Raw genomic sequence first — 56,878 nt, forward strand, 5'->3', positions numbered from 1 at the left:
CCGTGGCATCACGGTGAGCTATTTTGCTGTCTGGAACATCGTTGACCGCGCTGGTCTCAGCTTTAAAAAAAGCCTGCACGCCAGCGAGCAGGATCGTCCCAATGTTGCCCGTCGGCGCCTGCAATGGCAAAAGCGGCAGGATAAAGTTGATCCCAGACGGCTTGTTTTTGTAGACGAAACCTGGACGAAGACGAACATGACCCCGATCCGGGGGCGGTGCCCGGTCGGCCAGCGTCTGCTCGCCAAGGTGCCGCATGGTCATCGCCAGACGCAAACCTTCGTTGCCGCCCTGCGATGCGACGGCATTCATGCGCCATGCCTGCTCGATCAGCCGATGAACGCGATCAGTTTTCGCGCCTATGTCGAGCAGTTCCTGGTGCCGACGTTACGACCGGGCGACGTTGTGATCATGGATAATCTGAGCAGTCACAAGGGCCCTGTCATCCGCAAGGCAATCCGGACAGCGGGTGCAAAGCTGATTTTCCTGCCACCCTATAGTCCCGACCTCAACCCGATCGAGCAGGTGTTCGCCAAACTCAAAACCCTGCTGCGCAAGGCCAACGCCCGCACCATCGACGCAGTGATCGAAGCGATCGCCAAGCTCCTCGACGAGTATACCGTCGAAGAATGCGCCAATTACCTCGTCAACTCCGGCTACGGGTCAACCTAAAACGATCATGCTCTAAAGGGGGCGGCGGGACAAGGGCCGGAAGGTGGAAACCCAGGGGAATCGCTTGAGTGTCTCATGCGATGCGCCGGATGACGTTTTCCAGATAATCCTGATTCCAGCCGGCCTTTTTACGGCGGTTCTTAAAGCTGGTGACGGGTTTCGCCTGGCTCAGTAAATTCATGGCAGTATGTTTCACGACCGCCATGTTGGCAGGGCCATGAGCGGTGCGCAGGCGCGCCAAATCGTCGTGGAATACCACATCCAGCACCCAGTGCAGCCGGTTCTCAATGCCCCAGTGGCTCCGCACGACCCTGGCGAGGGTCTCGGCACTGAGTTTGGTTGAGCACAGGTAGTATCGGGTTTCTGTCTGGATAACGCCGCCCCGCTCGGTTTCGCTTTCGATCATGCCGATGGCGGTCAGGCCAGGGAATGCAAATTCGCCCGGATGACGCCGCTCGGCGAACAGCCAGTCGATGTCGTGGCAGATCGTATGGCGGCGGGTTTCGATCCGGCCATGGTCGCCATCGACGGTCTCGAAGCTTTGCAGCGTCAGCGTTGGTGGTGGATCGGCAAAGACGGTTTCCACTTCGGCATAGGTCGCTGGCCAGTTCTCCTTCAAGGCCAGCACGTAATCGCCACCACCCTCGATGATCGTCTGGGCAATCTCCTTCTGCGTGCCCATGGCATCGATGGTCACCAACGCGCCGGCCAGTTCCAGACGACGCAGCAGCACAGGAATGGCGGTGATCTCATTGGATTTCGCCGACACCGCCTCTTGTCCAAGGACCAATCGCTGACGCGTCGCCCAGGCGGACACCGTATGCAGCGGCAGACGCCCTTTGCCGCGGGCATGGCTGCGACGCGAGGTCTTGCCATCGATCGCGATAATCTCGGGCGTGTCAGTCCGCAACCCGTCTACCCAGGTCAGGAAACATGTCTTGAACAGCTCAGGATCAATCGCCGCGATCACGTCGCACAATGTGTCGTGGCTCGGGATGCCGTGCTTGAACGGCAGAAAACGGCGGAGGAAGCCCTGGCGTTCGCTGCCCCACAGGCTGATTTCGACAAAGTCGTCCGCACCGGCGATGGTCCCGCAGAGCATCAGCAACAGGATTTCCGGTAGAGGATATAGCACCTTCGTCGCTTGGCGCGGGTCCCGGAGGGCCGCGAAGTGGGACAAGAAGCAGGGCTGGCTTGGCATGGACATAGAGACCTCCTGATGAGAGGCTTCCTATGAATCCGATTCTAGCCCGCACGGGAATCCCTCAACCACTCAAGCGATCGCCCTGGGTGGAAACCTTGCTGGATGGCATTCGCCGTAATGTGCAAGCCGAACCGGATACCGGCCGATGGTTTGCGGTGCGGCTGAGCCTGCGGGTGTTCGGAGCCTTATCGGTTGCCCGATGAGACCGGACGAAAACCGCACTTGACCGGCCACGGCGCAGCCGTCTGATGGCGCAGTCCAAAGCGGTGCTGGCAAAACCGGCAGTGAGCAGTAAGCTCGACGTCGCTGGCATGAAGGGCGGCTAGCCGATATGGACGGCAAAGCTTGAGACAGCACCGTCGCCGGTCTGCCAACCAAGATCATTTCTCTTCCGGGTCAGCGCCCAGAGGCATGGATTGTTCTTCATCCATACTGGTATATACCGACAGCGCCGGCGCGACATCTTCTACTTTGCGGCGATGCCAAACCTCCTATGCTGCTCTGATAATATGACTTTTTATAGGTTCAGTGCTTGATGTCCGGACTGATGCCGACATGCCAATCCGCGAGTTATTCGCCACGGGTGGTTGTCTTTTCCGCCGCCACCACAAGGTGTGTGCGCATCGGTGGGCGACGTGTGTCGCGATCGCCAACGCCGCATTGAACCTACTGGCATCAGCCGAGGTAACTGCCATGGAGCAACTGCCTGGACTGCCGGCGGCGGCCTTCGACAAGGCGGACTCGTCGCCGGATGCAGCCTTCTACGAGCAGCCGCGCTTCGTCACACATATCGACGATGGTGCGATCGCGGCGGTAACCGAGACCTATCGTGCGCTGCTGCCGCCAAATGGTGTCCTGCTGGACCTGATGAGCAGTTGGGTCAGCCACCTGCCGCCGGAGGTGGCTTATGCCTCGGTCATCGGCCACGGCATGAACGCCGAAGAACTGGCGGCCAACCCAAGATTTTCTCGTTGGTTCGTGCAGGATCTGAATGCCGACCCGACGCTTTCACTGGATGATGCCGCATTTGATGGCGCATGCCTGTGCGTATCGGTGCAATACCTCCAGCGGCCGGTTGAGGTGTTCCAGCAGGTCGCGCGCGTGCTGAAACGAGGCGCGCCGTTCATCGTGTCGTTCTCCAACCGCTGTTTCCCCAGCAAGGCGGTGGCGATCTGGCAGGCACTGTCCGGCCCCGATCAGCAGCGTTTGGTCAGCGCCTACATGCAAGCGGCCGGCTTTGGCGATATCGGCAGCCGGACCTCGACACCGCCAGGTAGCGATCCATTGTGGATGGTGTCAGGCAGGGCGGCCGCGTCGTAGCGATATCGCACCGGTCAGCCTGCATGTGCCGGTCCGCATGGCCGGTCACTCGAGTTATGCCGCCCGGATGCGCTTCATGAACTGCTCGACCTGTTCGCGCAGCCGCAGCGCCTCGGACCCAAGGGATGTCGCGGCGGCCTTCACGGCTTCGGCAGTACCGGTGGTGGCATGGGTTTCAGCGGTGACGGCCGTGACGCTGGCGGATGCATCACGTGTCCGCTCCGAGGCGAGCTGCGTGTTGCGGGCGATCTCGCGCATTGCCGATCCCTGCTCCTCCACGCTGCTAGTGATGCTGATGGCCACCGTGTTGACCTCATCGATCGTGCCGCGGATCTGCTTGATTGCCTTGACCGCATCCTGCGTCACGCTACGCACCGCGGCGATCTGGCCACTAATCTCCTCGGTGGCCTTCGCGGTCTGGTTGGCCAGCGACTTCACCTCCGACGCTACGACAGCAAATCCCTTTCCGGCTTCACCCGCCCGCGCCGCCTCGATCGTCGCGTTCAGCGCCAGAAGATTGGTCTGCGCCGCGATATCGCTGATCAGGCTGACAACCTCGCCGATCCGTGCGGCACTTTCGACCAGCCCGCGCACCGTCTCGTCGGTCTTCTGCGTCTCCTCCACCGCCCGCAGACTGACCCGGGCGGCCTGCGCCACCTGACGGCTGACCTCGCTGATCGACACGCTGAGTTCCTCGGTCGCCGCAGCAATGCTGGAGACATTATTCGACGCCTCACCAGACGCCTGTTCCGCATCCCGCACACCGCTGGCGCCGCGTTGGGCGATCTGGATCATGTCGGCGGCGGCGTGATCCATCTGGGCCGAGGCCTGGTCCAGCGCGGCCAGTGCGGAACCTACCTCGGTCTCGAAGCCGCTGATGGAAGCCTCAACCGTGACGCGGCGGGCTTCGGCACGCGCCCGCAGCGTGCTTTGCTCGTCCTCGATGCCGGCCTTTTCAATCGCCTGCTGGCGGAAGGTGCCCAGAGCGGCGGCCATGGCACCGATCTCGTCCTGGCGGCCACCGAAATCCGGCACGATAGACAGGTCACCGCGGGCCAGGCGCTGGGTCATGTCACGCAATGTCAGTAACGGCCCGGTGATGCGGTGGGTCACGACCAGGAAGCCACCAGCCGATGCCACCAGGGCCAGCAGCAACAGCATTGCCTGGCCAACCAGGTCACGCATCGCTGCGCTGCTGTCCTGTCCGGCACGCTCCGCGGCTTGCGCCAGCGCCGCGTCGGCGACGTCCAGCATCACGCCGAGCTTCGGGACGGTATATGGCGACCATTGGTCAGCGGTCATCTCCGGAGTTTGTTGGGTAAGCAGCGCCGCAAGAAGCCGCTGCTGGCGAGCCATATAATCTGGGGCAAACAGGGTCGCCTTGGCCTGGGTAAGCGTTGCGAAGAAGGCCGAAGGCAGGGGCATGCCGATGATGGCGTCGTCAATTGCCGCCCAAAGAGTACGGGCGCCGCCGATAAGGCCGGCGAAGCGGATAGTCGCATCGGGCGCGACGCTTCCCTTGGCCAGCCCAACGGACAGCATCAGTGATGACTCGCCAACAGTCTGCCGGGTCAGCCACGCGAGCTGCTTCACCTCCATCATCTGATTGATAAACGGACTATTGGCCTTGATGCTGGCGAACAGGTTCGCGGAAATGTGGTCCAGCGTGTCCTGCATCGCTAAGCCTGTGGCCGTGTACTCCGAACCCAGTGCGGCGCGGCGGCTGGATTTCGGACCAGCGACATCACGCCAGAACTCGGTCTGCAAGGCCGTCAGCTTGTCGACGGACTGCCGAAGGTCCGGCAACAGCGTTTCCTTGTCATCAAACGGAATGTTTCGCAGTAGGTCCAGGCTGGCCGCCAGGGCTGGCATTTCAGCGTCGCGCAGCGGCGTCAGATAAGCACGGTTGGCGGCGGACAAAGGTTCGTTCGCATTCCAGGTTCGCTGTGTGGTGCTGCGATCCGTGCGCTGGTTGATCATGGCGGTGAAAATCTGGCGGGAGGCGGCGACGACCTGCTGCGCCCGGTTGTTCTCGGCCAGCACATGCCAGGAGGCATTGACGTTCAGCCCCAGCAGGATGATCGCCGCCCCCGCGAAGGCGGCAAGGATCGATTTTAGCAGCCGGTCTAAAGAGAGCGTTTTGAACATATGCGCGTTGCCCTGGACATGATGTCAGGGACACAGGAGCACAGCAAAAGGTTAACGAAACGTACACGTCCAAGGAAAAATGGCGAATCGACTGGCCTGGTGGATCTGACTTCTTTCTAGCTCTTTGCTTCAGTGGCCGGCTAATTCCCTATGTCGGCCGCATAATGTAATGAATTTCGGGGGCAGGCCCCTAGACTGCCTCATGCGTCCGCAAATTGTTGTTGGTCCGGTGATCCCCCACCATCCACCGGGCGAGTTCCGCGTGAGCATCGGCTTTGCGCAACGCGGCGATCCGGTCGGCGTCGGGTGGATCGGCGGTAAACTCGATGATCAGCCCGTCCGGGGACGTGCAATAGATCGACTTGCAATAGCCATGGTCGGTCTCCCGCACCGGCTCATCAGCGGCCTTCAATCGGGCGACAAGTTCATGATAGGTCACATTGTCCACCTTGAACGCGATGTGGTCGAAATTGCGGATTTCCGGCGGCGGCGCCTGACACTTCCGATAGACTTCGTCATCAGCGAACGCGAAGAACGCCAGGGCGCTGCCGTCACCCAGGGTATAAAATGTGTGGCAGAACGCCACCTCGCGGTTGACCCAGGGACTGAAGTGCCGCTCACACCACGTAGCGGTCAGCGGAATGCCGAGCAGGTCTTCAAAGAAGTGGCGGTTCTTTTCCTGGTCCTTCACGACATAGGCATGGTGGTGCAGACGTTCCGGCGGGCGGGACAACAGCTCGGCCATCACGGTTCCTCCTTGGTGCGTCCTGCAGCCAGTCTGCCCGGTAGCTCGGCACCTCGCAAGCTTGCCAAGCAGCCGGATGCGCGGCGGCTCGGATGCGAACGACCAGACACAGGGCGGGGAGTCATGCCATCGATGACATAATCGGCATGCGGTCAGGTGGACGCTCGCTCGATGATGCGGAACGGGACCTGCATCTGGTCAGTATCCCGGCGCTCCTCGCCCGCAAGCCGACGCAGCAGGGCGGAAGCGGCCGACCGGCCGGTCTGCACGCCCTCGACATTCACCGTGGTAATCGACGGCTCGTTCAGCGCGCTCAGTTCAAAATTGCCGAAGCCGCAGACCGCGAGCCGGTCCGGCACACCGATGCCCTGCACCCGCGCTTCCGTCAGCGCGCCAAACGCCATCAGGTCGGAGCTGCAAAACAGCGCGCAACGCTGGTCGAGCAGCGGCAGCAGGGCGCGCAGACCGCTGCGGCCAGCGGCGATCGTTCCGGGGGCGGAAGCGACCTGCTCCGATACAACGGCACCGCCGGCTTTCGCCGCCGCCCTGGTGAAGCCACGGCCACGCGCCAGCGCGCGGGAGTCGCTAGCAGTCAAGGTGGCGAACCGGTCATGCCCTCTGGCACGAAAAAAGTCGGCCACCTCGGCGCCAACCTGCATATGGTCGAAGCCAATTACCATGTCGATCGGCCGGGTGGACACGTCCCAGATCTCCACCACCGGGATGCGCGCCTCGATCAGCATCTGCAAGGCGCCGGGGCTATAAGCTGAACCGGTTAGCAGCAGCGCGTCCGGGCGACGGCCGAGCAAGGCGCGGAACAGTACCTCGTCGTCAGTGTCTTCATAGCCACTGATCGACAGCATCACCTGATAACCTGCCCGGCGCATCGATTCGGTAAAGGCCTGCACGACGCCGGCAAACATCGGATGCGCGATGGTGGGCACGATGGCGGCAACCATGCGGGACTTGCGGGACGACAGGCCGCCGGCGATCAGGTTGGGCACATAGCCAAGCCGATCGATCGCCTCCTGCACCCGCGCCGTGGTTTCCGGCGAGACCCGGTCGGGTGTGTTGATAACCCGCGAGACGGTCATTGGTGCGACCCCGGCGGCGGCGGCGACATCAGTGATCTTGATCGGCGCCGGATGATTGGCAGCGGCGTGCGGCGGTTCGGACAGGGTTGGCTCCTTAGGTTGTCGTAGGATAATGCAAAGCCTAGCGCGCCGCGATATGTCCGGCCAGGGCGCATGACGAAACGTTTGGCCATGAACGCCAGGAGCGGCATGATAGGTGATATCGCTGCCCAGAAGGTTCAAAAAAGCACCGTTGGCGTTTGTAACGAAAGCTGCCTTCGACAATGCTCCGCGTGAGGGCGGCACTGGAAATGCATATTCCAGCGGAGGACATGGTCGCGATCCGGCTTCTCGCTGGATATCTACCACACTTCCGGTTTATAGCTCCGTTGTCCGTGCATGTTACTGAGGTGCGTTGAGCATGGAAAGGGTTGAGCGGAAAACATGCTGATCCAAAGACGGCTTATCGCAACAGCCCGTTCTGGGCGGCGATCGGATCGGAGACGCAATATACAAGATGTTCCATGCATGCGTGGGTACATCGGCGTGACCGCAACTGGATGTGAAGGGCAGCACGTCCGAGCGAGTGCCACGTCCCGCATATGCCGGAAGTGCGTGGACACGGCTGCCGGCTGTTAATCAAGGAGATTACCATGGCAAAATTACGCTTGCTCCAGGCCGCCTGCACGGCTGCAATGCTCGCCGCCGTCCCTGCCTATGCGCAGTCGACCAAACCAACGGGGGATGCCGGCGGCGCCAACGCGCCAGCCGCGCAACAGTCGATGCCGGACACCACGACACCAAATACAACAACGCCGAACAGCACGATGGGCCAGACGGGGTCGCAGACGCCAACGCCCGGCCATCGGATGCACAAGTCGGCGATGGAATCGCACCGTTCCATGCGGTCGGCGCGGACTGACACCTCGCAGGATTCCGCGGTTGATCGCTTGAACGAACGGAGCTATCAGGCGGCTCAGCAGGGTCAGCCGTTTGATGCGTCCAGCACCAGCGGCGGTACGTCGGGCAGCACCATGCCGCACGGCACGATGCCGAGTGGCGGGACATCGGGCGGTAGCTCGACTGGAAGCGGCAAGCTGTAAGTCACCGGGCATAAATGCGGCGTCGCTTCATGCGGCGTCGCATAGGTCGTTTCCTACCACCCGACAAACCAAGGAACACTCAATGTAGTGAAGCCCGAAGGGTCATCGCCATCGGCCTCCGTGCACTAGAATGGTTCCATCGGTTAATACGATTCGGTATCATTAATGAATTCGTAACGGATAGGTGCTGCGGAGGATAAGGTTCAACCGGTAAGCAATATGCGATCGACCACGGCAGCAACTCTCGCCGCGAAGTCATGAAGACTTAGTTGTTCAGCTTAGACTTGCGGGAAAAGATCGTTACCATGTGGGCCACCAGTCCCCTAGGGACCGGTGGAGAGGCCCTATTCCCCCTGGCGCGTCGCATTACCGGCTTGAATGGTACGTCAACGGCGGTACCCGAAATGACTAAACCTGGCGAAACGTGCCGCCGTGGATTGGGCAAGATGGTCAACAACAACGTCCTGGTGCCCATCCTGATCCTGCACGACGTCGATAAGCCGCTGATTTACGTGCAGGAGAGCTCGGATGAAGTCACTTAAGCGAAGCTGGCGCATGAACTGCGGCATGGGGTAGCGGGCGCGATGCTGCTGAAGGAACTCGACTTTGACCACGACATCGTCAGCACGGTCGCGCTGCATACCGGCAATGCACCGTTCCATGGTCGCACGCATAAAGCTTCCTGCATTATGCTGATTATTTTGCAACCAATCCATCATGCTGCAAGGTGACGACAAGGAACCCTATTACCAGAAGCACTGGCGCTAAGCACGCGGCCCCTCCTCGCGGATTGATGAGACGCGATTACATTAATCATAAAAGCCAGCCACGGCCAAACGCGCAGACGATCAGGCCCACGACCGCAACAGGCAGAATTCATCCGGGCGCGCGCCTTTTCATGCCGCAAGGATTGGCGTCGGCGCGCGACGTGTTAGGCTTCCAAAAGGCTCACAACCGGAGGGAAACTAACCATGAAAGCCGCAGTCTTGCACGCCCCCCATCAGCCCCTGACCATCGAGGATGTGGAGATCCATCAACCCAAGCGCCGGGAGGTGCTGCTGCGCACCGCCTTCGCCGGCCTGTGCCACTCCGACCTGCATTTCATGGAGGGCCTTTATCCGATTCCCACACCCATCGTCCTGGGTCATGAAGGCGCGGCGGTGGTCGAAGCGGTGGGGGAGGACGTGACCTACGTGAAGCCCGGCGACCACGTCATCACCTGCCTGTCGGTATTCTGCGGGGAGTGCGCGCAATGCACCACTGGCCACACCAACCTGTGCGAGAACACCGAGGTCAAGCTGCTACCGGGCGCCGCCCGCCGCATGACCTGGAAAGGCGCTGTGCTGAACCAGGCCTTCAACCTGTCGGTGTTCGCCGAACAGATGCTGGTGCATGAGCATGCCATCGTGAAGATCGCCAAGGACATCCCGCTTGATCGCGCCGCATTGGTCGGCTGCGGCGTGATGACCGGGGTTGGCGCCGTGTTCAACGCGGCGAAAGTGGAACCCGGCAGCACAGTCGCGGTGATCGGCTGCGGCGGCATCGGTCTGTCCGCCGTCAATGGCGCGGCGCTGGCGGGCGCGGCCCAGATCATTGCAATCGATACTAACCCGTCGAAGCTGGAGAAGGCGCGGGAGATGGGGGCAACCGATACCATCAACGCCTCTAACGTCGATCCGGTGGCGGCGGTGAAGGACCTGACCGACGGCCAGGGCGTGCCATACTCCTTCGAGGCGATCGGGCTGAAGATCGCCGCTGAACAATCCTTCGCCATGCTGCGTCCGGGTGGCGTGGCAACCATCATCGGCATGATCCCGCTCGGCACCAAGATCGAGTTGCACGGCGCCGATTTCCTGCGCGACCGCAAGATTCAAGGCACCAGTATGGGTGGCAACCGCTTCCGTGTGGACATGCCGCGGCTGTTGGAGCTGTGGCGGCAGGGCAGACTGAAGCTCGATCACCTGATTTCCGGCCATATCAAGTTGCAGGAGATTAACGAGGGTTTCGCAATGCTGAAGTCGGGTACACCAGTGCGCAACCTAATCGATTTCGGCGTCGTCTAAGGCAAGATCGCGGCGTGTCCTGCTGGATGCGCCGTGGTATCCTCCACCGGCTCACGAGGCGGACCGGCGGGATTGTCGAATCGTGGCAAGATCAAACTTGGGCGCTCGTCCGGGACCTGCGGTGGATGGTAGGGCGAAGTCGTGGATGGCGGCGCCCGGCCCACTGACGGCCTCGCCGGCGGTACAACTGGTTTGGCACGAAATTGCTGATAACACCCTTATGTATCTGACGCCGTGCCGCAACGCCCCTACCTGTGGCGGAGATTTCAAAGGTGCTGTCTTATGCAAACCATTACCGCGGTTGTTCTGCTGGTCATGCTCTACGGTTCCGCGCACGCTGGCTTCGATCAATCTGCCTCCGGTCGGATCGTCCTGGCGCAGGCGACCTCCACCGATAACGCGCATACGCCGGTCACGCCGAATGCGCCAAGCCCCAGCCGGCCAGGGCAGCTACAGCAGCTTTCGCAAGGTGGATATGGCGTGACCACGGGTGGCACCTCGCATTACCAGACGCTGCAAACGCCGGGCGGCGGTGGCGCGCTCGCGGTCCCCAATGGGGCCGGTTCGTCCAACGTGATCGGGTCGCAGGGCCGCGCCGGAACCGTGACCTCGCCGCGTTAGCGCCGCTGCCGCCGAGCCGGTCAGAAATTGGCTGGCGTCCGGTTTTTCTCCAGCGGGAATTTTCCTCCTGATCAGTCGGCGCAGGTCGCTCGGGAGGCATAATAATCGCGCTTTCACAGCGCCCCTGCCGGCCAAGACATATCTCCGACGCAGGGCTGGCTTCCGCCATTGACGGGCGCGTGCGGCTGTTTCAGCCTGCCCGCGATCAGGAGGGAGTTGCAGTCATGGCCAACGATTACACTGTCGGTGATCTCGTCGCCGAGTTCCTGTCGGCCTGCGGTGTCACCACCGTGTTCGGTATCGCCTCGGTGCACAACATTCCAATGCTGGACGCGATCGGCCGGCGCAACAGTATTCGCTTCATGATGGCCCGTGGCGAGTTGGGCGGCGCCCACATGGCGGACGGCTATGCACGGGTGTCAGAAGGACTCGGCGTGATCTTTTCCTCCACCGGCCCGGGGGCGGCCAATGCGGTCGGCGGCCTGATCGAGGCTCGGTTCGCGGGTTCCCCGGTGCTGCACATCACCGGCCAGACATCGACGAAATACCTCGATCGCCGCGTTGGTACCGTGCATGATCCCTACGATCAGCTCGGCATGATGGGATCGGTCTGCAAGGCCGCCTATCGCGTCCGGTCGGCACAGAACGCGCTGGGCGTGCTGACCCAGGCGGCGGCCGAGGCGCTCAGCGCGCCGATGGGGCCGGTCAGCGTCGAGGTGCCGATCGACCTGCAACGCGTGAAGATCGAGCGGCCCTCGGGACTGGATCGTTTCGTCCTGCCGCTGCAGACCCCGCGGACGCCGACGGAGGCGGAGCTGGATGAGCTGGCCGAAAGGGTGTTGGCGGCGAAACGGCCGTTGCTGTGGCTAGGGAATGGCGCGAAGCAGGCCGGCGGCGCGGCGGCGAAGCTGCTGGACATGGGCTTTGGCATGGTGACCAGCTTCAATGGACGGGCGACGGTGGCGGAAGACCATCCACGAAATCTCGGCGCGCTGACCGGCAGCGGGATGCCCTTGATCACGGACTTCTACAAGACCTTGGACCTGTGCCTGGTGGTCGGCTGCCGCCTGCGCGGGCAGGAAACCAACGAGTTCAACGTCAAGCTGCCGGACAACCTGATCCAGATCGACGCCGATCCGCTCGCCAATGGCCGAACCTATGCCAGCCGGTATTTCGTCTGTGGCGATGCCAAGGCGACGCTGGAAGGGCTGGTTAGCCAGATCGAGCGCCGACTGCAGGTCATGCCTGGCTACCCCGAGGAATTCGCCGAACTGAAACGCACCGCGCAGCGCGCATTTATTGATACCCTCGGCGTCTATGGCACGTTCAGCGCGCAACTGCGGCAGGTAATGCCGAGGGATGCGATCTGGGCCCGCGACGTGACGCAGAACAACACCACCTGGGGCAATCGGCTCTTTCCGCTGAGCACGCCGAAGCAGAATGTCTACCCGGTCGGTGCGGGCATCGGCCAGGGACTGTGTCTTGGCATCGGCGCCGCCGCGGCGGCGGGCGATTGCAAGACAGTCGTCATGACCGGCGATGGCGGCTTCTTCCTGAATGTCGGCGAACTCTGGACAGCCGTGCAGGAGAAGCTGGACATGGTCGTGATCGTGATGAACGACCGCGGCTATGGCGTGATCAAACGCATCCAGGATGCCACCGCGCAGGGTCGTCGTTTCTATGCCGACCTGCAAGGCCCGGATCTCGAGAAGCTGGCGGCGCTGTCGGACATTCAGTATTTTCGCTGCTCGCGTGCCGATACGTTTGGCGATACAGTCGCCAGCGCGCTGGCGATCAAGGGGCTGACGATGGTGGAAGTGGACATGACCGCGGTGGGCGAGTTCCCGGCGTATTTCCCGTTCAACCAGAAGCCCGCCGCCTGAGCGGCATGCCGCACGCCGGACCCGTCTTCCACACGGCATTGGGGCTGGTGTCGCTGCTGTTGCTGGCGTTCCTGTTCAGCGAGGACTGGCGCCATGTCCCGTGGCGCACGGTCTTCTGTGGTGTTGCCTTGCAGATCGGCTTCGCCCTGCTGCTGATCGACGTTCCCGGTGCCGACCGCCCGATGGTGTGGCTGAACGATGCCGCCAACGCGCTGCACGCGGCCACGCTGGCTGGCACGCAGTTCGTCTTCGGGTACTTGGCCGGCGGCGTCCTGCCGTTCGCGGAGACGCATCCCGGCGCGAGCTTCATCCTGGCATTCCAGGCGCTGCCGCTGGTGCTGACGATCAGCGCGCTGGCCTCCCTGCTGTTTCACTGGGGCGTATTGCAGCGGATCACCGGCGCGTTCGCCTGGCTGCTGCGCGGCGCGATGGGGATCAGCGGGCCGCTGGCGCTGGGCGCGGCGGTACATGTCTTCGTCGGCATGATCGAGGCGCCGCTGCTGGTGCGTCCCTATCTGCAGCGCATGCAGCGCGGCGAGCTGTTCGCCCTGATGACCTGCGGCATGGCCGGCGTCGCCGGGACGGTGATGATCATCTATGCCTCGTTCCTGGCGCCTGTCGTGCCGAACGCGTTGGGCAACATCCTGATTGCTTCGATCATCAGCACGCCGGCCGGACTTGCCGTCGCCGCGCTGATGGTGCCGTTCGATCCGGCCAATCGCGGCGAGGGCCGGCTGGTGATCGACGATCCACCGGTCAGTGCGATTGATGCCTTGGTGAAAGGCACGATGGACGGGATACCCATTCTGGCCGCGATCATCGCGACGCTGATCGTGACCATCGCCTTCGTCACGTTGGTGAACATGGTTCTCGGACTGTTTCCGGCGGTGGCGGGCGGACCAGCAACGTTGCAACGCATCCTTGCGTTGCCATTTCGTCCGGTGATGTGGCTGATCGGCGTGCCGTGGGCGGAAACCGGTCTGGCGGCTGGCTTGATGGCGACCAAGACGGTGCTGAACGAGTTCGTCGCATACCTGAACTTCTCATCGATGTCGGCGGACGCGTTTTCGCCGCGCACCCGGATGATCCTGACCTATGCTCTGTGCGGCTTCGCCAATTTTGGCAGCCTGGGGATCACGATCGGCGGGCTGGGCGCGATGGTGCCGTCCAGGCGCGCCGAGATCGTCGAGCTGGGCTTGCGCACGATCCTGTCCGGGACGATCGCCACGTGCATGAGCGGTGCGGTGGCCGGCGCGCTGGTCTGATCAGGCCGCCGGCCGGCGGAACACCAGCAGGCAATAGCGCATCGAGCGGGTTCGGTATGCGATCAGGATCCGCAACAACGTTATCGCGAACATACGGTTGATCGCGGTCCGATCCAGCAGGAAACGCAGATAGCCTGGTCTGGTGACTAAGCCGACCAGCATGCGTTGGGTGCAGATCGACCAAGTGCGGCGGACGCGGTCGCTGAGCTCCTCGACTTCGACAAGCTGGAAGCCAGCCTGTTCGCCCATTCGGCGATAGTCGGCTTCGTTGCCCATGCTGGGCAAACGCCCTTCGCGGCAGATCGGCTCCAGCAGATGGCGGACCTCCCAGGCGCGGGGGTTGTCGGCGGCGAGCCAGGCGCAGACCGTGAACAATCCGCCTGGCTTCAGTGTGCGGAACGCCTGATCGAAGAAACGCTGCTTGTCCGGCATGTGCTCGCTGCTTTCGATCGCCAAGGCGTGGTCGAAGGATGCGGCGGCGAAGCCGTTAACGAGCCAGTCCTGCCGCAGGAACTGGATGGTTCCGCGGGCGGCGACACGGCCGCGGGCACAGTCCGCCTGCGTCGCCGAGACGGTGACGCCAATGACATCCGCGCCGTGGCGTTCAGCCAGATATTGCCCGCTGGCGCCGTAGCCGCAGCCGATGTCGCAGACACGATTGCCTGGCATGACGTGCAGCTTCGCGGCCAGCAGCGCGACCAGCGCCTCGGCGGCTTCGGTCGGGGTTTCACGCCCGGTCGTCCAGTAGCCGTGATGCACGTGCTCGCCCCAAATTTCGCGATAGAAGCGGTCGAGTTCATCGTAATGCGCCGCGACGGCAGCGGTGGTTTGCGGTTGTTTTGGAAAGATCACGGTCAGGCCTTCTGGCGATGCCGACAGACGATCGGGTGTCCAGCAACAACGATCAAGTGCGTCCCGCGCGACCCATTATAATGCGGCCGAGGCAGAGCGCGGACGCGCCGTCCTTCCAGCGTTTTGATGAACGGTTGGATCAGCCAAACGATATTAGTGTGGTTGAAGTTCGTGGATCGGTCAGGACGTGACGATCAATGGCACGCCGACCGCCGAGGCGGCCTGACATAGACGCTGGTCAAGAGAGGCCAGAGGTAAGCCGAGACGCAACGCCAACTCCAGGTAACACGCATCGTAAACGGTCAGGTCGCTTGCCGCCGCCAGAGCCGACGTGGCGCCGTAAGCCAGCGCGGATGTTCTGTTATCGATCCGGATTGGCAGTTCCGCCAAGATCGCCAGCCCCTGTGTCTGCTCCGCCAACGTGATACGGCCGCGCCGTTCAGCCAGTAAAAGGACGTTTGCGGTTTCCAGCAGCCATAGTTCGGGCGCGACCGCCCCAAGATCCCCGACCGCGGTGAGCAACGCTTCGGTCGATGGGTTTGCCTCACCCGGAAGTAGCCAGGCGAGCGCGGCCGAGCTATCCAGCACGCAGTGCATCATCGCCGGCCTTCATCCCGGTATGCCTTGAGCTGATCCCAGGTGAAAATCTCCCCGCGCCTGGCAATGCCTTGCCGCAAGGCACGGAGTTTCTCGACAGCGTTTCGCCCCTGGCTGCCTTGTGCGGGGATCGGCACCAGACGAGCAACGGGTTTGCCACGGCGTGTGATCGTCACTTCCTGCCCCTCCTCGACCTGATCAACGAGGGCGCTCAGCCGATTCTTCGCATCGAACAATGTAATCGCATCCATATCGTGCTCCAGCTAGATTGGATAGCTAGCTAAGACGGATCAGCGTGATGTTCAAGAGCAAATGTGCTTTCTCGCTCCATGGGCGATTGACAACTGTCTGTAGCGGTGCCGTTTCGTTACGGGTCGCCCGGTAACGCAAGGAGCAGGCATTCGACAGCGTCCTCAGGGGTCCGTGATGCCGTATCCAGGACGATGCGCGACCTGTTCCAGGGTTCGTAGTCGCGCCACTGGACCGCGTCCCACGTTGGCAGCACCAGACCGGGAACATCGCTTGTTCGGGTTTCGAGGCGGCGCCGGTGCGCGTTGGCGTCGGAGCAAACCACCTCGACCTCCACCGAAGGCACCTCGGCCCGGCTTGCCACCGCAAGCCACGCATCGCGGGTCACCGCCAGGGGATTGACCGAATCGGCGATCACGGTATTGCCGGCGCGCAGGTTATCCTCCGCCACGCGATAGGCGACGGCATAGCCTTCCGTCACCACGCTGTTCGGCAATGTGCCGCAGGCGCGCAACGCCTGCTCGATCGTATCGACGCGGACATAGCTCGCCTTCAACCGGCCGGCGAGCAAGCGGGCGATCGTTGATTTCCCGGTGCCTGGCAAGCCGCCGAACACGATCAACATGCTGTCGATCCTTCATCCAAGGAATGCCTCCCTCCCCCGCGATCACGTAGTGCAGCCGTATATCGCCCAGATCGGCGTGATGATGTTCCATCCCACGGCTCCCTTCCCCATCGCCCTTATCGTCCCTAGACGGTTTCAGGCAGACCGAGCAGCCTGAACCGTCCAGCTGTCTGTCCGCCCCCATGATTCACGCGCTGTTGGCGTTCCGCCCAGCGCGATCATGCTCTATCATGACGCGACATCGGAATGGGGGAAACCATGCACTGGACGGACCGCCGCGAGCGCTACCATGAGACCATCGGCGGCAGCGCCTGCATTCATCCTGGCTCGGTCTACGACGCCATCTCCGCCCGCATCGCCGAGGAACTCGGCTTCGAGGTCGGCATGTTCGCCGGCTCCATCGCGTCGTTCACCGTCCTGGGCGCGCCCGACCTGATCGTGCTGACGCTGACGGAGTTCGCCGAGCAGGCGTATCGCATCAACCGTGCCGGTAAGCTGCCGCTGATGGTGGATGCCGACCACGGCTACGGCAACGCGCTGAACGTGATGCGCACGGTGCAGGAACTGGAAACCGCCGGCGTTGCCGGCCTGATGATCGAGGACACACTGCTGCCCCGCGGCTTTGGCGAGAAGAAGCCGGCGGTGATCTCGATCGAGGAAGGCATCGGCAAGATGCGCGCTGCCCTGGCGGCGCGGGAGGACAAGTCCCTGGTTATCATCGGCCGCACCAGTTCACCCTCGATCAGCGGGCTGGCCGACGGCATCAAGCGGCTGAAGGCCTACGAGGCAACCGGCGTGGACGCGCTGTTCATCGCCGGCGGCCTGACTCGCTCGGACCTCGACGCCATCGCCGCCGAGGTCAAGGTGCCGCTGATGCTCGGCGGCGTCTCCGGCGACATGCAGGACACGGATTACCTGGCTAGCCGCGGCGTGCGCATTGCGTTGCAAGGGCACCAGCCCTTCTCGGCCGCCGTCAAGGCCACCTACGACACGCTGAAGGCGCTGCGGGACGGCACCAAGCCGACAGCCCTGCAAGGCGTCGCCTCGGCCGACCTGATGGCGAAGGTCACGCGCGCGGGCGACTACAAAAGCTGGACGGAAAAATTCCTCGATTGATCTTCGGCGCGGGCCGGGGAATGGTGCGCGCATGTCCATCCTGACCGGCAAGGCGCGACTCGCGGGCATCACGGGCTGGCCCGTCAGCCATTCCCGGTCGCCGCGATTGCACGGCTTCTGGCTGGAGCGGCACGCGATCGACGGCGCCTACCTGCCGCTGCCGATCCAGCCGCGGGACTTCCCGGCCGCCATCCGCGGCCTGATGCTGGCGGGGTTCGCCGGCGTCAACGTCACGCTTCCACACAAGCTCGCGGCGTTCGCGATCTGCGACGTCGTCGACACGTCCGCCCGGCTGGCCGGCGCGGTCAACACGCTGGTTTTCCAGGACGGCCAGATTGTCGGCAGCAACACGGATGGTTGGGGATTCCTGGCGAACCTGCGCGCCCATGGCGTCGATCCCGCCGTGGGTCCGGCGCTGATCCTTGGAGCGGGCGGAGCGGCCCGCGCCATCGCCGCCGCACTGCGGGAACTCGGGATCAAGGTCACGCTGGCCAACCGCACCCGGGAAAAGGCCGAACGTTTGGCCGACGGCCTGCCGGGGCTGGCGGTGATCGGCTGGGACCGCCGCGATGCCGCCCTGGCCGACCATGTGCTGCTGGTCAACACCACCTCGCTGGGCATGGCCGGCCAGCCGCCGCTGTCGATCGATCTGGATGGCGGCGCGCCGGCTGTCGCCGACATCGTCTACGTGCCGCTGGAGACGCCGCTGCTGGCCGCCGCCAAGGCGCGCGGATTGCCCGCGATCGACGGGCTGGGCATGCTTCTCCATCAGGCGGTTCCCGGGTTTCGCGCGTGGTTCGGCGTGACGCCGGAGGTGGACGATGCGCTTTACCGCTTCGTCGCCGCCGACCTTCTGACGTGAGGATCATCGGCCTGACCGGCGGGATCGGCATGGGAAAGTCCACCGCCGCCGCCGCTTTCCGTCGCGCCCGCATCACGGTGTTCGACGCCGACGCCGTAGTGCACCGGTTGCAGGCCAAGGGCGGCAGGGCGGTCAAGGTCATCGCGGCGGCATTCCCGGGCACCGTCCACGACGGCGTCATCGACCGCGCCGCCCTGCGCCACGCCGTGCTGAACGACCGCGCCGCCCTGGCGTGCCTGGAACACATCCTGCACCCCATGGTACAGGCCGAGGAGCGAGCGTTTGTCGCAAGAGCACGCCGGACCGGTGCGCGCGCGGTGGTACTGGATATTCCGCTGCTGTTCGAGGCCGGCGGCTACAAGCGGGTCGATACCGTCGTGGTGGTGTCCGCTCCGCTGCCGGTCCAGGTCCATCGGGTGGGCCTGCGTCGACGCATGAGCAAGGCCGAGATCGAGGCGGTGATTGCCCGCCAGATGCCGGACCGTGAGAAGCGTCGGCGCGCCGATCTGGTCGTCCGTACCGGGTTGTCGCGCTATCATACGCTGGGCACGCTGCGGCGGTTCATTGGGGGGTTAAGGGGATGAGTCGTTTTAAGCAAGGCGAGGGGCGCTGCCCCTCGACCCAGCCAAGGGACGAGGCCCCTTGGAACCGCTTATTAAGGGGATCGGGAGAGAGGGGGCTATTCGGGGGTTGGTATGGCCTCGGTCGCCCCCTCTTTCCCGATCCCCTGATCAAATGGGTTCAAAGGGCCGTCGGCCCTTTGCGGGTCCAGGGCAGCGGCCTGGCCTTCCTTACACGCCCCCAGGCCCCCACCCCATGATCCGCTCCGTGCTGTTCGATACCGAGACGACCGGTCTGGACCCGCTGAACGGCGACCGGGTGATCGAGGTCGCGGCGCTGGAACTGATCAACGATTTGCCGACGGGCCGGCACTTCCACGCCCTGATCCACCCGCAGCGCGATATCCCGCCGGAAGCAGCCCGTGTCCACGGCATGAGCCTGAACGACCTGGCGGGCAAGCCGCTGTTCGCCGAGGTGGCGCGAGAACTGGCCGACTTCCTGGCCGACAGCAAGCTGATCGCGCACAACGCGCCATTCGACTTCGGCTTCCTGGACATGGAGTTTGGACGCGCCGGCCTGCCGCGGCTGGCGCGGGAGCGGATGATCGACACGCTGGCCCTGGCGAAGACCCGGTTCCCAGGCATGCCCAACAGCCTGGACGCGTTGTGCCGCCGTTTCGCGATCGATCTGTCGGCACGGACCAGCCACAACGCGCTGCTGGACTGCAAGCTGCTGGCGGAGGTCTATGTCGAACTGACGGGTGGCCGGCAGCGTGGGCTGTCGCTGGCGGCGCAGGACTCGCGGGGGCCGGTCACGGTGTACCTGCACACCGGCCCGCGCACCCCCCAGTCGATGCAGCCGACCAAGGCGGAACTGGCGGCACATGCGGCCTTTCTAGCAAGGATCAAGGAGCCGGTCTGGCTCCTACCTTGATTGGATCCATCCCGATCAGGCCCAGCGGAAAATCAGGCGCAGCGGACAATCAGGCCCGGCGGAACCAAGAGCGCAGTCGTAGCGGGCGGCGGAACCGCCCGCTCCTTCAACCCATAGACAGGACGATCAAGCGCTTTTCTTCATGATTTCCTCAGCCACGTTCCGCGGCACCGGATCGTAGTGGTGGAACTGCATGGTGAACGACGCGCGCCCCTTCGTCATGCCGCGCAGGTGGGAGATGTAGCCGAACATCTCCTTCAGCGGCACATGCGCCCGCACGATCACGGTTGACCCGGAGCTTTCCTGGTTCTGGATCTGCCCGCGCCGGCGATTGAGGTCACCCACGACGTCGCCGACATGATCCTGCGGCGTGGTGACCTCCACGTCCATAATCGGCTCCAGGATGATCGGGCCGGCGAGCTTCATGCCGTCCCGGAAACATGCCTTCGCGGCGATCTCGAACGCCAACGCGGACGAGTCCACATCGTGATACTTGCCGTCGATCAGCGTGTACTTGAAGTCCACCGTCGGAAAGCCGGCCAGCACACCGGTATCGGCCTGCACGCGGATGCCCTTTTCCACCGCCGGGATATACTCCTTCGGCACCGAGCCGCCGACGACCTTGTTCTCGAACATTACCCCGGTGTTGCGCTCCAGCGGCTCGAAGATGATCTTGACTTCGGCATACTGGCCCGACCCGCCGGACTGTTTCTTGTGCGTATAGGTCTCGGTGTGCGGCTTGGAGATCGTTTCGCGATACGCCACCTGCGGCGCACCAATGTTGCAATCCACGCCATATTCCCGGCGCAGCCGGTCGATGATGATCTCCAGGTGGAGTTCACCCATGCCGGACAGAATCGTCTGCCCGGTCTCCTGATCGGTGCGCAGCCGCAGGGATGGATCCTCGCCGGCCAGCTTCTGCAGACCCAGGGTCATCTTCTCGACGGCTTCCTTTGTACGCGGTTCGACCGAGATGTCGATCACCGGCACCGGGAAGGCCATCCGCTCCAGCACCACCGGATCGTCGTTGGAGGCCAGGGTGTCGCCGGTGCCGGTATCCTTCAGGCCGACGAAAGCGGCGATGTCGCCGGCCTCGACTTCCTTGATCTCCGCGCGCTTGTCGGCGTGCATCTGGAACATCCGGCCAATGCGCTCGCGGTGGCCCTTGGTGGTGTTCTGCACCATGTCACCGGATTTCAACGTGCCGGCGTAGACCCGCACGAAGGTCAGAGTGCCGTACTTGTCGTTGATGATCTTGAACGCAAGTCCAGCGAACGGCGCCTTCGGGTCGGCCTTGATCCGGCGGCGGTCCGGGTTGTCGCCCTCTTCCTCGTTTTCCTCCAGCGCGACGGCGATGCCCGGCACGTCGATCGGCGACGGCAGGTAGTCGATGACCGCATCCAGCAGCGGCTGCACGCCCTTGTTCTTGAACGCCGTGCCGCACAGCACCGGGCGGAACGTGCCGTCGATCGTGCCGCGCTTGATGCAACGCTTCATCGTCTCGATCTCGACGTCGCCTTTGTCGAAATATTCCTCCATCGCCTGCTCATCGACCGACAGCGCAGTGTCCAGCAGCGTTTGCCGGTGTCCAGCCACCAGTTCCAGCATGTCGGCCGGAATATCCTCATAGTGGTATTTCGCGCCAAGTTCGCCGCCTTCCCAGATGATCGCCTTCATCTCGACCAAGTCGACGACGCCTAGGAACTGGTCTTCCGTGCCGATCGGCAATTGCAGCGGCAGGGCGATGATATCCAATTTCTCTTTCAGCGTATCGAAGGCGCGATAGAAATCAGCGCCGGTGCGGTCCAGCTTGTTGATGAAAATGATGCGTGGCACGTTGTAGCGATCTGCCAGCCGCCAGTTCGTCTCCGACTGCGGCTGCACGCCAGCGACACCCTCGATAATAAAGATCGCGCCGTCCAGCACGCGCAGGCTGCGGTTCACCTCAATGTTGAAGTCGATATGGCCCGGTGTGTCGATGATGTTGATGCGGTTGTCTTTCCACTCGCACGTCACCGCGGCAGAGGTGATGGTGATCCCCCGCTCCCGCTCCTGGTCCATGTAGTCGGTCGTGGTGTTACCGTCGTGAACTTCGCCGATCTTATGTGACACGCCGGTGTAATACAGGATCCGCTCGGTCGTCGTCGTCTTGCCCGCGTCGATATGCGCGGTGATGCCAATGTTCCTAATCTTGTCGAGCGGTACGATAGACACGGCAAATCTCCTGTTATCAAGCGAGCGGGCATATCAGAAAGGGCGCGGGACCCATTGCTGGATTTCGGGGTTTTCCCCCGCGCGCCCACCTGCAGCGACCGCCGAACATGCGGCTGGTTATGTATGCCAGGAAATGCGACAGGGCGCGGTGTTTTGCAAGTGCGAAAACAGCCGTGAGCCCGATGGTTGCTACCCTGGCAGATGCTTTATCACACATTGACACACAGGCCGAGCATAAGGTGATCCCATGGACACACGCACCGCTCAAGCCCTCATACGGTTCGGGCTCGGCCGCCGCGGCGCGGAGCCGCTGCCGGCAGACCCGGGCGCCTGGCTGATGGACCAGCTTCGCCGGCCGGACCCGACGCGGCTGGATGAACCGCCCACCGTCGCCGAGGGCCTGGCCGTGCTGCGCCAGGACCGCGAGACGAAGCCGCCGCCGGGCAAGTCGCTGTCACGCAAACTGTTCCAGACCCAGGCGGCAGCGCAGCTTGCCAATGCGGTCACCACCCCGGCACCGTTCCGCGAACGCCTGGTATGGTTCTGGACCAACCATTTCTGCGTGTCCCTGCGCCGCGGCGAGATCACGTCGGTCGCCGCCGCCTTTGTCGAGGAAGCCATCCGGCCCCACGTCACCGGCGCTTTCTCGGACATGCTGCTGGCGGTGATGCGCCATCCGGCGATGCTGATGTATCTGGACAATGCACGCTCCATTGGCCCGGACAGCATGGCTGGCCTGCGGTTGCATCGTGGCCTGAACGAGAACCTGGCGCGCGAGTGCCTGGAACTGCACACGGTCAGTCCGCTGGCTGGCTATTCGCAGGCGGATGTCACCGCTTTCGCCAAGGTGCTGACCGGCTGGTCGATCGACTTGAAGGCGGAACCGCCCGGCTTTCGCTTTCGCCCCTATACGCATGAACCTGGCGTGCAGATCGTGCTGGGCCAGCCGTTCTCCGCCGATGAGGAAGGTGGCGTCGCCGCCCTGCGCTTTCTCGCCAACCATCCGGCCACGCATCGCTTCCTTGCGACCAAGCTGGCGTGCCATTTCGTTGCCGACGCTCCGCCACCGGACGCGGTGCGCGTCATCGAGGGCCGGCTGCGCGACAGCAGCGGGAACTTGGGCGCCGCGGCGGCTTCGCTGGTGGACCTGCCGGCTGCCTGGCAGCCGGCGACCAAGCTGCGCACGCCGCTGGACTACGTGGTGGCGAGTGTCCGTGTGCTCGATCCGCCGCCTGACCAGATGCCCAACATGGTTGGCATTCTTGGCGGTCTAGGTCAGCCGCTGTGGACGGCGCCGGCGCCGAATGGCTGGCCTGATCGCGCCGCCGATTGGGCCGCACCCGAGGCGATGCTGCGCCGCATCGACTGGGCCAGCAGCTTTGCCGGCCACATCGGCACCGGCGATGTTTTGCGGATCGCCGACAGCGGCCTTGGCCCCCTGTTGCGTGCTGCGACACAGGATGCAATCCGCCGCGCCGGCTCGCGGCGGGACGCGATGACCCTGCTGCTGACCAGCCCCGAATTCCAGAGGCGATAATCATGCACATCTCCCGCCGCGCCGCCCTCCTCGGCTTGACCGCCTCCGTCGGTATCGGCCGTACCACCCTCGCGCTGGCCACGGCACCCACCGACAAGCGGCTGGTTGTCGTCATTCTGCGCGGCGCGCTAGACGGCATGGCCGCCGTTGTCCCGTACGGCGACCCCGGCTTGGTCGCGTTGCGCGGGGAGATCGTGCCGCCGGCGCCGAACCAGCCGGACGGACTGCTCGACATGGGCGGCTTCTTCGGCCTGCATCCCGCGTTGGCTGGACTACACGACATTTATAAGGCCAACGAGGCCCTGGCGGTCCATGCCGTCGCCGGCAGCTATCGCGTCCGCAGCCATTTCGAGGCGCAGGATTATCTCGAGTCAGGTGCCGACCACCGCATGACCAGCGGTTGGCTCAACCGTGTAGTTGCCGCAATGCCATTAACTAGGACGCGACCGGAACCTGAGGCACTTGCTGTTGGCGTCTCCATTCCGCTGCTGCTGCGCGGGCCGGCGCAGGTGACCAACTGGGCGCCACACGGATTTTCCCGACCGGCGCCGGAACTTTACGCGACGATCGCCGCGCTCAATCAGGGCGATCCGGTCACCGGACCCGCCATCGCCGAGGGCATGCGCGCCCGCGGCTTCAGCGCCACGGTCATGGATAGCGAAGCGGAGGTGAAGGAAAAGAACGCCTTTCCGACGCTGGCTCAATCGGCCGGCGAAATGCTGCGCGCGCCCGACGGCCCGCGCATCGCGGCGCTGGAAATCGGCGGCTGGGACACGCATGCGGCACAGACCAATAGGCTGACGGGTCCGCTGAAGCAACTCGATGCCGGCCTGGTCGCGCTGAAAACGGCGCTGGGGCCGGCCTGGACGCAAACAGTGGTGCTGGTGATGACCGAGTTCGGCCGTACTGCACGGGTTAACGGAACTAAGGGCACGGACCACGGCACGGCGACGGTTGCCTTCGTGCTCGGCGGCGCGGTGGCCGGCGGACAGGTCAAGGGCACCTGGCCTGGTCTCGGCGCGGGACAATTGTTCGAGGACCGGGATCTGGCGCCCACCACCGACCTGCGTGCCGTCGCGCGTGGCATTCTAGGGTCGCATCTCGGCCTGAACGCCACGGCCTTAGCAAGCGTGTTCCCCGGCAGCGGCAGCGTGGGAGCAATGCATGGCCTGGTCGTCCAGGCGTGACTGAAGCCGGCCGACAGGGTCGGTCCGCAGCCTGCGGACCCTGTCGCTGCTGACGTCGAGTTCGGCGCTGGCCGGAGCCGGTGTCACGCGCTGCCGCCTGAAGCGCCGGCTGTACCGACCTAGTATCTGATCGCAGAGAAGCGTGAGACGCGTAGCGGCCACGTTTCGGCGCGTGAATCAGATACTTCAGGCCAATAGCGACGTATCGCGCTTCTCTGATGCGCGATACTAGCGACGTTGCCTCCCGGCTCATCGTCGCCAGCATGGGCCGGCGCAGCCCGTCGGCTGGCCACGCCAACACAGCCTTATCCGGCAGAACCATGACGTCCTGGCAGCGGCGCGGCAACACCTGCGCCCGACCTCCGGCAATCTTCGCCATGCCAGCGAGTCTGATGTCGAGCATCGCTTAGATCATCGGGCCGAGCGGGCCGCGAATGCCATGCCCGCTGTGGCAGACGTGGTATCACGTCGTTTCATATTTAGAGAAGTTTGAAGCGATCCGCGGCGCACTGGTCAGCGGCGGCCGAATCATGGTGCACAAGCCTGCCGACTGTGGCGGCGGAAGGTCGATTACCACCCGCATCCGAGGCATGTCGAGGCGCAGCAGCTTGATCGTCATGGCGGCAGCGAAGTCGCCGATGATGCCTGTGTCAGAAGGGCTCGGTAAGTTCTTGCTTCGGCGCCACCGTCAGCGTTTTCCACCGATGTTCCTATTCATCCCCAGCATGGGCGCCGGCAGCGACTCGGCCGATGACATCGGTTCAAACCTGCGCCGGCGCACCTGCCGCGTCGGCGACCGCGGGCAGCCAGGATTCGCTTATACGTGTCATCAGCGCCGTAGATACTGAACAAGGTGCAAAGTGCTGCCACAAGCACGCGACCCGGAGGCTGCACGGATCTGCCAGCGACGATACAGGACTCGACTGTGGTGGCAACGGGTAGAATAGACTACCAGCTGAGTTTCCATTTTTTTATTATCAACTGCTGGTTTATTATGGAGATCAGGCTGCCATCCAAGTTAATGATCGGCCGCCGAATGTAATCGGTCTTCGCGAATGCCGGATAGTATCGGCGGGAAGGGCCCGCCTCTTGCCGGCGGTGCACGTTCGTCATGCCGCCAAAACTTGGCATCCATGCTTTTCTATGCCTATACAAAGGCGTGGCTGACCGGCCTGCGTCTGCACTAGGGCTGAAACACGATACGCCGCTCAGACCTGCCGCCGGTTGACTGCAAGGATTTGCTTACCCCTTAAGTGAATCAATTAGAGTGGATGCCTTGCGAGTTGCCAATGTCGGCCGGTACCCGCGGTAAAGCTGGGGGAACCACAACAACCGGGCGGTTGATGGTAAACCCGGCGAAGCCTATCCTGGAAGTGGATGCCGACAAGATCATCAACGTTACCTTTTACTAGCCGCGGATGCGACGATACCGAGCGGGTCTTCTGGGGCACATGCAAGGAACTTCATGGCGAAGTCGCCCAGCCAGATTTTCAGTTTAAGGTAACAAGTCCGCGCGTCTGATGGCGGCTACATTGTTATTAGCAAGTCGATCTGCCAGCCGACGACAATGTCGCTTCCCGCCGTGCTCAATTACCCCAGTTGGCAAAAAATGCGGTCTTGACTTAGGTTGTCTTGTTCAGCGACCAGTTGTTTCCTGCAGCTTCGCCGAGTCGGTGGCGAATAGCCGGATGCATGCACTCTCTGGCGCGCTCGGCGGCGGCGACGGCTTTGGTATCGCGGCTGGCGCGGATTGCGACAGCGGCCTTCTTGCCGGGTTGCAGTTCCATGTCCCGTTTCATAATGATTTGTGGTATGAATAATGCTGCCGGATAGCGCCAGTTCACGAATTTGTATCAGTAATCCCTGAGTTGACAGAAAAAACATGCAATCAACTATGGCGCTGTTGGCGCTGAAGGTTATATTGATGCTGTTGAGTTGCAGGAAAGAAATAGATGAGTGAAGATGTGTTGGGTCTCACGGCCCAGATCGTGAGCGCGCATGTGACGAAGAATCCAGTTCCCGTAGAGGAATTGCCGGCCTTGATTCGAGAGGTCTATAAAACCCTGTCAACGATAGGCGAAGTCGCGGCACCGGCTGGAATATCGAAGCCGTCGGTCCCAGTGACCAAGTCGGTTTTCCCGGACTACATCGTTTGCCTTGAAGACGGCAAACAAATGACGATGCTGAAACGACATTTGATGACCGAGCATAATCTGACAGTGGATCAATACCGTGCAAAGTGGGCGTTGCCCTCGAACTACCCAATGGTGGCGCCGAATTACGCGGAAACGCGCTCTACGCTGGCGAAGAAAATGGGGCTTGGTCGTAGCCGGACCGTTGTCCCCGCGAAGAAGCCAGGACGCAAGGTAGCCGCCAAGCGCAGCAGCCGCGGCTAAGGCCGGTTTGTCCGTCCCGGTAGATAAAGGTCGCCGCGTGGCCGGCGATTGACCTGGTTTATCCCGATATACGCCCATCCAGGCGCGATGACGTATATTGCCCGCCAGCGTTCCATAGGATGAATCGCTGGCGGCGGTCCGGTTAGTGGAAGCAACCACCGTCAACTGGGCGAACTGAGCTGTCGCTGACCGCAAAGGCTTTCTTGCTTGTTTATCGCGATGATCGCGATCCAATGCTGACGTTCTGGTTCCCGTACAGGCTGCTTCCTCGATTTGTTCCTTCTGGTATCGCCGCCTGTCCTGGCTTCTTCTGATCTTGATGTTAGCGTAGCCGCTGGCGACGGGGCCGCAACCCGGGTGGAGGACGACATCATGAAGCACGGCAGGATAATTCTCGAAACCATCAATGAGGTGATCGTCATCACGTTGAACGATCCCGGCGTGTTGAATGCCTTTGGTCAGAAATTACGGGAGGACTTGCAGGACGCGCTGGACCATGTCGAGGTCAGCCGAGCCCGCTGCCTGGTGATTACCGGCACCGGTCGGGCGTTCTGCTCAGGCGCCAACCTGAACGATCCGGATCGGCCGGAGCGAGACCGCGCCGCCGAAGCGCGGGGCGACATCCAAAGCGACCTGGAGGCTTGGTATAATCCTACGTTCCTGCGCCTGCGCGCCCTGCCAATCCCGGTGATCACCGCGATCAACGGCATCGCCGCCGGCGCTGGCATGAGCCTGGCATTGTCCGGTGACATCAAGATCGCCGCCCGTTCCGCCTCGTTCTTGCAAGCCTTCGCGCGGATCGGCCTGGTGCCGGACTGCGGGTCGTCCTGGATCCTGCCACGCCTGATCGGGATCGCCCGCGCAATGGAGCTTTCTCTGCTAGCCGAACGTCTTCCAGCCGAAACCGCCTTGCAGTGGGGCATGATCAACCGGCTTGAAGAAGACGTCCATTTGATGCCGAAGGCGCTGGACCTCGCGAAGAGCCTGGCGGCCGGCCCAAAGTCGCTGGGCCTGATCCGGCGGATGTACTGGGATGGTTTGGAGAACCGCTACAGCGAACAACTCGACCTGGAAGCGAAGCTTCAAAGCCAGGCGGGAATGACGCAGGACTTCAAGGAAGGCGTGGCCGCATTCCGCGAAAAGCGCTCGGCTCGTTTCACCGGCAACTAAAGGCGATCCCATGCGCATCGGCATTGTTACCATACCTGTCGCCGCACAAGGCGGCCTGCCATCGGATGGCCCGTCATTGCTGGAGCAGGTTGTCGCCTTGGCCCGCGATGTGGAGCGGCTTGGCTTTCATGGGTTTTGGCTGACGGATGCATTCGCGCGCGGCAAGCCAACGCTCGATCCGCTGATCCTGTTGGCCGCGCTTGCTACCCAGACATTCCGGATCGAACTCGGCACCTGCGTAGTGCAGGTTCCGCTGCGCCATCCGGTCGAGCATGCGCACCGAGTGCAGACGCTGAACCTGCTGACGCAAGGCCGCTTGCGCTTTGGTGTCGGCAGCGGTTCGACGAAACACGACTTCGAGGCAGTGCAGGCCAGCTACGACGCCCGTTTCAAGACGCTGCCGGCCTACCTCGATGTCATGCGCAAGGTCTGGAGCGGGGAGCCGGTCTACGGTCCTGCCCTCTCGGTATGGCCGGGCACTGAGTTTGGGCCGCCAGTGCTGCTGGGAGCCTGGCGCAGTGAGCGCTGGATCAATCTGGCGGCGAAGGTGCTGCAAGGCTGGATTGCGTCGGGCATCCATACGTCATGGGAGGACCTGGCGATCGGCGTGAAGATGTATCGCAATGCCGGCGGCAAGCGGGCGGTGCTGGCGAACATCTTTACCGATTTCCGCAATCCTCCGGGCCATTTGCCGATCAGCCATGAACCCAAGATCTCCCTGTTCTGCTCACCGGCGCAGGCACGTGACAGGCTCAAGCGGCTGGAAGACCTGGGTATCGATGACGCGCTGCTGGTCTGCCCATGGGACGACCTAGCGCAGCTAAAGACAGTGGCGGCACTGGTAGGGTGAGGAAAGGAAAAGGCCAGAGCTCTGCCCTGGACCCGCAAAGGGGCTGACGCCCTTGGTGGGGTCGGGGGGGGCGGACAGGGCGATCGCTTGAGTGGTTGAGGGATTCCCGTGCGGGCTAGAATCGGATTCATAGGAAGCCTCTCATCAGGAGGTCTCTATGTCCATGCCAAGCCAGCCCTGCTTCTTGTCCCACTTCGCGGCCCTCCGGGACCCGCGCCAAGCGACGAAGGTGCTATATCCTCTACCGGAAATCCTGTTGCTGATGCTCTGCGGGACCATCGCCGGTGCGGACGACTTTGTCGAAATCAGCCTGTGGGGCAGCGAACGCCAGGGCTTCCTCCGCCGTTTTCTGCCGTTCAAGCACGGCATCCCGAGCCACGACACATTGTGCGACGTGATCGCGGCGATTGATCCTGAGCTGTTCAAGACATGTTTCCTGACCTGGGTAGACGGGTTGCGGACTGACACGCCCGAGATTATCGCGATCGATGGCAAGACCTCGCGTCGCAGCCATGCCCGCGGCAAAGGGCGTCTGCCGCTGCATACGGTGTCCGCCTGGGCGACGCGTCAGCGATTGGTCCTTGGACAAGAGGCGGTGTCGGCGAAATCCAATGAGATCACCGCCATTCCTGTGCTGCTGCGTCGTCTGGAACTGGCCGGCGCGTTGGTGACCATCGATGCCATGGGCACGCAGAAGGAGATTGCCCAGACGATCATCGAGGGTGGTGGCGATTACGTGCTGGCCTTGAAGGAGAACTGGCCAGCGACCTATGCCGAAGTGGAAACCGTCTTTGCCGATCCACCACCAACGCTGACGCTGCAAAGCTTCGAGACCGTCGATGGCGACCATGGCCGGATCGAAACCCGCCGCCATACGATCTGCCACGACATCAACTGGCTGTTCGCCGAGCGGCGTCATCCGGGCGAATTTGCATTCCCTGGCCTGACCGCCATCGGCATGATCGAAAGCGAAACCGAGCGGGGCGGCGTTATCCAGACAGAAACCCGATACTACCTGTGCTCAACCAAACTCAGTGCCGAGACCCTCGCCAGGGTCGTGCGGAGCCACTGGGGCATTGAGAACCGGCTGCACTGGGTGCTGGATGTGGTATTCCACGACGATTTGGCGCGCCTGCGCACCGCTCATGGCCCTGCCAACATGGCGGTCGTGAAACATACTGCCATGAATTTACTGAACCAGGCGAAACCCGTCACCAGCTTTAAGTTCGACTTTGGCCATTTGGTTGAGTGGATAGGCATCGGCCGATGTTGGGTGGCGGAGCGGATGGAGGAATAGAATGAGGCATCCCTGCCGGGAGATGCCGTCATGCTTTGCCTGCCACCCCGCTTCGCCGCCATCATTTTAGCATTTGCCTCGGTGTTTGTGCAGCAGCGCACCTGGCGGCACGCCCGATTGCTGTTGTTGGGCGCGCTGCTGGCGCCGGGCCAGCGCACAGTGAGCAGCATCCTGCGGATCATCGGGTTGCGGCGGGAGCGGCACTTCGTCAATTACCATCGCGTGCTCAACCGTGCGATCTGGCGCAGCCGGCATGCGGCGCGTCTGCTGCTGGACCTGCTGATCAACCGCTTCGTTTCAACCGATCCGATCGTGCTGGGTGTGGATGACACGATTGAACGCCGACGTGGCAAGCGGATCAGCGCCAAGGGCATCTACCGTGATCCGGTCCGCTCATCGAAGTCGTTCTTCGTCAAGACCAGCGGCTTGCGCTGGCTCAGCCTGATGGTGCTGGCGCCTGTGCCCTGGGCACAGCGGGTTTGGGGTTTGCCATTCCTGACCGTGCTGGCGCCCTCGGAACGCTTTTGCCGCACGCACAACCAACGGCATAAGAAACTAACAGACTGGACCCGTCAGGTGGCCTTGCAGGCGCGGCGCTGGCTGCCAAAACGGTTGGTTGTGCTGGTCGGCGACAGCAGTTTTGCCGCGCTTGACCTGCTGGCAGCGCTGATGCGCCAGGGTCTGATCTGTATCACCCGCCTGCGCCTGGATGCGGCTTTGTATAAGCCAGCCGCACCGCGCGAGCCGGGCGCCAAAGGGCGACCCCGCAAGAAGGGTGCGCGGCTGCCAACGCTGATCCAGAGACTGCAAGATCCCAGCACCGAGTGGCAATCGATCTCTGTTTCAGGCTGGTATGGCAACACCGAGCGTCGTCTGCAGATCTGCTCGGATCGCGCCGTGTGGTATCATGCCGGATTGCCGGTGTTGCCGATCCGGTGGGTGCTGCTGCGCGATCCCAACGGCGCGTTCGCGCCACAGGCGCTGCTGTGCACCGATCCAGCTCACGATGCGCACGACATCATCGGCTGGTTTGTGCGGCGTTGGGCGCTGGAGGTGACGTTCCGCGAGACACGTGATCACCTCGGCATTGAGACCCAGCGCCAGTGGTCCGATCAAGCGATCGCCCGCACCACACCATGCCTGCTGGCGCTGTTCTCCATCGTCACATTGCTGGGCACCCGCCTGACCCACCGGGCCCGCCTGGCCGTCTCGACCGCCGCCTGGTACCACAAGCAGCGGCCCACTTTCGCCGATACACTTGCCGCCGTGCGTCGCGAAATCTGGGCCGCACAAGGTTTTTCAATGTCACGGTCCAGGGTAGACAGCAAAAAACCCTCCAAGGCGCTACGCGAAGGCATGACCTACGCCCTCTGCAACGCCGCATGAGCACCGCCAAATGGCCAAAGTCGAATTAAGAACCGCCGTAAAAAGGCCGGCTGGAATCAGGATTATCTGGAAAACGTCATCCGGCGCATCGCATGAGACACTCAAGCGATTCCCCTGGGGGGGCGGAGCCCCCGCCTTGCTTCCTCCCCCGCCCTACACCACAGTGATCCGCTCCAAGCCGCCCATGTACAACCGCAGCGCGTCAGGGACGGTGATCGAGCCGTCCGCCTGCTGGTAGTTCTCCATCACCGCGATCAGCGCTCGTCCGACCGCGACGCCGGAGCCATTCAGCGTGTGCACGAATGCCACCGTCTTGCCATCCGACCCACCGCGGAAGCGGGCATTCATCCGGCGTGCCTGGAAATCACGGGTGTTGGAGCAGGAGGAGATTTCCCGCCACATCTGCTGGCCGGGCAGCCAAACCTCCAGATCATGAGTGCGGGCCGCAGCGAACCCAGTGTCGCCCGAGGACAGCAGCATCCGCCGATAGGGCAGTCCAAGCTGCTCCAGCACCATCTCTGCCGCTCGGGTCATCCGTTCATGCTCACCGGCGCTATGATCTGGATGGATGATGGAGACGAGTTCGACTTTCCGGAACTGGTGCTGGCGCAACATGCCGCGGGTATCACGACCGGCTGATCCAGCTTCACTGCGGTAGCAGTCGGTCAGTGCGGTCAAGCGGATGGGAAGGCGCTTTTCCGGCAGGATCTCGCCGGCGACGGTGTTGCTCAGCGGCACCTCCGCAGTCGGAATCAGGTAGCGGCCGTCGGTGGTCTTGAACAGATCTTCCTCGAACTTCGGCAGACTGCCAGTGCCGTAGACGGCCGCGGCGTTGACCAGGGACGGCACGATCATCTCAGTATAGCCGTGCTGCTGGGTGTGCAGGTCCAGCATGAACTGGCCCAGCGCCCGCTCCATCCGGGCAAGCGCGCCTTGCAGAATGGTGAAGCGTGCCCCGGCCAGTTTGGCGGCCGTAGCGAAGTCCATCATGCCCAAAGCTTCACCGAGGTCGAAATGCTGCCTGGGGGTAAAGGCGAAGTTGCGCCGTGCGCCGTGCTGCGACAGCATCACGTTGGCGGTTTCGTCCGGGCCGTCAGGAACCACATCATCCAACGTGTTCGGCAGGACCTCCAGTGCCTGGCGGATCGCCGTATCCAGATTAGCGGCGCGGGTTTCAAGCGCCTCAATCTCACTGCGCAAGGCGGTCGCTTCGGCTTCCAGCTCGCCAGTATCCGCCCCGGCGCGTCTGCCTTGTCCGATCTCCTTCGACAACGCGTTCCGTCTCGCCTGCTTCTCCTGTAGCGCGGTCTGCGCGGTGCGGCGGACCATATCCCGCTCAAGTATCGAGACAGACACTGGCGGCAACCCGCGCCGCACCAGCGAGGCGTCGAACCCCGCGGGATCGGTGCGGACGGCGCGAATGTCGTGCATCGGTTAAGCCTCCACCGGCTTCGTCTCGACCCATCGGGCCGAGAAGATGGAAATTTCGTACAGCAGGATCAGCGGCAAGGCCAAGCCTGTTTGCGTGATGATGTCTGGCGGGGCCAGGATCGCGGCAATGACGAACATTCCGACATAGGCGTATCGGCGGAATTTCTTGAGCTGCGCTGAACTGACGATACCAACCTTGGCCAGCAGCGTCAGAGCGACGGGAAGCTGAAAGGTGATGCCGAAAGCGAAGATGAGCTTCATCACCAGGTCCAGATACTCACTCACACGCGGCAGAAGCTCAATTGGCACGCCGCCGCCGCCGGTCGGGTTCTGAAAGCTGGCGAAGAAGCGCCAGGCGAAGGGGAAGACGAAGTAGTAGGCCAGTGCCGCGCCCATGACGAACAGGATTGGCGTGGCGGCCAGGAACGGCAGCAGCGCCCGCTTTTCGCTGCGATACAGGCCGGGGGCGACGAACAGCCAGATTTGTATGGCGATAACAGGGAAGGCGACGAAACCGCCGCCGAAGAACGCCACCTTGATGCGAGTGAAAAACGCTTCATACAATTGCGTGTAGATCAAATGTGGGTCGGGGTTGCCAGTCTCCCGCAGCACCCGTGCCAGGGGTTCAGCCAGGAAGTAGTAGATCGGACCGGCGAAGTAGTAGGCCACGCCGAAGCACACCAGGAAGGCGCCGGCGGACCAGATCAGCCGGCGGCGCAGCTCGATCAGATGCTCGAGCAGCGGCATCGGCTTGTCGTGGATTGGATCGTCTTTGGGTTTGGCCAAGGTTCGGCTTTCCGTTAGAGCGGTGCTCAAGGCCGAGCATGGCGTTGGAGGACGGCGTCGGGGGGAATGAAGGCCGGTGCGTCAGCGGTGGGGGCAGCCGCTTCAGCCGCCGGCAGCGGAACCTGGTCGGGCGGTAGCCAGGCAGGTGCGGCCGGCTTGGTAGGGGGCAGCGAGATATTGGCCAACGGCACCGGATCGATCACCTCCGGCGCGCTGACGGTGACCTCATCCAGTGTGGAGACCTCTTCAGGCGTCGGATAGGTCGGCTCCAGGGGATTGGAGGCGAAGGTATTGCGCAGGCTTCGGTCGGGATCGACCGCTTTTTCCATCGCGCCTGGAATGTCGAAGTTGCGAATGTCGTTGAAGGCTTTCTTCACGTCGCCCAGATCGGCCTCGCGCACCATCTCATCGACATGGGTCTGGAACTCGGCGGCCATGCGGCGCGCTTTCTTGATCATCGAACTGACGGTGCGGATGGCGGCGGGCATGTCCTTGGGGCCGATCGCGATTAGGGCGACGGCGCCGATAAGGACGATCTCCGACCAGGCAAAATCGAACATGGGTTCAGGTTTCTCTCCAGGGCGCGCTTGCTAGCAGGAAGCGCGCGCCAGGGAAACATAATGCCGGAAGCCTGCCGGCGCGTCGCCGCCGGATTACCGATGCGCAATGGAGACCGGCGTGTCCACCGGATCGACGCTGAGAAAGCCCAGGGTGCCGGCTTCCAGCACCACGCAGGTCATCGGGCCGCCGAAGACGGCGCCGGTGTCGATAGCGATGCGGTTATGCCGCACCACCGGCGCCTTCACGGGCGTGTGGCCGTGGACGATGACGGCGCCGAAATCCGCCTCGGAGTAAAGGAACGGCTGGCGGGCACGCAGCAGGTCGTCGCGCGCCTGGTCCGGGAGCGGGATGCCCGGGCGGACGCCGGCATGGACGAAGGCGTAGCCGCCCTCGCGGTGCATCAGGACCAGGCCGCGGAGGAACGCCTGATGCGTTCGCGGAATCAGGAAGGCCCACTGATCGCGTGGACCGTTGGGGTCGATCCCGTAGCTTTGCAATGCAGCCTTGCCACCGGCGAACAGCCAGTCTGTGCCGGCGGCACGCTCTCCACGCAAGGCATCCAGCATGGTGCTTTCATGGTTGCCCAGGAGGTTGACCATTTCCATGCCGGGAATAGGACAGCGGTCGATCAGGGCGGCGATCACCCCGGCGGTGTCGGCGCCGCGATCCACGTAGTCGCCGATATGCAACAGCAGCGGCGATGCCACCGGGCGAACCGCCAGGTCATCGACAATTTGTTCGTGCAGGTTGGCGAGCTGCCTGGCACATCCGTGGATGTCACCGATGGCGTAAATACGCCGGCCAGGCGGCAGCGAGGCAGGCGCGGGCTGGAGTTCAATCATTGCCGAAGGGATTATAGGGCGGTAGCGATCAAATCAACACGGGGCGCATCGCGTTTCCGCACGCAACTGATAGGATAAATAGATGCGGCGGGTCCTTGCCTTGTATATTGTGTTCATTCCGGCGGTTCTTGCCGCGCCATATGCTGCCCTGGCTGGCTGTGCCCCGGTCGCCTTCTCCCAATCCCGCGTCTGGACCGCCGCCGCCGTGGACGAGAGCGTGAAAATTACCTTTCTCGGCCACGCCAGCTTCGAAATCGTCTCCCCCGCCGGCGTCCGCGCCATCACCGACTATAACGGCATTAACATTCCGTCCGATCCGCCAGACATCGCGACGATGAACCATGCCCATTCGACGCATTACACGCTCGACCCTGACCCGCGCATTCCCTACGTGCTGCATGGCTGGCGGGAGAACGACAGGATTCCCGCGTTCGACCTGGTCGTGCGCGACATGCACGTGACGAGTCTGCCGACCAACATCCGTGCTCTGGATGGGGGCACCGAACTGTACGGCAACTCGATCTTCGTCTTCGAGACCGGCGGACTGTGCATCGCCCATCTCAGTCACCTGCATCACATTTTGACACAGGCCGACCTCGACACGCTCGGCCACATCGATATTGTCATGGTCGCGGTGGACGGCATCTGGACCATGAGCCAACAGAATGCTGCCCAGGTAGTGGAACAGTTGCAGCCGCGTGTCGTGCTGCCGATGCATTATTTCACTAGCGACGTGCTTTCCAGCTTCCTGGACCTGGAACGCGACAAGTTCGCCGTTGATGTGCGCGACAGCCCGGTGCTGGATGTCTCTCGCACCACGCTGCCGGCGGTGCCGACAGTAATCGCGTTGCTCGGCGGGTATTGATCGCGAATGCTTTCGCGCCCGCGGCGGGATTTCGCAACGCTGGGGGCGACTGGAAATCGGCTTGGAGGCGCGATCTCGGGAATTGTCACGTCTCGCACAAACGACCAGCATGCAGACACGACCCCGTCTGGCATGCCATGAGATTGCGTTTCGCAGTTGTCAGGCGACCAGACAGGCGGGTGCCGGCAAAGCCAGATAGGCCAGCCGGTTTATCTCCCGCCGGCCATGAGCGACCGAATCAAGGATCAGGCCCGAGGCGAACAACAGGAACGACAGCAAAACCGAGCTAGCGGCCAGCACCGCCGTCGGCAGTCGCGGCACCAGTCCTGACTGCAGGAACTCCGAAGCCACCGGAAGGCCGAGCGCGAACACGAATAGCAGCGACGCGACGTCGGTAAACAACTGCAGTGGCCGTTCCTGCTTAATCAGGCCCATGATCGCCCGCAGAATCCTGACCACGTCCCTGACGGTATGCAGCTTCGATTGTGATCCCGCGGGACGGGAGCGGTACGTCGTTCATAGTTCAACGATCGGCATGGTAAGTTCGAGCGCATGGAGGGTGAACTCGGTTTTCCTTTCAAATCCCGTGGCAAGTGCCGGAAACGACTTCACGACGCGTCGGCTGAAAACACGGTATCCCAGATAGCATGTCCGACACGCGTGCGCCAAAGATCAGGCGGACCGCGCCTGTCAGCACCACATTACCGAACTGGTGGCCGGCCCTGTAGGCCTCCGATTCGCTTTTGCGTGCGCCCGTTACCATATCGAGGTTGTCCTTTGCCAATAGACCAACCATGTCGATGATGGCCCGAGCATCATGGGTATTGTCGCCGTCAACCAGCACGTAGAAAACCGCATCGACATCCGCGAACATCTGTCGGACCACGTGTCCCTTGCCCTGCAAGGTCTCGATTTGCACGATTGCGCCGGCGTTCTGCGCCACCGCCCGCGTGCGGTCGGTCGAATTGTTGTAATACACGTAGATTGATGCCTCCGGCAGCACCGCACCGAAGTCGGCCACGACCTGGGCGATGGTGACTTCTCCATTATAACATGGGATCAGGATGGCGATCCGCGCGGTCGCCCGAATCGACAGCATGGACCGACTCTCCAAGGCAGAAACTATGTTCATGAGCGCCTCCGGGCGGAACTTGTATACGACAACAGCAGTGCCGCCATGGGAAGCAGCCAGACCACGCGGGCCTCATAACGCGGCGCTGGCTCGGAAAATGCGCCCGCTAACGCCTCTATCACCACCGTGCCAAGGATCAGCGCGAGGAAGTCTAGTTGCTCACGCGTCAGAAGTCCGCCGCGCCAGGCGCGAACTCTATAACCAAGACCGGCCCATACGACGAGATAGACAGGCAAGCTCATGACGGTTTGCCACTGGCAAAGGCCGGTCCCTGAATCCGCCATCGTCAAGGTCATTTTGGATTGAGTATATTCGGCGGCCGACGGAATGGAGTATTCGTGAAGGGTAAACAAGCTAAGCTGCCGGAGCGTGTTCCGCACAATGGCCTTGGCCTGCATCCAGGGATGCTCCAAGGCTGCGGCTACATAGATATGCTTGTCTTCCGACCGGATTCGCGCCTGTTCTTCCGCTGACGCGGCCGAATAGACGCCGATTTCATCCCAAATAAAGATCTCGGTCGGCAGGTCCAGGCGATCGAGATGATGGGACATTGCCAAGCCGACTTGTGGGCATTGTTCCAGCAAGTATAGTCTTTCTGGGTTATCGGCGAGCGAGCGTGCCAGAAGGAACTGCGGCGCCTGTGGCGTCAACGTCCACTGCCCGAAGCCGACAACGCCGCCCGCGAGCATGGCGACGACGCCAACACCAAGCGCAGCGCCGATCCTTAGATACTGTCGCCACTCGAGCCAAAGCCATTTCCACCTGAGCAGAACCCCTACGACCAGCACGGTTCAGGTTCCGCCAGAACAGCATCAACAGGATGATGCAGAGTGCCAGAACCGGCGTGAACACATCGGGGCATGACCATCGAAACAGTCCATGACAGCATCGTGCAGTCGCAATCAACATGATGAAGAGCGTGCCGCGCCACCGCGGCTGCCTGGGACACAGCAGATCAAAGGTCAGACGCAGAACCAGCGCGACAAGCACCGCCTGTAGTGCGATCACCAGCCAGAGCGATACGGTATTAGTGGCCAGATAGGTGAACAGTAAGTAAAACGCCGACCGCACGCCTCGCGCCTTCTGCAACAATGTAGCCAGGGACGCGGCATTTATTCCACCGGTGTGCGGTTCAATCAGGCTACGCGCCTTCTCCAGCGGCTCGCATCCCGAGGTAGTAGGCGCGCGTGTCGGGAACATGATCGGCCCGTGATTGACCAGCGCGGGAAGGCAAAGCGCAAGCACCTCCGCCGCGAATAGCCCGACGCTGAGGCGTGCTGCGGGCCGGCTCATGATTCCGCTGCTTCGCCTTAACGCCAGTTGGATCATAACGGCCTCACTCACGATATCGACGGCCGCCCTCTAGACTTCACGTTTTTGTTCGTATCAAACTAGACTGACCTGAACCATTCATGATAGTAAGAGACGGTGTATTTTAAGCAGCAGCCACAGTTTATAAAGGCAGACAGACGCATATTGTAGTATTTGGCCTGATTAAAAAACCTTTATTTTCAGTAAATAAACACGTTACTTTATCAGAAATAGACTGATGCGGCGGTCGCCAGGAGATTGGCACGTGGCAATCCGCAAACGATCACGGCATTGGTTGGCGCTGCATTTTCGGCCACAGGGCCGGTTAAGCGAGCCAGAACAGACTAGCAACCGCAAGACAGCGGCAAGCTTCCCGTGTGAAACCGACAGCCTGCGTGGAGCGGTGTCGCCGACCGTCTCCGCCAATGTGCCGACAGCGGTTGCCGTCGCTAACGGCAAGCCTCGGCTTTCCGCCGGCAGCGCGCCACTGTAGCCTGTCGGCAACACTAACAGGAGGATGACGGATGACCGAGCGCAAACGCCTATCTGTCGCCTACGACGACGTCAGCATCGTCGTGATTCAGGACAAACCCAAGACGGCCGGCGCGGAGCCACTGGTATTGCTGCCATCATCGTCGCGGGACTCCGAGGATTTCGACGACATTGCCATGCTGTTCGTCAAGGCCGGCTTCCATGTCCTGCGCCCGCAGCCGCGCGGCATGTGCGGCAGCACCGGCCCGATGGATGGGCTGACCTTGCACGAGTACGCCCGCGACGTCGCCGTGGTGATCCGGCAACTAGGCGGCGGATCAGCCTTCGTGCTGGGACACGCCTTCGGCCAATGGATCGGCCGCTGCCTGGCGGCGGACCATCCCGACCTGGTGCGCGGCGTCATCCTGGCCGCCGCGGCCGCCAAGTCCGCCAATCCGGCGCTGCGGCAGGAACTGGCGACGTGCATCGATACCAGCCTACCCGATCCGGTCCGCCTGGCCGCGCTGCGTGTCGCGTTCTTCGCGCCGGGGCATGATCCATCCTGTTGGCTGGGAAACTGGCACCCGGTCGCGTCGAGAAGTCAACGTGCCGCCAGCGCCGCAACACCAACCGAAGAGTGGTGGAGCGCCGGCGCCGCGCCGGTGCTAGACATCCAGGCCGAACACGACCCCTGGCGGCCGCCGGAAAGCCGCCGCGGCATCAGCGACGACCTGGGCGCCGGACGGGTCAGCATCGTCGTCATCGCCGACGCCAGCCACGCGCTGATCCCCGAGCAGCCGGACGCGGTCGTCCGCGCCGTGCTGGACTGGACGCGCAGCATCGGGCACTGACAGCTTCGGGAGAAAAACCATGCCATACCCCAGCACCAAACCACCGTTCCGCGCCGACCATGTCGGCAGCCTGTTGCGCCCCAAGCCGCTGCAGGAAGCCCGTGCCGCCTGGAAAACCGGCAGCCTGCCGCACGACGCGCTGCGAGAGGTGGAGGACCGCTACATCATCGCGGCCATCGCCCGGCAGGAGGACATCGGCCTGCGTGCCGCCACCGACGGCGAATACCGCCGTGCCTATTGGCACTACGACTTTGTCGCCGGCCTGAATGGCGTCGAGCTGTACGAACCCGAGCAGAAGATCCAGTTCAAGGGCAACGTGCCGCCGCTGGGTCATGCGCTGCGCGTCAATGGGCGGATTGGATGGTCGAAACCGGTAATGCTCGATACATACCGCTTCCTCGCCAGCCATGTTCGCTCGGCCGTGCCAAAGCAAACGATCCCGTCGCCGTCCGTGGTACATTTCCGCGGCGGCCGGCAAGCGATCGATCGCACAACATATCCATCGCTGGACGGTTTCTTCGCCGATCTGGGGGAGGCCTATCATAAGGCCGTCGGCGCGTTCGGCGCCGCCGGCTGCCGCTATCTGCAGATCGACGAAGTCAACATCGCCTATCTGTGTGATCCCGAGCAGATCGCCGCCTTGAAAGCTCGCGGCGAGCATGTCGACAACCTGCTGGGCATCTACGCCGCCATGCTGAACCGCGCGATCGCCGGCAAGCCGGACGGCATGACCATCTCCATGCATCTCTGCCGCGGCAACTTCCGTTCCACCTGGGTCGCTTCAGGCGGTTACGAGCCTGTCGCCGAGGTGCTGTTCAACCAGATCGACGCGGACGCGTATTTCATGGAATACGACACTGACCGCGCTGGTGGCTTCGAACCCCTGCGCTTCGTCCCCCGCGGACCCAAAATCGTGGTGCTCGGCCTGATGACCAGCAAGACCGGCGTGCTGGAAAGCAAGGATGACCTGAAGCGGAGAATAGACGATGCGGCACGCTATCTGCCGCTGGAGCAGCTTGCACTGTCGCCGCAATGCGGGTTCGCGTCCACCGAGGAAGGCAATACGCTGACCGAGGACCAGCAATGGGCGAAGCTGGAACGCTGCGTGGCGGTCGCGCAGGAGGTCTGGGGGGAAGTATAAGTGTATCGTTCTTGAGCAACTCCGGCACCATCATGATGTCGAAGGGTCGGCTATGCACGCTTGAGCATTTGTGGATTGAGAACTGCCGCAAGTTAGGCACGAATATCCAATACTGTCATGGCGAATGCAGGGGTGCCATCCATCGCTATGTCAAGAAACCATTGCAGGGCGTGGATGGGGCACCGCGGCCGCCATGACGTACAGAGCGTGCCGCGCCTCTCCAAGCGGCTTTCGTGGTCCGTAAGCTCCTACGGTTGTCGTTCATTCAGATGCTTAGTCGGCTCATTCAGGCGCCCGGACCTGCACAACCAGTTGGCACGCCACGCACGAAGGCGGAAAATTTGTATCAGTTGGTTGCTACAAACGAGGTAGCGAGGCTTTCGCCGGTCGCTTAGTGTCATTGGCTAAATCGCAGACGACCCTTCGAATACCGGATGGGCGGATATGCAAAGATGGGAGGACCAGAGCCATGGAAGCTCCGCGGCGGCTGCATATTTTGGCGGCTGAACGAAACCTTCCGGCGCGGCGCCATTGATGTCGCCCGATCTGGAAATCGTCGATGTCCGGCAGGACGAGTCCTTCAAGGTCTGGTCGCATGGCTACCCTTACCGCACGGTCCGCTGGCACTTTCACCCCGAATATGAAATCCACCTGATTACCGAGACCCGTGGCCGGTCGTTCGTTGGCGACTACATTGGTAGCTTTGAGCCGGGCAACCTGGTGATGACCGGACCGAACCTGCCGCACAACTGGATCAGTGACATTCCGCCGGCAACGGTGGTCGAACGCCGCTGCCTCGTGTTGCAGTTCACTGCCGAATTAGCCGCCAGCCTGACAACCTTCCCCGAGTTGCGTTTCGTTCATGAACTGCTGACGGAAGCAGGCTGCGGCATCGAATTCGCGGCAGATACCGCAACGGCCGCCCAGCCGTTGCTGACCAGATTGCTGGTTGCCGCCGGCGCCGCACGGATCACGCTGTTCATCAGCCTGCTGGACGTTCTGCACCGCTGCAAGGGCCGCCGCCGTCTCGCCAGCCTCGGCTACCAGCCGACACCCGTGGCCTATATGTCAGAGCCGCTTAACCATGTCCTCGCGCACATCGCCCGAAATCTCGGCAGCGACCTGCGTGAGAGCGAACTGGCGCAACTCAGCGGCTACGGCCCAAGTGCATTCTCGCGCGCCTTCAAGCGCCATACCGGCATCGCGTTCGTGCAATATGTCAACCAGTTGCGGGTGAACCGTGCGTGCGAATTGCTGATGCACGACGACATGCGCATGACCGACATCTGCTTTCAGGTTGGCTTCAACAACCTGTCGAACTTCAATCGGCAGTTTCTTGCTCAGAAACATATGCCGCCGTCACTGTTCCGCATCAAGCATCGGGCAAATGGCTGCATTGCAGTGTCGCCTCCGTGACCGGCTGATCGTCCGCCGGCGCGCATCAACAAGGGAAACATTCATGATGAAGACCACTCAATCACTGGCACTCGCGGCGATCGCGGCAACCACGGTCACGATGTCCGCGCAGGCCGCCGCGCTGAAAATCGGCATGACGTTTCAGGAGCTGAATAATCCTTACTTTGTTACCATGCAACAGGCGCTGAAGGATGCCGCCGCGACGATCGGGGCGCAGTTGGTCATCACCGACGCGCGCCACGACGTGAGCAAACAGATTAGCGATGTCGAGGACATGCTGCAGCAGAAGATCGATATCCTGCTGGTGAACCCGACAGATTCCACCGGCATCGAGTCGGCCGTGGTCGAGGCGCACAAAGCGGGCGTCGTGGTGGTCGCGGTGGATGCCAACGCCGCCGGCCCAGTAAATTCCTTTGTCGGATCGAAGAATTTCGACGCCGGCCAGATCTCCTGTGAGTATCTCGGCAAGGCCATTGGCGGCAGCGGCGAGGTGGCGATCCTCGATGGCATCCCGGTCGTGCCGATCCTGGAGCGCGTCAAAGGCTGCAAGGCGGCGCTCGGGACGTTTCCCGATATCAAGATCGTGGACACGCAGAACGGCAAGCAGGAGCGTGACACTGCGCTGAGCGTGACCGAGAACATGATTCAGGCGCATCCAAACCTTAAAGCCGTGTTCAGTGTCAACGACGGCGGCTCGATGGGTGCGCTGGCGGCGATCGATGCGAGCAAGAAGGATATCAAGCTCACCTCGGTTGATGGCGCGCCGGAAGCGATCGAGGCGATGCAGAAGCCGGGATCGAAGTTCATCGAGACCACAGCCCAGTTCCCACGCGACCAAATCCGTCTGGCGCTTGGAATTGGCCTGGCGGCGAAGTGGGGCGCACAGGTGCCGAAGCAGATCCCGGTGGATGTAAAGATGATCGACACGGCCGGCGCGAAGACGTTCCACTGGTAGAGCGTGATCGCCTCGGAGCTAACCAGTCAGAAGGCGTGAAATACGCAATCGAACTAAGAGTTTAGACCATGATCGGATGTCGGTGTTGAAGCAAACTTATACGATCAGGGCAGGATGACCAGCATTCTCAAGCTGGAGCGGATCTCGAAGCGCTTCCCTGGGGTGAACGCGCTCTCAGGAATCGACCTCGAGATCCCGCGTGGTGAGATTCATGCCCTGCTTGGTGAGAACGGTGCCGGCAAATCCACGCTGATGAAGATCCTGTCCGGCATCTACAAACCGGACGAGGGTCGTATCCTGATTGACGGCCAGCCGCGCCAATTCACCGGCTACCGCGATGCGGTGGCGGCGGGTGTCGGCACCGTCTTCCAGGAATTCAGCCTGATCCCGTACCTTGATGCGGTGGACAACATCTTCCTTGGCCGGGAATCGCGCCGCCTGGGGCTGCTCGATCGCCGCCGCATGCGCCGCGAGGCGAGCGCCTTGTTCGACCGCCTTGGCGTCAGGATCGACCTGTCCGTCGAGGTGCGTGCGCTGAGCGTCGCGCAGCAGCAATTCATCGAAATCGCCAAAGCCCTCGCGCTTGAGGCGAAAATCCTGATCCTGGACGAGCCCACGGCGACACTAACGCCGGCCGAGGCCGACCACCTGTTCGCCATCATGCGCGAGCTGAAGCGGCAGAGCGTGGCGATGGTGTTCATCTCCCACCATCTCGAGGAAATCTTCGACATTTGCGACCGCGTCACCGTGCTGCGCGACGGTCATCGGGTGGCCGTTCGATCGGTTGCCGAGACTACCATGAGCGAGTTGGTCGAGATGATGGTGGGGCGGCGCATCGAGAACAACTTTCCCCCGAAGGCGGTCAGGCGCGCTGACGAGCGGATCGTGCTTGATGTCGAGGAACTGCAGATCGAACGTGATGGTCCAGTCAACGCGTTCCGGCTGCACGAGGGCGAAATCCTTGGCTTTGCCGGTCTCGTCGGCTCCGGCCGCACCGAGACGCTGCTTGCGGTCCTGGGTGCGGACCCGGTGCATCACAAGAAGATCCGCGTCGGCGGTGAATACGCGCGCCTGACTAATCCGGCCGACGCGCTTACACTTGGAATCGGCATTCTGCCGGAAAACCGCAAGACCGAGGGCCTGATCACCAGCTTCGCCATTCGCGACAACATCTCGATCAACAACCTTGCCGAGTACAGGACGCTGCGCCTGCTGATCAATGGCGCCGCCGAACACGCGGCAACACAGGAGATGATCAGCCGCGTCGGGATCAGGGCGCCCGGGATGGAGACGGTGGTGGATACCTTGTCGGGCGGCAACCAGCAGAAGGTCGTGCTGGCGCGCTGGCTTAACCACCATGCCAGGATCCTGTTCTTCGACGAACCGACACGGGGCATCGATGTCGGCGCCAAGGCGGAGATCTACGGGCTGATGCGCCAGCTGACCGCGCGCGGCTATGCCATCGTCATGGTGTCCTCCGAACTGCCAGAGATCATCGGCATGTGTGATCGGGTCGCGGTGTTTCGCGAAGGCAGAATCGTTCGCATGCTGGAAGCCGATGCGATCGCGCCGGCCGAGGTGATGCGCCACGCGACTGCGGGAGAAGCGCATGAGCTCGTCTGAAACCCGTCCGGTTCCGGCCGCGCTCAAGAGCTTGCGCTTCGCGGCGCTGCGCCGTTCGACCATCCTGTATCCTCTGGCCGGGCTTGTCGTCGTCTGTCTTGTCATGGTGTTCGCCAGCGACAGCTTTCTGTCCACCAGCAACATCACGAACATCCTGCGTCAGGTTTCGATCAACGCATTGATCGCGGTCGGCATGACCTTTGTGATTTTGACCGGCGGCATCGATTTGTCGGTGGGCGCGGTGATGGCGCTGGCCGGCACGCTAGCGGCCGGCCTGATGTCGCATGGCGGCAGCGCGGCGCTGGGTCTGCTCGCCTGCATCGGCGCGGGAGTCGGTTTTGGCGCGGCGAACGGCGCTTTCGTGGCGATTGCCCGGATGCCGCCGATCATCGTAACGCTGGCGACAATGGGCATCGCGCGGGGCCTGGCGCTGATCTACACCGGCGGCTACCCGGTCAGCGGATTGCCGGACTGGATCGGCTTCTTCGGCAGCGGCACCGTGCTGAGCGTGCAGATGCCGATCGTCATGATGGTCATGGTCTACCTGATCGGCTGGGTGCTGCTGGAACGCACGCCATTCGGCCGCTACGTCTTCGCCATCGGCGGGAACGAGACGGCGACACGGTTGTCCGGTGTCCGTGTCGTCCGTGCCAAGCTGATGGTCTACGTGATCAGCGGCCTGACCACCGCGATCGCAGCAATCGTGTTGACCGGCCGGCTGATGAGCGGACAGCCTAACGCCGGAAATGGATTTGAGCTTGATGCCATCGCCGCCGTCGTGCTGGGCGGCACTTCGATCGCCGGCGGCCGCGGTTCGCTGATCGGCACCCTGATCGGCGCCCTGCTCCTCGGCGTCTTGAACAATGGTCTGAACATGGTCGGCGTCGATCCCTATGTGCAGAACGTCATCAAGGGCGGGATCATTCTGCTGGCAATCTATATCGGCCGCGACCGCCGATCGGTTTGACCCGGGGCGGCCTGAACGGAGAAGCGCGCGCATGAACAGCAAGATGACGGCGATTGTCTGTCACGGACCGAAAGATTACCGTGTCGAGCGAATCGATCGCCCGATACCGGGTCCATGCGAGATGGTCATCCGCATCGGCGCCTGCGGCATCTGCGCCAGCGACTGCAAGTGCTGGAGCGGCGCCGGGATGTTCTGGAACGTCAAGGATCCATGGGTGAAAGCGCCGGTCGTGCCAGGCCACGAGTTCTTCGGCTACGTTGACGAACTTGGCGACCGCGCAGGCGAGCATTTCGGCATGAAGCCGGGGGAGCGCGTGATCGCGGAGCAGATCGTGCCATGCGACCGTTGCCGCTATTGCCGATCGGGAAAATACTGGATGTGCGAGGTGCACAACATCTTTGGCTTCCAGCGCCAAGTTGCCGAGGGCGGCATGTCGGAATTCATGCGGCTGCCGCCGACCGCCCGTGTCCACCGCATTCCGGACGGAATCGCGCTGGAGGATGCCGCCATCATCGAGCCGCTCGCCTGCGCCATCCACACCGTCAACCGTGGCGATGTGCAGCTTGACGACGTGCTGGTGATCGCCGGTGCCGGACCGATCGGCCTGATGATGGTGCAGGTCGCCAGGCTGAAGACACCGCGCAAGCTGGTGGTGATCGACATGGTGGCGGAACGGCGGGCGCTGGCGCTGAAGCTTGGCGCCGATGTCGTGATCGATCCCAAGGCCCAGGACGCGCTGGCGATCGTGCACGGCCTCACCGACGGCTACGGCTGCGATGTCTATATCGAGGCAACCGGCTCGCCCACCGGCGTGATCCAGGGATTAAGCCTCATTCGCCGACTTGGCCGCTTCGTCGAATTCTCTGTTTTTGGTTCCGAAACGAGCGTCGATTGGTCGATCATCGGCGACCGCAAGGAGCTTGATGTGCGCGGGGCGCATCTGGGTCCATACTGCTATCCGATCGCGATCGATCTGCTGGCGCGTGGCCTGGTGACCTCCAAGGGCATCGTGACGCACGGCTACGGTTTCGAACAATGGGACGAGGCCATCGGGATCGCGAACTCGCTCAGCTCGATCAAGGTGCTGATGAAGCCGGCGGATTGAAAACGGAGAGGCGTCGTGGCGCATGTGATTGGTGTCGATATCGGCACGCAGAGCACCAAGGCCCTGCTGTGCGACGCGGACGGACGGATCGTGGCGCAGCATGCCGTCGGCTATCAGCCGGACACGCCCCGGCCGCTATGGGCCGAGCAATGGCCGTCGGTGTGGGTGGAGGCGGTGGCGGCGTGCATAACCGCCGTGGTGGAAAAGGCTGCCGTGGCCGACGTCGCGGCGCTTTGCATCAGCAGCCTGTATGGCGGCTCCGGCATTCCCGTGGATGCGGGGATGAAGCCGCTGCATCCCTGCCTGATCTGGATGGATCGGCGGGCTGGCGCGCAGGTGGACTGGGTGCGGGCGAATATCGATTTGGAACGTCTGTTCGATATTACCGGCAACGGTGTCGACAGCTACTACGGCTTTACCAAGATGATGTGGCTGCGTGACAACCGGCCCGAGGTCTGGCGCAAGACGCGTCACCTGCTGCCGCCCAATGCCTATGTCGCCTGGGAACTGACCGGCGCGCTAGCGGTCGATCATTCCTCGGCCGGCAACATTGGCGGCGTCTATGACCTCGGGCGGCGCACGTGGTCGCAGGAAATGCTGAGCATACTTGGAATTCCGATGGCAATGATGCCCGAGCGGCTGGTGGAGAGCAGCGATCGCGTTGGCGGGCTTTGCGAAGTTTGGGCAGCGCGGTTTGGCCTGGCGGCCGGAATGCCGGTGATCGCCGGCGGTGTCGATGCCGCCGTCGCGACATTCGCGGCGGGGGCGACTCGCCGCGGCCAGCACGTCGCGATGATCGGCACCAGCATGTGTTGGGGGACACTTGATCAGACGGTCGATGCAAGGCATGGGTTGATTGCCTTCCCGCACGTCTTCAACGGCCTGCGGGATGTCTATGTCTTCGGCGGCGCGATCACGGCCGGCGCATCGGTAAGCTGGTTTCGCGACCAGTTCTGCAACATCGAGATCATGGCCGGACGCGATGCGGGGCGGCCGGCGGATGCGCTGCTTGACGATGCAGCGGGGGCCGTGCCGCCCGGCGCCGACGGGATCTTGTTCCTGCCCTATCTGATGGGCGAGCGCAGCCCGATCTGGGATGACCGCGCGAGCGGGGCGTTTGTCGGACTGAGCCTGTATCATACGCGCGCGCATCTTTATCGCGCGGTGCTGGAAGGCGTCGCCTTCGCCCTGCGCCACAACATCGCGTATGGCCGCAAGGGAGGCCACGTGCTCGATGATCGGTTGATCGTGGTCGGCGGCGCGGCGAAATCGGACCTGTGGATGCAAATCATCGCCGATGTCACCGGCTTTCCCGTGATGACGATTGAGCAGGATGTCGAGGCGCCCCTGGGCGCTGCCTTGCTGGCGGCGCTGGGGGTTGGATTAGTGACACCCCAGCAGGCCGAGGCCGGTTGGGTGCGTCTTGTCGAGCGCGCCGCGCCTCGTGCTGAGATACGCGCCGCCTATGACCGTCAATTTGATATCTATACGGACCTTTATCCAGCGTTGAAGGCGAAGATGCACCGGCTGCACCGTGATGGCTGATGCCGGTCACGGCGACTTGCAGGTCGGGAGGGTCCGAAGGCTCCGCCTATTGCATTGTGGAATAGCCATGTAGGGCAGCCGCCACGCGCCTATTCATCGATAGACGCCTCGTTTGCGGCAGCGGCACGCTCTCAATGTCATGGCGGGATTGGGCGACGGTGCTGGCCAATTGGTCTCAGTCAGACCAGCGGCGGCAGGCTGTAGAAGCTTTGCGCAGTGCGATGAAACAGCGCCGCTTTCTCATCAGCCGAACAGCCGGCCGCGATGCGCTTGAAGGCGTTCCACAACACCGGATAGCCGCACATGCCCTTGTCCACTGGAAAGTTGCTTTCGAACATGCAGCGCGATGGACTGAACAATTCGATCGCGGTTTCCACATAAGGGCGCCATGCTGCCGCCATCAGCTCGCTTGATGGCGGCAGATCCGCGTGATGGTAGCCGAAGCCGTTCACGTTCATTGCCAGGCCGCCCAGCTTGACGTGCAGGTTCTCGAACCGCGCCAGATCAGCCATGCTGGCACGCCAGCGGGCAAATACCTCGGTGCGTTTGCCTTCATACGGACCGACGCCCAGCGGGCCGCCGAGGTGGTTCAGCACGACTTTCTGCCCTGGCGACATACGCAGCAGGTCGGCGAGGTCGCTCAATTGCGGATGGTACAGCCATGCCTCGAAGGTTAACCCGAAGAAAGCCAGCCGCGCGAAGCCGTGGCGGAAACCAGGCTCTCGGTACAGGCCGGGTGAGGCGCCGGGTGGCGCGGTCGGTTCGATGGCGGCATCCCAGGTGCCGCTGTGGCGAATGCCCTTGAAGCGGCCGCCACCGGCTTCGATGTGAGCTTCCAGCACCGGGTCGATTCGTTCCGCCAACCGGCAGTCGGCATGACCAACGATGCCGGCACAGGCCCGCAACGGTCCATACCTGCCGGTTTCGCATTGCTTGGCAGCGGCGGCGACAAAGACTGTCTCCCCCACCGGGCGCAGGTCCACGAGGCCGCCCGTCCAGTACTCCGACCGGCACTGGATGAAGACAGTAGCCAGGATATTGTGGCCGGTGCGCAGGTCGGCCACCAAGTCTTCCAGCAAATAGCGGTCAGGCCGAGCCTTCCAGAGGTGATGGTGCGGATCGATGATCGGCAGGTCGGGCTCGAGAACCGGTTCCGACAGCTTCGCCAGCCAATCGGGCCGGACGGACGGATGATGAAACGGTTGTCTGTCCTGCATTTGACTCGCCATGGCATTTTTCCCGATCGGCCTTTCATTCAGCCATGCATAGGCGAGGCTGGCAAATCCCGATTGGCAAACGCTATTGGCAAATCCGCTGGTTCAGGCCGCGCATTCCTGGCTTTCCTCCACCGGCACATCCAGCACGGCGAGCAGCGAGGCCTGCACGGCGTCCACCGAGAATCGCCTGGCCGCGAACGCCAGTTGTGCCGAACTGCCTTCTGCCCACGCGGCATCGTCGAGCAGCAGGGTAACGACCGCGGCGGCGAACCGCATCGGGTCGTCCTGCACGGCCACCACCTGCCAGATCCCCGGCAGGCCCTGGGCGCCGACCGGCGTGGTGACCAGCGGCACGCCTTCTCGCAGCGCCTCGACCACCTTCAGCTTGACGCCAGCGCCGCAGCGCAGCGGCACGACAGCCACCCGCGCTCGGCCATAGGCCGCCGCCAATTCGCCATCGGAGACGTTGGCGAAGATCGAAACCGCCTCATTCGCCAGCGCACCGACACCGATCGTCGGGTTTGATCCGATGATCGAGAGATAGGCGCCCGGAACCTGTTGACGGATCAGCGGCATAACCTCGGCGGTGAACCAGATGGCGGCATCCTCGTTCGGCGGATGACCAAATCCAGCGACGAAGATGATCTCCAGCCCTGACGGCACGTCCCGCACGACCGGAAAACTTTCGAACCCGTACGGCACGACCGGCTGGAACCGGCAGTCCGGCTGCAGCGCGGAGGCGATATCGGCCTCCTCCTCGGACGGATAGAGTGACAGATCGACCTGCCGCCAGATGGCTCGCTCGCAAGTCTCCATCCGATCGGCCGAACGCAGAAGGCGTTCGTCCGCCATCATCTCGCCTTGCCGGTGCATGCGCCGGAAATGTAAGTCATGTCCGTAATAAACCAGGCGCGCCCTGCTGTGCTGCCGGATTGACGGGATGACGTCCTCGGCCACCTCCGGCCGGCTGAGCAGAATGCAATCCAGTTCACTGCCAAATTCCTTGATCCAGGCAGCGAATGGAACCTGTGAAGGGCCATGGAAGACCTCGATTCCCATGTCCTGCAAGACCTCTGTATAGCCCGGACTGTAACTCAGGTTGTGCGGCCAGAACTTCACCACCAGGCCGGCTCGCACCAGAACACGCAGGAAGCCCATCATGGTGCGTGATCCGGCGTCACGATCCGGCTGCGGGACGAAGTGATCGACCACCAGCACCACCTGTCGGTGCATTGCACGGTCGCGCGCACGGAACACGTTCTGACCATTGGGAAAATGCTGTGTCGCGAGCACGGTTCCCCAAGCCTCGACGAAGCGGCGGCGGTTCGCCACCTGATACGACTTGATACCGATCGCGACATCGCGCCCGTGCGAAATGCCCTCGAAATGCACGACTCGCGCGGCCGGCTGATATAGCGTCTTCAGCCCCATGCGCCGCAGGCGGAAGCACAGGTCGGAATCCTCGAAGTAGGCTGGAACATAGCGTTCATCGAAGCCGCCCATTCCAAGAAACACGGCGCGGTCTACCAGCAGCGCGGCAGCGGAGCAGTAGTCGACCTCGCGGACATAGTTATAGACTGGCAGGTCAGCGTCTTCATGCCGACCAAAATTCCAGCCGGACGCGTCGCGCCAGATTATACCGCCGGCTTCCTGCAAGCGCCCGTTGGGATACAACAACTTTGCGCCGACCGCCCCAACGTCCTGCCGCCTGGTCAGCAACGACAGCATAGGCTCGAGCCAGCCGGGCAGCACCTGCGTGTCGTTGTTAAGGAGGTAGAGATACCGCCCACGCGCGGCCTCCGCAGCCTTGTTACAGCTCCGCAGATATCCCAGGTTGCGGTCATTGCGGATCAGCCGGATGCCACGCACCCGGTCCAGGAAAGCCGCATCCGCACCGGTCCAGGCGTCGTCGACGACGATCACCTCGATCGGGACCTCCGGCGCGTTCTGCATGATCGATGACAGGCAGCGCAGCGTGAAGTCCGTTTGCCCAAAGGTTGGCACGATGACCGATACGAGGGGATCATCCGAGAGGGGAACAAAGAGCATGTTCGGATCGACGGTGGCGATCAGCGGTTCGGCTGGCGTCGTGGGCGCGATGCGGCGCAGGCGGCGCGCGCGGAGCCAGTAGCGGGCGTGGGTGTGAAGCTGCAAGGTGAAGGTCCACCACAGGATCAGCACACATCTGCGAAGCTGCGCCGCCAGCCAGGGTGAGTGCTCGCGCATCGATCCTGCGGCACGCAGCGAGCGCCACAAGATCGTGTCCACGAATGCGGCAAAATTGATGCGTGAAACGCGGAGCGACTGGCTCACCGAGGGACCTCCGGCTTGGAGTGTCCCTCCTAGGTAAGAATGTTTAAGAAAACGCTAACGCGCCTGGAATTCCGGCAGCCGGCGCTCCGTCATCGCCTTGGTACCTTCCTTGAAATCGGTTGTGTTGCGCAGCCAGTCCTGCTCCTCGTACTCGCGCTCGGTTGCCTGGGCGACGGCGTCGGCCAGACCGCGGCGCAGAGTCTCGCGGGTGGAGACGATGGCCAAGGGAGCGGATTGGGCGATCTCGGTCGCCAGTTTGGTAGCCTTCGAGCGCACCTGGTCCAGTGGCACGCAGTAGTCCGCCAGCCCGATCGCCAGTGCCTCTTCTCCAGTGATGCGACGGCCGGTGTACATCAGCAGCGCGGCCTGCTGCGGGCCGAGCAGGCGCGGCAGGGTGGCGGTCAGGCCGAAACCGGGATGAAAGCCGAGGCGGGTAAAGTTGGTGGAGAATCTTGCTTCCGGGCATGTGACGCGGAAATCGGCCATCACCGCCAAGCCAACACCGGCGCCCACGGCGGCGCCATGCACGGCTGCGACGATCGGCTTGCCGGTGCGCCACAACCGCTGTGCTTCCTTGTATAGGTGCCGGCCGCGCTTGCTGCCGCGCGCCACGCCATCGGGCCCACGGCTGCCGAAGTCGGCGCCGGCGCAGAAGTGCTTGCCTTCAGCGCACAGCACGATGGCGCGCACCTCCGACGTGCGGTCATAGACCTCGAGCGCGTCGGCGATCTCCGCCACCATGTCTGTGTCGACGAAGTTGTTGGGGCCGCGGCGGACCTCAATGGTGGCGACATTGCCGGCCACGTCGACGGCGATGTGTTCATAGCTACCATGCTGCATGAAGATTTCCTCCGTACGGACGAGTGTAGGGGGGTGAGGTGAAATAAGGAAGGCGGCTGCTTTGCCCCTCGACCCCACCAAGGGCTGACGCCGTTGGAATCCATTTCGGGTGCTGGGGCAGAGGGGGTATTCTATGGTTGCAATGCACGACTCGCCCCTCTCCCCCAGCACCCTGGACGGGGATCAAAAGGGCATCCGTCCCGTTACGGGTCCAAGCATGCGCCCGGGCTTGATCCGGGTGGCAGCGCCCTGGCTTTGCTTACTTCGTCTCACCCCCGACCCGCTTGCGGGCGCCGTTCTTGCGGAGCAGGAATTCACGGCCGATCTTCACCGTGGGTACGCTGTCGTACTCGACGATATCAGCGGTGGCGTAGGTTTCATGCCATTCATTCGGTATGAAGCTGCCTGTTCCGACCACGTCGATCGGCGCCTTGGCGTCCGCCATCACCCGGCACTTTTCGACGCCGAAGCCGGATGAGGCGACGATGCGGGCCTTGTCGCAGCCGGCTTCATCCAGCGCCTCCCGCGTCCGCCAGATCGCCGCCGCGGATACGCCGGTGCCGACCAGCGACCGTAATTCCGAGTCACTGCGGTAGCGCCGGATTGCACCCGGCGCGTAGCGTTCCAGCACGGCGTAGCTTTCCGCCGGTCCCAGCCCTTCGACAAAGCGTCCGCCATGCGTATCCAGCCGGAAGGACAGTCCGCCAGAGGCCAGCAGATCGGGAAAGCGGGCGCAGACCGCCAGCGCATCGGTAATCTCACGGCCGAAGTAGTCCACCAGCACCGTCATCGGCTCGTCTGGGAACGTCTCGCGAAACATCTCCGCCGCGCGTACCGTCGACCCGGCATAGCCGATCAAGGAGTGCGGCATGGTGCCGAAGCCGCGCTGGGCGCCAAACCAGTGCGCCGTGCCATCGCTCGCGCCGCCGATGAAACCATTGGCACCTTCCTGCTTCGCCGCCGCGCTGCCGACCGAGGCAGCGTAGGACATCATTTCCTGCATCTCAGCGCCGGCGCAGTGTCGCGCCTCCATCGCCAGGAACGCGACGTGCGGCAGCGAAAGCGCCATCTGATAGGCGTTGTGCGCCGCCACACAGGCCGGTCCGATCTTCTGCAGCAGGATGGTTTCAAGATCGGACAGATACGCCATGCCGCCGGTCAGGTAGACAATCGGTTCGCCGGCGCCGACCCAGTCGCCCTCCTGGTAGATCAGATCGACGTCGATCCGGGTCTGCCGCAGATCGGCCGCCGTGGTCAGCCAGTCCAGCATCAGTCGCGGCGCGCAGATCACTGGTCTTCGCAGGAACACGGCGTAGGTAACCGGCTTGTCGCCGAAATGCGTGACGATCTGCTTGGTGCGATTGAAATAGCTGTCGGTCCTGGCGGCGATATCGGCCGCCAGCTTTCGCTGTGCTTCATTCATGACATGGGCTGTTGCGATGCGAGCGCTGGTGACACCCCCGGCAGCCGGCGGGTTTTCAGCTCCTCGGCCACCAGGAAGGCCAGTTCCAGCGACTGTTCGGCGTTCAGCCGAGGATCGCAGAACGTCTCATACCGCGCGGTCAGGTCGGTTTCCGACAACCGGTGTGCGCCGCCGGTGCACTCGGTCACATCGTGGCCAGTCATCTCCACGTGCACGCCGCCGGCCCAGGTGCCCTCCGCCGTATGGATGTCGAAGAAGTCGCGCACCTCGTGCAGGATCGCATCGAAGTTGCGGGTCTTCAGGCTGACACCCACGCTGTTCCCCCCCGCATTAATAGTGTTGCCGTGCATCGGATCGCACAGCCACAGCACCTTGCGCCCGGCGTTTTCCACCGCCCGCACCAGAGGCGGCAGCTTGTCCCCAACCTTATCGGCGCCCATGCGGCTGATCAAGGTGATACGCCCCGCCTCATTGCGCGGATTGAGGATGTCCAGCACCCGCAGCAGTTCATCCGGATTCTGCGTCGGCCCCACCTTCATCCCCAGTGGATTTTGCAGTCCGCGCAGGAACTCCACATGCGCGCCCTCGGGCTGACGCGTACGATCGCCAATCCAGAGGAAATGCGCCGAACAGCCGTACCAGTCGCCGGTCGTCGAATCGACCCGGCACAGCGCCTGTTCATAGGGCAGCAACAGCGCCTCATGGCTGATGTAAAAGTCGGTCTCGCGCATGTCGCGGGTGGTCGCGCTGGTCATGCCGCAGGCCTTCATGAACGACAGCGTTTCGTCAATGCGCTGCGCCAGGACCTGATACCGCGCGGCCAGCGGCGAGCGTTCGGCGAAGTCCAGGTTCCAGCGATGCACCTCGTGCAGGTCGGCGTAGCCGCCGGAGGAAAACGCCCGCAATAGGTTCAGGGTACTGGCCGATTGAAAGTAGCCGAACTCCATCCGGGCCGGATCGGGAATGCGGGACGCCGGAGAAAACTCCGGCCCATTAACAATGTCGCCGCGATAGCTGGGCAGGGTCACGCCGCCCACCGTTTCGGTGTCCGAGGATCGCGGCTTGGCGAACTGCCCCGCCATGCGGCCCATCTTCACCACCGGCAAGGACGCGCCGAAGGTCAGCACCACCGCCATCTGCAGCAGCACCCGGAACGTGTCGCGAATAACGTTGGCGGTAAAATCCGAGAAGCTTTCGGCGCAGTCGCCGCCTTGCAACACGAAGGCCTTGCCTTCCGAGGCGAGCGCAAGCTGCGCCTTTAGGCGGCGCGCCTCGCCGGCGAACACCAGCGGCGGATAACGCTGCAGCCGACGTTCCATCTCCTCCAGCTTGGCCTGGTCGGGATAGGTCGGCACTTGGCGGATCGGGCAGTCGCGCCAGGAATCCGGATTCCATGGATGAACAGGTAACGAGCGGATGGGCGGTTGAGTCGGCATAAGCGGTCTCCTCGGACAGTCTTATGTCGCGATTTCGCGAGAATGGCTACTGCCGCCACCGCTTTGAGAGCCAAAGCGGTGGCTTGAGGCAGGCCTGTCCGATGCCCCGGCTGCAATGCGACGGCTCTTGTTTTGATGTGCATGAATATCGACGAGCCCGGCATCCGCGCCGCCGGCCGCTTGACCACCCGGCCATTCCCGTCAACAAGCATTCAAGTAGAAGCAGCCCGAAACGGGCAGCCCGGCCGGGAGGCAGCGGAATCAGGTGGACCTCGAGGCTCTGATCGAGAACGTGCTGAACGCGCTGGCCGCGGGCATCACCATCGGCTGCATCTACGGCCTGATGTGCATCGGCCTCGGGCTCATCTTCGGCATCATGCGCGTGGTCAACTTCGCCCAGGGCGAACTGCTGATGCTCGGCATGTTCGCCAGCCTGTACCTGGTGACTGGCGGCGGCGTGCTGGCCTTCCTCGGCCCCACCATCGGCCCATTTGTCGGCGCCCTTCTGGCTGGACCAATCGTCTTCGCCGGCGGCGTCCTGCTGCACAAGTTCCTGATCGCCCGCGTCTCCGGCCTGCGCACCAGCGGCTCGCTGGATGAGGGGCATTATGGCCAGTTGATCGTCACCCTCGGCATCTCCCTAATCCTGCAGAATGGTGGACTGATCCTGTTCGGCTCCACGCCAATGACCGTGCGCACGCCGCTGGCGTCCAGCGCGAT

The 56,878-nt window shown here is 62.8% G+C and carries 52 protein-coding genes and 1 pseudogene (2 of these 53 running past the window's edge); 30 read left to right on the forward strand and 23 right to left on the reverse strand.

Going from position 1 to position 56,878, the window contains the following annotated elements; genetic code table 11:
• A protein-coding gene (locus ACQY4S_RS19470) for an IS630 family transposase (protein ID WP_428483280.1) crosses the window boundary here: on the forward strand, positions 1-670 show its 3' portion. It extends 272 nt beyond the left edge of the window; 670 of the gene's 942 nt are visible here — the last part of the coding sequence; its start codon lies beyond the left edge, outside the window; its stop codon occupies positions 668-670.
• Between the two features lie 73 nt (positions 671-743).
• On the opposite strand, the gene ACQY4S_RS19475 is transcribed toward ACQY4S_RS19470, so the two are convergent.
• A complete protein-coding gene (locus tag ACQY4S_RS19475; RefSeq protein ID WP_428486867.1) occupies positions 744-1,877 on the reverse strand; it encodes an ISAs1 family transposase in 1,134 nt (377 codons plus the stop codon).
• Between the two features lie 690 nt (positions 1,878-2,567).
• Here ACQY4S_RS19475 and ACQY4S_RS19480 point away from each other — a divergent pair.
• Complete coding sequence (locus ACQY4S_RS19480; protein WP_428486868.1) at positions 2,568-3,194, forward strand: class I SAM-dependent methyltransferase; 627 nt, start codon at positions 2,568-2,570, stop codon at positions 3,192-3,194.
• A 54-nt stretch (positions 3,195-3,248) separates the two neighbouring features.
• Here ACQY4S_RS19480 and ACQY4S_RS19485 read toward each other — a convergent pair whose 3' ends face one another.
• The 3 genes from ACQY4S_RS19485 to ACQY4S_RS19495 form a co-directional block, all read right to left on the reverse strand.
• Entirely contained in the window at positions 3,249-5,342 is a 2,094-nt protein-coding gene (locus tag ACQY4S_RS19485; protein ID WP_428486869.1) for a methyl-accepting chemotaxis protein, read from the reverse strand.
• Positions 5,343-5,532: 190 nt separating this feature from the next.
• Entirely contained in the window at positions 5,533-6,087 is a 555-nt protein-coding gene (locus ACQY4S_RS19490) for a VOC family protein (RefSeq protein ID WP_428486870.1), read from the reverse strand.
• 152 nt (positions 6,088-6,239) lie between these two features.
• On the reverse strand, positions 6,240-7,529 hold the full coding sequence (locus ACQY4S_RS19495) for a LacI family DNA-binding transcriptional regulator (protein WP_428486871.1): 1,290 nt from the start codon (positions 7,527-7,529) through the stop codon (positions 6,240-6,242).
• Positions 7,530-7,813: 284 nt separating this feature from the next.
• Here ACQY4S_RS19495 and ACQY4S_RS19500 point away from each other — a divergent pair, with 284 nt between their 5' ends.
• The gene (locus ACQY4S_RS19500) at positions 7,814-8,263 is read left to right on the forward strand and encodes a hypothetical protein (protein WP_428486872.1); all 450 of its coding nucleotides are present in this window, start codon (positions 7,814-7,816) and stop codon (positions 8,261-8,263) included.
• 386 nt (positions 8,264-8,649) lie between these two features.
• Here ACQY4S_RS19500 and ACQY4S_RS19505 read toward each other — a convergent pair whose 3' ends face one another.
• Positions 8,650-8,937 carry a hypothetical protein gene (locus ACQY4S_RS19505; RefSeq protein ID WP_428486873.1) on the reverse strand — a complete coding sequence of 96 codons (288 nt, stop codon included), beginning with the start codon at positions 8,935-8,937 and terminating at the stop codon, positions 8,650-8,652.
• 297 nt (positions 8,938-9,234) lie between these two features.
• On the opposite strand from ACQY4S_RS19505, the gene ACQY4S_RS19510 reads away from it, so the two are divergent.
• The 4 genes from ACQY4S_RS19510 to ACQY4S_RS19525 all read left to right on the forward strand — a co-directional run bounded on the left by ACQY4S_RS19510 (position 9,235) and on the right by ACQY4S_RS19525 (position 14,095).
• A complete protein-coding gene (locus ACQY4S_RS19510; RefSeq protein ID WP_428486874.1) occupies positions 9,235-10,326 on the forward strand; it encodes a Zn-dependent alcohol dehydrogenase in 1,092 nt (363 codons plus the stop codon).
• Positions 10,327-10,608: 282 nt separating this feature from the next.
• Positions 10,609-10,947: a hypothetical protein gene (locus tag ACQY4S_RS19515; RefSeq protein WP_428486875.1), complete on the forward strand. Its 339-nt coding sequence runs from the start codon at positions 10,609-10,611 to the stop codon at positions 10,945-10,947.
• Between the two features lie 224 nt (positions 10,948-11,171).
• The gene (locus tag ACQY4S_RS19520; protein WP_428486876.1) at positions 11,172-12,830 is read left to right on the forward strand and encodes a thiamine pyrophosphate-binding protein; all 1,659 of its coding nucleotides are present in this window, start codon (positions 11,172-11,174) and stop codon (positions 12,828-12,830) included.
• A gap of 5 nt (positions 12,831-12,835) precedes the next feature.
• Positions 12,836-14,095, forward strand: coding sequence for a NupC/NupG family nucleoside CNT transporter (locus tag ACQY4S_RS19525; RefSeq protein ID WP_428486877.1), 1,260 nt, complete (start codon positions 12,836-12,838; stop codon positions 14,093-14,095).
• Here ACQY4S_RS19525 and ACQY4S_RS19530 read toward each other — a convergent pair whose 3' ends face one another.
• From ACQY4S_RS19530 to ACQY4S_RS19545, 4 genes are all read right to left on the reverse strand, one after another.
• On the reverse strand, positions 14,096-14,947 hold the full coding sequence (locus ACQY4S_RS19530; RefSeq protein WP_428486878.1) for a class I SAM-dependent methyltransferase: 852 nt from the start codon (positions 14,945-14,947) through the stop codon (positions 14,096-14,098). It lies immediately after the preceding gene.
• A gap of 180 nt (positions 14,948-15,127) precedes the next feature.
• Complete coding sequence (locus tag ACQY4S_RS19535) at positions 15,128-15,535, reverse strand: type II toxin-antitoxin system VapC family toxin (RefSeq protein WP_428486879.1); 408 nt, start codon at positions 15,533-15,535, stop codon at positions 15,128-15,130.
• Positions 15,536-15,543: 8 nt separating this feature from the next.
• Entirely contained in the window at positions 15,544-15,795 is a 252-nt protein-coding gene (locus tag ACQY4S_RS19540; protein WP_428486880.1) for a type II toxin-antitoxin system Phd/YefM family antitoxin, read from the reverse strand.
• A 116-nt stretch (positions 15,796-15,911) separates the two neighbouring features.
• A complete protein-coding gene (locus tag ACQY4S_RS19545) occupies positions 15,912-16,418 on the reverse strand; it encodes an AAA family ATPase (RefSeq protein ID WP_428486881.1) in 507 nt (168 codons plus the stop codon).
• Between the two features lie 258 nt (positions 16,419-16,676).
• On the opposite strand from ACQY4S_RS19545, the gene ACQY4S_RS19550 reads away from it, so the two are divergent.
• From ACQY4S_RS19550 to dnaQ, 4 genes are all read left to right on the forward strand, one after another.
• Positions 16,677-17,534, forward strand: coding sequence for an isocitrate lyase/PEP mutase family protein (locus ACQY4S_RS19550; RefSeq protein ID WP_428486882.1), 858 nt, complete (start codon positions 16,677-16,679; stop codon positions 17,532-17,534).
• A 31-nt stretch (positions 17,535-17,565) separates the two neighbouring features.
• On the forward strand, positions 17,566-18,396 hold the full coding sequence (locus tag ACQY4S_RS19555) for a shikimate dehydrogenase (RefSeq protein ID WP_428486883.1): 831 nt from the start codon (positions 17,566-17,568) through the stop codon (positions 18,394-18,396).
• Positions 18,393-18,980, forward strand: coding sequence for a dephospho-CoA kinase (coaE, locus tag ACQY4S_RS19560; RefSeq protein ID WP_428486884.1), 588 nt, complete (start codon positions 18,393-18,395; stop codon positions 18,978-18,980). The genes ACQY4S_RS19555 and coaE overlap by 4 nt, the downstream gene beginning before the upstream one ends.
• 232 nt (positions 18,981-19,212) lie before the next feature.
• Positions 19,213-19,890: a DNA polymerase III subunit epsilon gene (dnaQ, locus tag ACQY4S_RS19565; protein ID WP_428486885.1), complete on the forward strand. Its 678-nt coding sequence runs from the start codon at positions 19,213-19,215 to the stop codon at positions 19,888-19,890.
• Between the two features lie 126 nt (positions 19,891-20,016).
• Here the strand turns inward: dnaQ and fusA are convergent, their stop codons facing one another.
• A complete protein-coding gene (fusA, locus tag ACQY4S_RS19570) occupies positions 20,017-22,104 on the reverse strand; it encodes an elongation factor G (protein ID WP_428486886.1) in 2,088 nt (695 codons plus the stop codon).
• Positions 22,105-22,351: 247 nt separating this feature from the next.
• On the opposite strand from fusA, the gene ACQY4S_RS19575 reads away from it, so the two are divergent.
• The 3 genes from ACQY4S_RS19575 to ACQY4S_RS19585 all read left to right on the forward strand — a co-directional run bounded on the left by ACQY4S_RS19575 (position 22,352) and on the right by ACQY4S_RS19585 (position 25,676).
• The gene (locus ACQY4S_RS19575; protein ID WP_428486887.1) at positions 22,352-23,641 is read left to right on the forward strand and encodes a DUF1800 domain-containing protein; all 1,290 of its coding nucleotides are present in this window, start codon (positions 22,352-22,354) and stop codon (positions 23,639-23,641) included.
• Between the two features lie 2 nt (positions 23,642-23,643).
• The gene (locus ACQY4S_RS19580) at positions 23,644-24,828 is read left to right on the forward strand and encodes a DUF1501 domain-containing protein (RefSeq protein WP_428486888.1); all 1,185 of its coding nucleotides are present in this window, start codon (positions 23,644-23,646) and stop codon (positions 24,826-24,828) included.
• A gap of 434 nt (positions 24,829-25,262) precedes the next feature.
• A complete protein-coding gene (locus ACQY4S_RS19585; RefSeq protein WP_428486889.1) occupies positions 25,263-25,676 on the forward strand; it encodes a hypothetical protein in 414 nt (137 codons plus the stop codon).
• A 774-nt stretch (positions 25,677-26,450) separates the two neighbouring features.
• On the opposite strand, the gene ACQY4S_RS19590 is transcribed toward ACQY4S_RS19585, so the two are convergent.
• Complete coding sequence (locus tag ACQY4S_RS19590; RefSeq protein WP_428486890.1) at positions 26,451-26,615, reverse strand: hypothetical protein; 165 nt, start codon at positions 26,613-26,615, stop codon at positions 26,451-26,453.
• Between the two features lie 165 nt (positions 26,616-26,780).
• On the opposite strand from ACQY4S_RS19590, the gene ACQY4S_RS19595 reads away from it, so the two are divergent.
• From ACQY4S_RS19595 to ACQY4S_RS19615, 5 genes and pseudogenes are all read left to right on the forward strand, one after another.
• Positions 26,781-27,224, forward strand: a complete 444-nt coding sequence (locus ACQY4S_RS19595) for a MucR family transcriptional regulator (protein ID WP_428486891.1) — start codon at positions 26,781-26,783, stop codon at positions 27,222-27,224.
• Positions 27,225-27,596: 372 nt separating this feature from the next.
• Complete coding sequence (locus tag ACQY4S_RS19600; RefSeq protein WP_428486892.1) at positions 27,597-28,394, forward strand: enoyl-CoA hydratase-related protein; 798 nt, start codon at positions 27,597-27,599, stop codon at positions 28,392-28,394.
• A gap of 10 nt (positions 28,395-28,404) precedes the next feature.
• Positions 28,405-29,244, forward strand: a complete 840-nt coding sequence (locus ACQY4S_RS19605; protein ID WP_428486893.1) for an LLM class flavin-dependent oxidoreductase — start codon at positions 28,405-28,407, stop codon at positions 29,242-29,244.
• 157 nt (positions 29,245-29,401) lie between these two features.
• Positions 29,402-30,448, forward strand: a pseudogene (locus tag ACQY4S_RS19610) (ISAs1 family transposase); the annotation flags it as partial.
• A gap of 123 nt (positions 30,449-30,571) precedes the next feature.
• Positions 30,572-31,927, forward strand: coding sequence for an IS701 family transposase (locus tag ACQY4S_RS19615; protein ID WP_428486894.1), 1,356 nt, complete (start codon positions 30,572-30,574; stop codon positions 31,925-31,927).
• 153 nt (positions 31,928-32,080) lie between these two features.
• Here ACQY4S_RS19615 and serS read toward each other — a convergent pair whose 3' ends face one another.
• The 4 genes from serS to ACQY4S_RS19635 form a co-directional block, all read right to left on the reverse strand.
• Positions 32,081-33,358 carry a serine--tRNA ligase gene (serS, locus tag ACQY4S_RS19620; RefSeq protein WP_428486895.1) on the reverse strand — a complete coding sequence of 426 codons (1,278 nt, stop codon included), beginning with the start codon at positions 33,356-33,358 and terminating at the stop codon, positions 32,081-32,083.
• A gap of 3 nt (positions 33,359-33,361) precedes the next feature.
• Complete coding sequence (gene tatC / locus ACQY4S_RS19625; RefSeq protein ID WP_428488459.1) at positions 33,362-34,105, reverse strand: twin-arginine translocase subunit TatC; 744 nt, start codon at positions 34,103-34,105, stop codon at positions 33,362-33,364.
• A gap of 65 nt (positions 34,106-34,170) precedes the next feature.
• Positions 34,171-34,704 (reverse strand): Sec-independent protein translocase protein TatB, encoded by a 534-nt coding sequence (tatB, locus tag ACQY4S_RS19630; protein WP_428486896.1) that lies wholly within the window; start codon positions 34,702-34,704, stop codon positions 34,171-34,173.
• 93 nt (positions 34,705-34,797) lie between these two features.
• On the reverse strand, positions 34,798-35,547 hold the full coding sequence (locus ACQY4S_RS19635; RefSeq protein ID WP_428486897.1) for a metallophosphoesterase: 750 nt from the start codon (positions 35,545-35,547) through the stop codon (positions 34,798-34,800).
• 82 nt (positions 35,548-35,629) lie between these two features.
• Between ACQY4S_RS19635 and ACQY4S_RS19640 the strand changes: the two genes are divergently transcribed.
• Positions 35,630-36,412, forward strand: coding sequence for an MBL fold metallo-hydrolase (locus ACQY4S_RS19640; protein ID WP_428486898.1), 783 nt, complete (start codon positions 35,630-35,632; stop codon positions 36,410-36,412).
• A gap of 159 nt (positions 36,413-36,571) precedes the next feature.
• Here the strand turns inward: ACQY4S_RS19640 and ACQY4S_RS19645 are convergent, their stop codons facing one another.
• The 3 genes from ACQY4S_RS19645 to ACQY4S_RS19655 all read right to left on the reverse strand — a co-directional run bounded on the left by ACQY4S_RS19645 (position 36,572) and on the right by ACQY4S_RS19655 (position 38,332).
• Positions 36,572-36,847 carry a hypothetical protein gene (locus tag ACQY4S_RS19645; protein ID WP_428486899.1) on the reverse strand — a complete coding sequence of 92 codons (276 nt, stop codon included), beginning with the start codon at positions 36,845-36,847 and terminating at the stop codon, positions 36,572-36,574.
• Between the two features lie 142 nt (positions 36,848-36,989).
• Positions 36,990-37,511: a glycosyltransferase family 2 protein gene (locus ACQY4S_RS19650; protein WP_428486900.1), complete on the reverse strand. Its 522-nt coding sequence runs from the start codon at positions 37,509-37,511 to the stop codon at positions 36,990-36,992.
• Positions 37,512-37,540: 29 nt separating this feature from the next.
• Positions 37,541-38,332 (reverse strand): hypothetical protein, encoded by a 792-nt coding sequence (locus ACQY4S_RS19655; RefSeq protein ID WP_428486901.1) that lies wholly within the window; start codon positions 38,330-38,332, stop codon positions 37,541-37,543.
• Positions 38,333-39,120: 788 nt separating this feature from the next.
• Here ACQY4S_RS19655 and ACQY4S_RS19660 point away from each other — a divergent pair.
• The 9 genes from ACQY4S_RS19660 (at position 39,121) to ACQY4S_RS19700 (ending at position 48,929) form a co-directional block, all read left to right on the forward strand.
• Entirely contained in the window at positions 39,121-39,348 is a 228-nt protein-coding gene (locus ACQY4S_RS19660) for a hypothetical protein (RefSeq protein ID WP_428486902.1), read from the forward strand.
• A 31-nt stretch (positions 39,349-39,379) separates the two neighbouring features.
• Positions 39,380-40,177: an alpha/beta fold hydrolase gene (locus ACQY4S_RS19665; RefSeq protein ID WP_428486903.1), complete on the forward strand. Its 798-nt coding sequence runs from the start codon at positions 39,380-39,382 to the stop codon at positions 40,175-40,177.
• Between the two features lie 19 nt (positions 40,178-40,196).
• Positions 40,197-41,318: a 5-methyltetrahydropteroyltriglutamate--homocysteine S-methyltransferase gene (locus ACQY4S_RS19670; protein WP_428486904.1), complete on the forward strand. Its 1,122-nt coding sequence runs from the start codon at positions 40,197-40,199 to the stop codon at positions 41,316-41,318.
• Between the two features lie 534 nt (positions 41,319-41,852).
• A complete protein-coding gene (locus ACQY4S_RS19675) occupies positions 41,853-42,734 on the forward strand; it encodes an AraC family transcriptional regulator (protein ID WP_428486905.1) in 882 nt (293 codons plus the stop codon).
• Between the two features lie 43 nt (positions 42,735-42,777).
• A complete protein-coding gene (locus ACQY4S_RS19680; RefSeq protein WP_428486906.1) occupies positions 42,778-43,689 on the forward strand; it encodes a substrate-binding domain-containing protein in 912 nt (303 codons plus the stop codon).
• Between the two features lie 114 nt (positions 43,690-43,803).
• Positions 43,804-45,312 (forward strand): sugar ABC transporter ATP-binding protein, encoded by a 1,509-nt coding sequence (locus tag ACQY4S_RS19685; protein ID WP_428486907.1) that lies wholly within the window; start codon positions 43,804-43,806, stop codon positions 45,310-45,312.
• A complete protein-coding gene (locus tag ACQY4S_RS19690; protein WP_428486908.1) occupies positions 45,299-46,279 on the forward strand; it encodes an ABC transporter permease in 981 nt (326 codons plus the stop codon). The genes ACQY4S_RS19685 and ACQY4S_RS19690 overlap by 14 nt, the downstream gene beginning before the upstream one ends.
• Before the next feature lie 31 nt (positions 46,280-46,310).
• Positions 46,311-47,384: a zinc-binding dehydrogenase gene (locus ACQY4S_RS19695; RefSeq protein WP_428486909.1), complete on the forward strand. Its 1,074-nt coding sequence runs from the start codon at positions 46,311-46,313 to the stop codon at positions 47,382-47,384.
• A 15-nt stretch (positions 47,385-47,399) separates the two neighbouring features.
• Entirely contained in the window at positions 47,400-48,929 is a 1,530-nt protein-coding gene (locus ACQY4S_RS19700) for an FGGY-family carbohydrate kinase (protein ID WP_428486910.1), read from the forward strand.
• 179 nt (positions 48,930-49,108) lie between these two features.
• Here ACQY4S_RS19700 and ACQY4S_RS19705 read toward each other — a convergent pair whose 3' ends face one another.
• From ACQY4S_RS19705 to ACQY4S_RS19725, 5 genes are all read right to left on the reverse strand, one after another.
• The gene (locus ACQY4S_RS19705) at positions 49,109-50,146 is read right to left on the reverse strand and encodes an amidohydrolase family protein (RefSeq protein WP_428486911.1); all 1,038 of its coding nucleotides are present in this window, start codon (positions 50,144-50,146) and stop codon (positions 49,109-49,111) included.
• A gap of 102 nt (positions 50,147-50,248) precedes the next feature.
• A complete protein-coding gene (locus ACQY4S_RS19710) occupies positions 50,249-52,459 on the reverse strand; it encodes a glycosyltransferase (RefSeq protein ID WP_428486912.1) in 2,211 nt (736 codons plus the stop codon).
• Between the two features lie 54 nt (positions 52,460-52,513).
• A complete protein-coding gene (locus tag ACQY4S_RS19715; RefSeq protein WP_428486913.1) occupies positions 52,514-53,299 on the reverse strand; it encodes an enoyl-CoA hydratase/isomerase family protein in 786 nt (261 codons plus the stop codon).
• 259 nt (positions 53,300-53,558) lie between these two features.
• A complete protein-coding gene (locus ACQY4S_RS19720) occupies positions 53,559-54,722 on the reverse strand; it encodes a nicotinate phosphoribosyltransferase (protein WP_428486914.1) in 1,164 nt (387 codons plus the stop codon).
• Positions 54,719-56,158, reverse strand: a complete 1,440-nt coding sequence (locus ACQY4S_RS19725) for a class II 3-deoxy-7-phosphoheptulonate synthase (RefSeq protein WP_428486915.1) — start codon at positions 56,156-56,158, stop codon at positions 54,719-54,721. Before ACQY4S_RS19725 ends, ACQY4S_RS19720 begins: the two co-directional genes overlap by 4 nt.
• Before the next feature lie 265 nt (positions 56,159-56,423).
• On the opposite strand from ACQY4S_RS19725, the gene ACQY4S_RS19730 reads away from it, so the two are divergent.
• Positions 56,424-56,878 carry the beginning of a branched-chain amino acid ABC transporter permease gene (locus ACQY4S_RS19730; RefSeq protein WP_428486916.1) on the forward strand. Its footprint extends 502 nt past the window's final position, so the window shows 455 of its 957 coding nt (coding positions 1-455); the start codon lies at positions 56,424-56,426; the stop codon falls past the right edge of the window.

This window comes from Rhodopila sp. (genome assembly GCF_965276935.1).
Classification (GTDB): Bacteria; Pseudomonadota; Alphaproteobacteria; order Acetobacterales; family Acetobacteraceae; genus Rhodopila.

What these genes read in the sequence shown, in the direction of transcription:
- ACQY4S_RS19475 (WP_428486867.1), bottom strand. Translation starts at nt 1,877, where the DNA reads ATGTCCATGCCAAGCCAGCCCTGCTTCTTGTCCCACTTCGCGGCCCTC.
- ACQY4S_RS19480 (WP_428486868.1), top strand. Translation starts at nt 2,568, where the DNA reads ATGGAGCAACTGCCTGGACTGCCGGCGGCGGCCTTCGACAAGGCGGAC.
- ACQY4S_RS19485 (WP_428486869.1), bottom strand. Translation starts at nt 5,342, where the DNA reads ATGTTCAAAACGCTCTCTTTAGACCGGCTGCTAAAATCGATCCTTGCC.
- ACQY4S_RS19490 (WP_428486870.1), bottom strand. Translation starts at nt 6,087, where the DNA reads ATGGCCGAGCTGTTGTCCCGCCCGCCGGAACGTCTGCACCACCATGCC.
- ACQY4S_RS19500 (WP_428486872.1), top strand. Translation starts at nt 7,814, where the DNA reads ATGGCAAAATTACGCTTGCTCCAGGCCGCCTGCACGGCTGCAATGCTC.
- ACQY4S_RS19505 (WP_428486873.1), bottom strand. Translation starts at nt 8,937, where the DNA reads ATGCGTGCGACCATGGAACGGTGCATTGCCGGTATGCAGCGCGACCGT.
- ACQY4S_RS19510 (WP_428486874.1), top strand. Translation starts at nt 9,235, where the DNA reads ATGAAAGCCGCAGTCTTGCACGCCCCCCATCAGCCCCTGACCATCGAG.
- ACQY4S_RS19515 (WP_428486875.1), top strand. Translation starts at nt 10,609, where the DNA reads ATGCAAACCATTACCGCGGTTGTTCTGCTGGTCATGCTCTACGGTTCC.
- ACQY4S_RS19520 (WP_428486876.1), top strand. Translation starts at nt 11,172, where the DNA reads ATGGCCAACGATTACACTGTCGGTGATCTCGTCGCCGAGTTCCTGTCG.
- ACQY4S_RS19525 (WP_428486877.1), top strand. Translation starts at nt 12,836, where the DNA reads ATGCCGCACGCCGGACCCGTCTTCCACACGGCATTGGGGCTGGTGTCG.
- ACQY4S_RS19540 (WP_428486880.1), bottom strand. Translation starts at nt 15,795, where the DNA reads ATGGATGCGATTACATTGTTCGATGCGAAGAATCGGCTGAGCGCCCTC.
- ACQY4S_RS19545 (WP_428486881.1), bottom strand. Translation starts at nt 16,418, where the DNA reads ATGTTGATCGTGTTCGGCGGCTTGCCAGGCACCGGGAAATCAACGATC.
- ACQY4S_RS19550 (WP_428486882.1), top strand. Translation starts at nt 16,677, where the DNA reads ATGCACTGGACGGACCGCCGCGAGCGCTACCATGAGACCATCGGCGGC.
- ACQY4S_RS19555 (WP_428486883.1), top strand. Translation starts at nt 17,566, where the DNA reads ATGTCCATCCTGACCGGCAAGGCGCGACTCGCGGGCATCACGGGCTGG.
- dnaQ (WP_428486885.1), top strand. Translation starts at nt 19,213, where the DNA reads ATGATCCGCTCCGTGCTGTTCGATACCGAGACGACCGGTCTGGACCCG.
- ACQY4S_RS19575 (WP_428486887.1), top strand. Translation starts at nt 22,352, where the DNA reads ATGGACACACGCACCGCTCAAGCCCTCATACGGTTCGGGCTCGGCCGC.
- ACQY4S_RS19580 (WP_428486888.1), top strand. Translation starts at nt 23,644, where the DNA reads ATGCACATCTCCCGCCGCGCCGCCCTCCTCGGCTTGACCGCCTCCGTC.
- ACQY4S_RS19585 (WP_428486889.1), top strand. Translation starts at nt 25,263, where the DNA reads ATGCCATGCCCGCTGTGGCAGACGTGGTATCACGTCGTTTCATATTTA.
- ACQY4S_RS19590 (WP_428486890.1), bottom strand. Translation starts at nt 26,615, where the DNA reads ATGGAACTGCAACCCGGCAAGAAGGCCGCTGTCGCAATCCGCGCCAGC.
- ACQY4S_RS19595 (WP_428486891.1), top strand. Translation starts at nt 26,781, where the DNA reads ATGAGTGAAGATGTGTTGGGTCTCACGGCCCAGATCGTGAGCGCGCAT.
- ACQY4S_RS19600 (WP_428486892.1), top strand. Translation starts at nt 27,597, where the DNA reads ATGAAGCACGGCAGGATAATTCTCGAAACCATCAATGAGGTGATCGTC.
- ACQY4S_RS19605 (WP_428486893.1), top strand. Translation starts at nt 28,405, where the DNA reads ATGCGCATCGGCATTGTTACCATACCTGTCGCCGCACAAGGCGGCCTG.
- ACQY4S_RS19615 (WP_428486894.1), top strand. Translation starts at nt 30,572, where the DNA reads ATGCTTTGCCTGCCACCCCGCTTCGCCGCCATCATTTTAGCATTTGCC.
- serS (WP_428486895.1), bottom strand. Translation starts at nt 33,358, where the DNA reads ATGCACGACATTCGCGCCGTCCGCACCGATCCCGCGGGGTTCGACGCC.
- tatC (WP_428488459.1), bottom strand. Translation starts at nt 34,105, where the DNA reads ATGCCGCTGCTCGAGCATCTGATCGAGCTGCGCCGCCGGCTGATCTGG.
- tatB (WP_428486896.1), bottom strand. Translation starts at nt 34,704, where the DNA reads ATGTTCGATTTTGCCTGGTCGGAGATCGTCCTTATCGGCGCCGTCGCC.
- ACQY4S_RS19635 (WP_428486897.1), bottom strand. Translation starts at nt 35,547, where the DNA reads ATGATTGAACTCCAGCCCGCGCCTGCCTCGCTGCCGCCTGGCCGGCGT.
- ACQY4S_RS19640 (WP_428486898.1), top strand. Translation starts at nt 35,630, where the DNA reads ATGCGGCGGGTCCTTGCCTTGTATATTGTGTTCATTCCGGCGGTTCTT.
- ACQY4S_RS19645 (WP_428486899.1), bottom strand. Translation starts at nt 36,847, where the DNA reads ATGGGCCTGATTAAGCAGGAACGGCCACTGCAGTTGTTTACCGACGTC.
- ACQY4S_RS19650 (WP_428486900.1), bottom strand. Translation starts at nt 37,511, where the DNA reads ATGCTGTCGATTCGGGCGACCGCGCGGATCGCCATCCTGATCCCATGT.
- ACQY4S_RS19665 (WP_428486903.1), top strand. Translation starts at nt 39,380, where the DNA reads ATGACCGAGCGCAAACGCCTATCTGTCGCCTACGACGACGTCAGCATC.
- ACQY4S_RS19670 (WP_428486904.1), top strand. Translation starts at nt 40,197, where the DNA reads ATGCCATACCCCAGCACCAAACCACCGTTCCGCGCCGACCATGTCGGC.
- ACQY4S_RS19675 (WP_428486905.1), top strand. Translation starts at nt 41,853, where the DNA reads ATGTCGCCCGATCTGGAAATCGTCGATGTCCGGCAGGACGAGTCCTTC.
- ACQY4S_RS19680 (WP_428486906.1), top strand. Translation starts at nt 42,778, where the DNA reads ATGATGAAGACCACTCAATCACTGGCACTCGCGGCGATCGCGGCAACC.
- ACQY4S_RS19685 (WP_428486907.1), top strand. Translation starts at nt 43,804, where the DNA reads ATGACCAGCATTCTCAAGCTGGAGCGGATCTCGAAGCGCTTCCCTGGG.
- ACQY4S_RS19690 (WP_428486908.1), top strand. Translation starts at nt 45,299, where the DNA reads ATGAGCTCGTCTGAAACCCGTCCGGTTCCGGCCGCGCTCAAGAGCTTG.
- ACQY4S_RS19695 (WP_428486909.1), top strand. Translation starts at nt 46,311, where the DNA reads ATGAACAGCAAGATGACGGCGATTGTCTGTCACGGACCGAAAGATTAC.
- ACQY4S_RS19705 (WP_428486911.1), bottom strand. Translation starts at nt 50,146, where the DNA reads ATGCAGGACAGACAACCGTTTCATCATCCGTCCGTCCGGCCCGATTGG.
- ACQY4S_RS19715 (WP_428486913.1), bottom strand. Translation starts at nt 53,299, where the DNA reads ATGCAGCATGGTAGCTATGAACACATCGCCGTCGACGTGGCCGGCAAT.
- ACQY4S_RS19720 (WP_428486914.1), bottom strand. Translation starts at nt 54,722, where the DNA reads ATGAATGAAGCACAGCGAAAGCTGGCGGCCGATATCGCCGCCAGGACC.
- ACQY4S_RS19725 (WP_428486915.1), bottom strand. Translation starts at nt 56,158, where the DNA reads ATGCCGACTCAACCGCCCATCCGCTCGTTACCTGTTCATCCATGGAAT.